51 protein-coding genes (1 of these 51 only partly in view) are annotated in these 57671 nt (G+C 53.4%); 29 read left to right on the forward strand and 22 right to left on the reverse strand.

Features of this window, described 5'->3' with window-relative positions:
• Nucleotides 1-39 precede the first annotated feature (39 nt).
• Complete coding sequence (locus BMY01_RS00550; RefSeq protein ID WP_074743659.1) at nucleotides 40-477, forward strand: DUF3293 domain-containing protein; 438 nt, start codon at nucleotides 40-42, stop codon at nucleotides 475-477.
• Between the two features lie 111 nt (nucleotides 478-588).
• Nucleotides 589-1515, forward strand: coding sequence for a D-hexose-6-phosphate mutarotase (locus tag BMY01_RS00555; RefSeq protein ID WP_074743660.1), 927 nt, complete (start codon nucleotides 589-591; stop codon nucleotides 1513-1515).
• A gap of 196 nt (nucleotides 1516-1711) precedes the next feature.
• Here the strand turns inward: BMY01_RS00555 and hrpA are convergent, their stop codons facing one another.
• A complete protein-coding gene (gene hrpA / locus BMY01_RS00560) occupies nucleotides 1712-5698 on the reverse strand; it encodes an ATP-dependent RNA helicase HrpA (protein WP_074743661.1) in 3987 nt (1328 codons plus the stop codon).
• A 507-nt stretch (nucleotides 5699-6205) separates the two neighbouring features.
• Here hrpA and BMY01_RS00565 point away from each other — a divergent pair.
• Together BMY01_RS00565 and BMY01_RS17670 are read left to right on the forward strand one after the other, a co-directional pair.
• Complete coding sequence (locus BMY01_RS00565) at nucleotides 6206-7624, forward strand: hypothetical protein (protein ID WP_074743662.1); 1419 nt, start codon at nucleotides 6206-6208, stop codon at nucleotides 7622-7624.
• 182 nt (nucleotides 7625-7806) lie between these two features.
• Entirely contained in the window at nucleotides 7807-7971 is a 165-nt protein-coding gene (locus tag BMY01_RS17670; protein WP_166668408.1) for a hypothetical protein, read from the forward strand.
• Nucleotides 7972-8270: 299 nt separating this feature from the next.
• Here the strand turns inward: BMY01_RS17670 and BMY01_RS00570 are convergent, their stop codons facing one another.
• Entirely contained in the window at nucleotides 8271-9413 is a 1143-nt protein-coding gene (locus BMY01_RS00570; protein ID WP_074743663.1) for a TIGR03118 family protein, read from the reverse strand.
• A gap of 420 nt (nucleotides 9414-9833) precedes the next feature.
• Between BMY01_RS00570 and BMY01_RS00575 the strand changes: the two genes are divergently transcribed.
• The gene (locus BMY01_RS00575; protein WP_074743664.1) at nucleotides 9834-10361 is read left to right on the forward strand and encodes a DUF1269 domain-containing protein; all 528 of its coding nucleotides are present in this window, start codon (nucleotides 9834-9836) and stop codon (nucleotides 10359-10361) included.
• 47 nt (nucleotides 10362-10408) lie between these two features.
• Here the strand turns inward: BMY01_RS00575 and BMY01_RS00580 are convergent, their stop codons facing one another.
• Nucleotides 10409-11161, reverse strand: a complete 753-nt coding sequence (locus tag BMY01_RS00580; RefSeq protein ID WP_139176619.1) for a hypothetical protein — start codon at nucleotides 11159-11161, stop codon at nucleotides 10409-10411.
• A gap of 261 nt (nucleotides 11162-11422) precedes the next feature.
• On the opposite strand from BMY01_RS00580, the gene tmk reads away from it, so the two are divergent.
• The 14 genes from tmk to BMY01_RS00645 all read left to right on the forward strand — a co-directional run bounded on the left by tmk (nucleotide 11423) and on the right by BMY01_RS00645 (nucleotide 30629).
• Nucleotides 11423-12040, forward strand: coding sequence for a dTMP kinase (tmk, locus tag BMY01_RS00585; RefSeq protein ID WP_074743666.1), 618 nt, complete (start codon nucleotides 11423-11425; stop codon nucleotides 12038-12040).
• Entirely contained in the window at nucleotides 12037-13137 is a 1101-nt protein-coding gene (gene holB, locus BMY01_RS00590) for a DNA polymerase III subunit delta' (protein ID WP_074743667.1), read from the forward strand. Before tmk ends, holB begins: the two co-directional genes overlap by 4 nt.
• A gap of 345 nt (nucleotides 13138-13482) precedes the next feature.
• Nucleotides 13483-13860 (forward strand): hypothetical protein, encoded by a 378-nt coding sequence (locus BMY01_RS00595; RefSeq protein WP_074743668.1) that lies wholly within the window; start codon nucleotides 13483-13485, stop codon nucleotides 13858-13860.
• A gap of 248 nt (nucleotides 13861-14108) precedes the next feature.
• Nucleotides 14109-14873, forward strand: a complete 765-nt coding sequence (locus tag BMY01_RS00600) for a TatD family hydrolase (RefSeq protein ID WP_074743669.1) — start codon at nucleotides 14109-14111, stop codon at nucleotides 14871-14873.
• Nucleotides 14874-14900: 27 nt separating this feature from the next.
• Nucleotides 14901-15527 (forward strand): ankyrin repeat domain-containing protein, encoded by a 627-nt coding sequence (locus tag BMY01_RS00605; RefSeq protein ID WP_254772542.1) that lies wholly within the window; start codon nucleotides 14901-14903, stop codon nucleotides 15525-15527.
• Nucleotides 15528-15530: 3 nt separating this feature from the next.
• Nucleotides 15531-15935: a VOC family protein gene (locus BMY01_RS00610; RefSeq protein ID WP_074743671.1), complete on the forward strand. Its 405-nt coding sequence runs from the start codon at nucleotides 15531-15533 to the stop codon at nucleotides 15933-15935.
• A 129-nt stretch (nucleotides 15936-16064) separates the two neighbouring features.
• On the forward strand, nucleotides 16065-16808 hold the full coding sequence (locus tag BMY01_RS00615) for an SDR family oxidoreductase (protein WP_074743672.1): 744 nt from the start codon (nucleotides 16065-16067) through the stop codon (nucleotides 16806-16808).
• A gap of 93 nt (nucleotides 16809-16901) precedes the next feature.
• Nucleotides 16902-17252, forward strand: coding sequence for a DUF1269 domain-containing protein (locus BMY01_RS18195; RefSeq protein WP_254772569.1), 351 nt, complete (start codon nucleotides 16902-16904; stop codon nucleotides 17250-17252).
• Complete coding sequence (locus tag BMY01_RS18200; protein ID WP_254772543.1) at nucleotides 17165-17446, forward strand: DUF1269 domain-containing protein; 282 nt, start codon at nucleotides 17165-17167, stop codon at nucleotides 17444-17446. The genes BMY01_RS18195 and BMY01_RS18200 overlap by 88 nt, the downstream gene beginning before the upstream one ends.
• Before the next feature lie 1245 nt (nucleotides 17447-18691).
• Nucleotides 18692-19348 carry an MgtC/SapB family protein gene (locus BMY01_RS00625; RefSeq protein ID WP_081353610.1) on the forward strand — a complete coding sequence of 219 codons (657 nt, stop codon included), beginning with the start codon at nucleotides 18692-18694 and terminating at the stop codon, nucleotides 19346-19348.
• Between the two features lie 72 nt (nucleotides 19349-19420).
• Nucleotides 19421-19822 (forward strand): VOC family protein, encoded by a 402-nt coding sequence (locus tag BMY01_RS00630; RefSeq protein ID WP_074707163.1) that lies wholly within the window; start codon nucleotides 19421-19423, stop codon nucleotides 19820-19822.
• Between the two features lie 290 nt (nucleotides 19823-20112).
• A complete protein-coding gene (locus BMY01_RS00635) occupies nucleotides 20113-24198 on the forward strand; it encodes a Tc toxin subunit A-related protein (RefSeq protein ID WP_074743674.1) in 4086 nt (1361 codons plus the stop codon).
• A 25-nt stretch (nucleotides 24199-24223) separates the two neighbouring features.
• Entirely contained in the window at nucleotides 24224-30154 is a 5931-nt protein-coding gene (locus tag BMY01_RS00640; protein ID WP_074743675.1) for a toxin TcdB middle/N-terminal domain-containing protein, read from the forward strand.
• A gap of 73 nt (nucleotides 30155-30227) precedes the next feature.
• Nucleotides 30228-30629: a GFA family protein gene (locus BMY01_RS00645; RefSeq protein ID WP_074743676.1), complete on the forward strand. Its 402-nt coding sequence runs from the start codon at nucleotides 30228-30230 to the stop codon at nucleotides 30627-30629.
• A gap of 2 nt (nucleotides 30630-30631) precedes the next feature.
• Here the strand turns inward: BMY01_RS00645 and BMY01_RS00650 are convergent, their stop codons facing one another.
• Nucleotides 30632-31627 (reverse strand): NAD(P)H-quinone oxidoreductase, encoded by a 996-nt coding sequence (locus BMY01_RS00650; protein ID WP_074743677.1) that lies wholly within the window; start codon nucleotides 31625-31627, stop codon nucleotides 30632-30634.
• Nucleotides 31628-31731: 104 nt separating this feature from the next.
• Between BMY01_RS00650 and BMY01_RS00655 the strand changes: the two genes are divergently transcribed.
• From BMY01_RS00655 to BMY01_RS00665, 3 genes are all read left to right on the forward strand, one after another.
• The gene (locus BMY01_RS00655) at nucleotides 31732-32421 is read left to right on the forward strand and encodes a type 1 glutamine amidotransferase domain-containing protein (protein ID WP_074743678.1); all 690 of its coding nucleotides are present in this window, start codon (nucleotides 31732-31734) and stop codon (nucleotides 32419-32421) included.
• Nucleotides 32422-32524: 103 nt separating this feature from the next.
• Entirely contained in the window at nucleotides 32525-32752 is a 228-nt protein-coding gene (locus BMY01_RS00660) for a hypothetical protein (protein WP_254772545.1), read from the forward strand.
• A gap of 405 nt (nucleotides 32753-33157) precedes the next feature.
• Complete coding sequence (locus BMY01_RS00665; protein WP_074743679.1) at nucleotides 33158-34348, forward strand: RtcB family protein; 1191 nt, start codon at nucleotides 33158-33160, stop codon at nucleotides 34346-34348.
• 60 nt (nucleotides 34349-34408) lie between these two features.
• Here the strand turns inward: BMY01_RS00665 and BMY01_RS00670 are convergent, their stop codons facing one another.
• The 4 genes from BMY01_RS00670 to BMY01_RS00690 all read right to left on the reverse strand — a co-directional run bounded on the left by BMY01_RS00670 (nucleotide 34409) and on the right by BMY01_RS00690 (nucleotide 38714).
• Nucleotides 34409-35890, reverse strand: coding sequence for a flavin-containing monooxygenase (locus BMY01_RS00670; protein ID WP_074743680.1), 1482 nt, complete (start codon nucleotides 35888-35890; stop codon nucleotides 34409-34411).
• A gap of 539 nt (nucleotides 35891-36429) precedes the next feature.
• Complete coding sequence (locus BMY01_RS00675; RefSeq protein ID WP_074743681.1) at nucleotides 36430-36924, reverse strand: DUF1579 domain-containing protein; 495 nt, start codon at nucleotides 36922-36924, stop codon at nucleotides 36430-36432.
• A gap of 78 nt (nucleotides 36925-37002) precedes the next feature.
• On the reverse strand, nucleotides 37003-37728 hold the full coding sequence (locus BMY01_RS00680) for a glycosyltransferase (RefSeq protein WP_175463179.1): 726 nt from the start codon (nucleotides 37726-37728) through the stop codon (nucleotides 37003-37005).
• A 536-nt stretch (nucleotides 37729-38264) separates the two neighbouring features.
• The gene (locus BMY01_RS00690) at nucleotides 38265-38714 is read right to left on the reverse strand and encodes a DUF3579 domain-containing protein (RefSeq protein WP_217638594.1); all 450 of its coding nucleotides are present in this window, start codon (nucleotides 38712-38714) and stop codon (nucleotides 38265-38267) included.
• Between the two features lie 234 nt (nucleotides 38715-38948).
• Here BMY01_RS00690 and ada point away from each other — a divergent pair, with 234 nt between their 5' ends.
• The 5 genes from ada (at nucleotide 38949) to BMY01_RS00715 (ending at nucleotide 42447) form a co-directional block, all read left to right on the forward strand.
• On the forward strand, nucleotides 38949-40052 hold the full coding sequence (gene ada / locus BMY01_RS00695) for a bifunctional DNA-binding transcriptional regulator/O6-methylguanine-DNA methyltransferase Ada (RefSeq protein WP_074743684.1): 1104 nt from the start codon (nucleotides 38949-38951) through the stop codon (nucleotides 40050-40052).
• Complete coding sequence (locus tag BMY01_RS00700; protein ID WP_074743685.1) at nucleotides 40049-40390, forward strand: hypothetical protein; 342 nt, start codon at nucleotides 40049-40051, stop codon at nucleotides 40388-40390. The genes ada and BMY01_RS00700 overlap by 4 nt, the downstream gene beginning before the upstream one ends.
• A 16-nt stretch (nucleotides 40391-40406) precedes the next feature.
• Nucleotides 40407-40829 carry a lytic transglycosylase domain-containing protein gene (locus BMY01_RS00705; RefSeq protein ID WP_074743686.1) on the forward strand — a complete coding sequence of 141 codons (423 nt, stop codon included), beginning with the start codon at nucleotides 40407-40409 and terminating at the stop codon, nucleotides 40827-40829.
• Between the two features lie 635 nt (nucleotides 40830-41464).
• On the forward strand, nucleotides 41465-41968 hold the full coding sequence (locus tag BMY01_RS00710; protein WP_074743687.1) for a hypothetical protein: 504 nt from the start codon (nucleotides 41465-41467) through the stop codon (nucleotides 41966-41968).
• A 131-nt stretch (nucleotides 41969-42099) separates the two neighbouring features.
• Nucleotides 42100-42447 (forward strand): cupredoxin domain-containing protein, encoded by a 348-nt coding sequence (locus BMY01_RS00715; RefSeq protein WP_074743688.1) that lies wholly within the window; start codon nucleotides 42100-42102, stop codon nucleotides 42445-42447.
• Nucleotides 42448-42489: 42 nt separating this feature from the next.
• On the opposite strand, the gene uvrB is transcribed toward BMY01_RS00715, so the two are convergent.
• Complete coding sequence (gene uvrB / locus BMY01_RS00720) at nucleotides 42490-44577, reverse strand: excinuclease ABC subunit UvrB (RefSeq protein ID WP_074743689.1); 2088 nt, start codon at nucleotides 44575-44577, stop codon at nucleotides 42490-42492.
• Nucleotides 44578-44909: 332 nt separating this feature from the next.
• Here uvrB and BMY01_RS00725 point away from each other — a divergent pair, with 332 nt between their 5' ends.
• Nucleotides 44910-46121 carry a pyridoxal phosphate-dependent aminotransferase gene (locus tag BMY01_RS00725; protein WP_074743690.1) on the forward strand — a complete coding sequence of 404 codons (1212 nt, stop codon included), beginning with the start codon at nucleotides 44910-44912 and terminating at the stop codon, nucleotides 46119-46121.
• A gap of 240 nt (nucleotides 46122-46361) precedes the next feature.
• Here the strand turns inward: BMY01_RS00725 and BMY01_RS00730 are convergent, their stop codons facing one another.
• Nucleotides 46362-47450, reverse strand: coding sequence for a hypothetical protein (locus BMY01_RS00730; protein WP_074743691.1), 1089 nt, complete (start codon nucleotides 47448-47450; stop codon nucleotides 46362-46364).
• 296 nt (nucleotides 47451-47746) lie between these two features.
• Here BMY01_RS00730 and BMY01_RS00735 point away from each other — a divergent pair, with 296 nt between their 5' ends.
• On the forward strand, nucleotides 47747-48370 hold the full coding sequence (locus tag BMY01_RS00735) for a PEP-CTERM sorting domain-containing protein (RefSeq protein ID WP_139176621.1): 624 nt from the start codon (nucleotides 47747-47749) through the stop codon (nucleotides 48368-48370).
• A 2-nt stretch (nucleotides 48371-48372) separates the two neighbouring features.
• Here BMY01_RS00735 and fliR read toward each other — a convergent pair whose 3' ends face one another.
• The 12 genes from fliR to fliG all read right to left on the reverse strand — a co-directional run.
• The gene (gene fliR / locus BMY01_RS00740) at nucleotides 48373-49155 is read right to left on the reverse strand and encodes a flagellar biosynthetic protein FliR (RefSeq protein WP_074743693.1); all 783 of its coding nucleotides are present in this window, start codon (nucleotides 49153-49155) and stop codon (nucleotides 48373-48375) included.
• Between the two features lie 111 nt (nucleotides 49156-49266).
• Nucleotides 49267-49536 carry a flagellar biosynthesis protein FliQ gene (gene fliQ, locus BMY01_RS00745; RefSeq protein ID WP_074707210.1) on the reverse strand — a complete coding sequence of 90 codons (270 nt, stop codon included), beginning with the start codon at nucleotides 49534-49536 and terminating at the stop codon, nucleotides 49267-49269.
• Nucleotides 49537-49581: 45 nt separating this feature from the next.
• Nucleotides 49582-50331: a flagellar type III secretion system pore protein FliP gene (gene fliP, locus BMY01_RS00750; RefSeq protein ID WP_074743947.1), complete on the reverse strand. Its 750-nt coding sequence runs from the start codon at nucleotides 50329-50331 to the stop codon at nucleotides 49582-49584.
• 28 nt (nucleotides 50332-50359) lie between these two features.
• Nucleotides 50360-50839: a flagellar biosynthetic protein FliO gene (gene fliO, locus BMY01_RS00755; protein ID WP_074743694.1), complete on the reverse strand. Its 480-nt coding sequence runs from the start codon at nucleotides 50837-50839 to the stop codon at nucleotides 50360-50362.
• Nucleotides 50840-50841: 2 nt separating this feature from the next.
• On the reverse strand, nucleotides 50842-51297 hold the full coding sequence (gene fliN / locus BMY01_RS00760; protein WP_139176623.1) for a flagellar motor switch protein FliN: 456 nt from the start codon (nucleotides 51295-51297) through the stop codon (nucleotides 50842-50844).
• Nucleotides 51294-52271, reverse strand: a complete 978-nt coding sequence (fliM, locus tag BMY01_RS00765; RefSeq protein ID WP_074743695.1) for a flagellar motor switch protein FliM — start codon at nucleotides 52269-52271, stop codon at nucleotides 51294-51296. The genes fliN and fliM overlap by 4 nt, the downstream gene beginning before the upstream one ends.
• Before the next feature lie 4 nt (nucleotides 52272-52275).
• Entirely contained in the window at nucleotides 52276-52734 is a 459-nt protein-coding gene (gene fliL, locus BMY01_RS00770; RefSeq protein ID WP_254772561.1) for a flagellar basal body-associated protein FliL, read from the reverse strand.
• A gap of 219 nt (nucleotides 52735-52953) precedes the next feature.
• Nucleotides 52954-54339 (reverse strand): flagellar hook-length control protein FliK, encoded by a 1386-nt coding sequence (locus BMY01_RS00775; RefSeq protein ID WP_175463181.1) that lies wholly within the window; start codon nucleotides 54337-54339, stop codon nucleotides 52954-52956.
• Nucleotides 54340-54436: 97 nt separating this feature from the next.
• Nucleotides 54437-54886 (reverse strand): flagellar export protein FliJ, encoded by a 450-nt coding sequence (fliJ, locus tag BMY01_RS00780; RefSeq protein WP_074743698.1) that lies wholly within the window; start codon nucleotides 54884-54886, stop codon nucleotides 54437-54439.
• A gap of 23 nt (nucleotides 54887-54909) precedes the next feature.
• Entirely contained in the window at nucleotides 54910-56322 is a 1413-nt protein-coding gene (gene fliI / locus BMY01_RS00785) for a flagellar protein export ATPase FliI (RefSeq protein WP_074743699.1), read from the reverse strand.
• Nucleotides 56322-57029 carry a flagellar assembly protein FliH gene (locus BMY01_RS00790; RefSeq protein ID WP_074743950.1) on the reverse strand — a complete coding sequence of 236 codons (708 nt, stop codon included), beginning with the start codon at nucleotides 57027-57029 and terminating at the stop codon, nucleotides 56322-56324. The genes fliI and BMY01_RS00790 overlap by 1 nt, the downstream gene beginning before the upstream one ends.
• Before the next feature lie 44 nt (nucleotides 57030-57073).
• Nucleotides 57074-57671 carry the 3' portion of a flagellar motor switch protein FliG gene (gene fliG / locus BMY01_RS00795; RefSeq protein WP_074743700.1) on the reverse strand. Its footprint extends 401 nt past the window's final position, so only the last 598 of its 999 coding nucleotides appear in the window; its start codon lies beyond the right edge, outside the window — the gene reads right to left on this strand; its stop codon occupies nucleotides 57074-57076.

Genomic DNA, 57671 nt, shown 5'->3' on the forward strand with positions numbered 1-57671 from the left:
ATAAAGGCTTGGGGATGGGAAGCTTCGCCGGAGATACCATTGCCGTACACTGAAATCCCTGATGATCTCATTTATGCCTATCGCTCGGCTTACTATCGTGCGGGCTTAGGTCATGAGGCAATAACCTTGCATGTGGACCAGTATTCCGAGCCCCTGGCAAGGCTTTTAGCAGCATCTGGTCATCGATGTGCCGCATTCATCACCGCCTGCAACCCCTTCGGTGCGGCGGAAAGTCACGAAGTGAACATGAAGGCATGTCTGGATCTCCGGAAGAGCCTCGATCGGTATGTTGCCAAGCAGAGCCAGATTATCGAAGGTGAAGGCATCGACCCTGTCGGAGTGTGGCCGGCGGAAAAAAGCTTTCTCGTGCTCGGACTGGATCTGGAGACAACAAAGGCGCTTGGAAAGGAATTCGGACAAAATGCGGTTGTCTGGATGGAGGCGGAAGCAATTCCAAGGCTCATTCTGCTTCGCTGATCGACCTACGTCAGCAGGTCGATCAGCATAAACAGCTGTTGATGACAAAATGTTCAGGTGCCATTATGATCCTCTTCTACGAGGCATCTCCAGAAGCGAATAAGGAATGAAATGAATATAGAAGAGTTGAATAAAAACCATGGGATCGACGGGCAGGTCAAATTCATGGAAGGGGCAGGAGGATTTCCCTTTATCATGATCGATAATGCCAAGGGTGGCGCAGTGATCTCTGTTTATGGAGGGCAGGTATTGTCTTTTCAGCCTGCAAATGAGCAGAACCTGATGTTCCTGAGCGAAGCTGCATATTATGAGGCAGGTAAAGGTATCAAGGGCGGCGCTCCCATCTGCTGGCCCTGGTTCGGCCCGGATCCGGAACAGCAAGGGCGTCCTGTACATGGTTTTGTGCGTAACCGCCTCTGGAACGTCATTAAAACGGAAGCGACTGGAAATGGGGAGAGCAAGGTGACGCTCGGTTTGACCGACACAGCGGAAACAAGGGCTATCTGGCCTCATTCGTTCAATCTAGATCTCGAAGTTACAGTGGGAGAATCCCTGAATCTTGAATTGATCACGCGAAATAAAGATACCGCGTCTTTTTCAATCACGCAGGCTCTGCATACCTACTTCAAGGTCGGGCATATCGATCAGGTCACCATTCTCGGTCTCGAGGGGGTCGCGTATCTCGATAAAGTCGACAATTACGCTCAAAAAACCCAGGCAGGTGCAATAACGATCAATTCCGAAGTCGATCGCATTTATCAGGATGTGCAGAAAGAGTTGGTGATCGACGATATTGCTTATGATCGCCGGATTCGCATTCGATCGAGCGGCAGCAGGACTGCTGTCGTATGGAACCCCTGGGCGAAAATTTCTGCACAGATGGGCGACCTGAAGGATGACGACTATGAACGCTTTGTTTGCGTTGAAACCGCAAATGCTGGGTCAGAAGTGGTGGAAATTGCTCCCGGCGGAGAATGCAGAGTAGCCGCAAATTACCTGATAGAGCGGAATATTCCCGAGCTGAAACCGGCTGCTTAATTAAAGATTGCTCTGTCTACGCGTCGAGGAGATAGAGCTCTAACCCGTCAAATTATTAAAGGCTATAAACCAAGCCGTAACCTGTCGGTAGGTCGGCTGCGCCGACAGGAATATTAGCTGTCGGACGAAGTCCGACCTACCTTTGTCATTCCTGCGAAAGCAGGAATCCACCAGCGGCGCAGGGCTTCATCCAGCCTCACATACTGACTTCCTCCCACAATTTCTGTAACCGCTTGACCGAAACAGGGTAGGGCGTTTTAAGTTCCTGGGCAAACAGCGAAATACGCAGTTCCTCGATCTGCCACCGAAATTCAGCGAGCTTGGGATCATCGATCCCCGCCTTGCGATGTTTTTCGAGGCGCTGTTCATACCGGTTCCATAATCCGGCAATGTCAGCAGCGTGACGCGCGTCACGCTCGGGATTGGCGGCATACTTATCCAGGCGGAGGATCATGCCTTTCAGGTAACGCGGTAAATGCTGCAAGCGTTCCCAGGGGGTGGCGCTCAAAAATCCCGGATAAACGAGGTTGCGGAGTTGCATCATCAAGTCGGCTCCAGGGTTACCAGCACTACCGCTACTCGCTGCGCCGGTTTTTTGCACGCCAACCTTGCCCGCTCCTCCGATTGAAGAAACCCTCGCCATTAATGATTGGTACTCGCTGGCGACGTTTTGCACGATGCGAACCAGAGCCTCAGCCACGGCAGGTAGTCGCGTACGGGCACGCTGGCGCTGGGCGACAAATTCCTTTTCACTGCGGGGTAGCGCATCATCTGCAATAAAAGCGCGGTCTGCGACCGCATTCAATATATCTTCCTTGAGCTGGTCAGGCTTGATGAGTGTGTGCAGTTGAAAGGCCGCCTGTGCCAGATATCTGCCCTTTCCACCCTTTGCCCCCTGTCCTGACAGATCTTTTTCCAGCTGTTTCATTTGCTCCTTCAGCTCGAAGCGCAGCAATTGACGCACACCGCCACGCATGCTGAGCTCTGCTGCTTCGCGCGTATCGAACAGACGAATCGATACTTTTCCATCCCGTTCGGCGAGAGCAGGGAAGCCCATCATGTTCTTGCCCGCACGGTTGAAGGTGATTTCCTGCGGCAGATCACCGAAATCCCAGTGTTTTACATCGTCGCGTTCAAGGGGATTATGCTCTCCCGACTCTGAGCGGGAAAACATCAGTTGTGCCGCTTCCCCGAGTTGCGTTTTCAATTGCCCAAGATCCCGGTTCATTGCCAGCTCTTGCCCCGCATCATCCACGATTCTGTAGTTCATCATCAGATGCGGAGGCGGTTTTTCGTCCCGCCAGGTATCCGGTGGAACGGTAATGCCGGTTTTGGTCCGGATAAAGCGGGCCAATGTTTCGGTCAGAAGTGACGGCGAGGGTTCAGACGGCGAAGTTGCTGCTGCATATTCCGCACTTTCCAGAAACTGCGTTACAAACTCCGGGACCGGTACAACGTAGCGGCGTATCTGCTTGGGGAGTGCTCGCAGATACCACGTTATCTTTTCGCGGACCAGCCCTGGGACGAGGCTGTCGAATTGCGCCACATCCAGCTTGTTCAGCAGCGGCAACGGTACGGTAATGGTGACCCCGTCCAACACGTGTCCGGGATCGAAGCGATAGGTAAGTGACAGGTGGAAGCCGTCTACGCGCACAGTATCGGGAAACCGCTCTTCCGTTACATTCTGCGCGGTATGGCGCATCAAGTATTCTTTGGAAATGTAGAGCAAGCGCGAATTCTCACGCTCGGCCTGTCTGCGCCATTTTTCGAAAGCTGTGCCGTTGCTGATTCCCTCGGGGATGAGTCCATCGTAGAACGCGAAAATTTCCTGTTCGTCCACCAGCACATCCGGCCGGCGGGTTTTATGTTCGAGAGCGGCAACATTGGTGATAAGCTCGCGGTTGTGCTCAAAAAATGGGGCCTGGGTAATGTATTCCCCTGCTACGAGGGCCGAGCGTATGAAAATCTCGCGTGCTTCTCTCGGGTTGATATTGCCGTAGTAGACACGCCGCTTCGGGACTACTGTCAATCCATACAGGGTCACCCGCTCGAATGCTGATACCTGCGCTGATTTCTTCTCCCAGTGCGGATCGAAATAATGCTTCTTGCAAAGCTTTCCACCGATCCTTTCCACCCAGGCAGGATCGATTTTCGCTACACCTCGACCATAAAGCCGGGTGGTTTCCGTCAGCTCTGCAGCCACGATCCATTTGGGTTTGGCCTTTTTCAGCACGGAACCTGGGAAAATCGAAAACTTGACGCCGCGCGCTCCGAGGTATTCGTTATCCTCGTCGATCTTGAAGCCGATATTGCCGAGCAATCCCGCGAGAAGTGCCCGATGCATTTCATCGTAGTTCGCCGGTATCTCGTTGGGTTTCAATCCTGTTTCCACTACCAACGTATGCAATTGACCGTGGACCTCACGCCACTCCCGCATTCTGCGATGCGACAAAAAGTTTTCCTGGCATTGCTCGATCAACTTGCGGTTGGATTTCTTATGCTTGAGCAGGTCATCAAAGAAATCCCACAACTTCAGATAGCTCAGAAAATCGGAGCGCTCGTCCTGGAAGCTTTGGTGGGCCCGGTCTGCGGCTTCCTGCCGTTCGAACGGACGGTCTCGCGGGTCCTGCACGCTCAAGGCAGAGGCGATGATGAGCACCTCGCTCAGGCAGTTTTCCTCCTTCGCTGCCAGAATCATGCGGGCAATCCTGGGGTCGATGGGAAATCTGGCCAGCCGCCAGCCGATGCTGGTAAGGGTGTTACTCTCATCCACCGCGCCGAGCTCGGTCAGTAATTGATAGCCGTCCGCAATCATGCGTGGCAGGGGCGGTTCAAGGAAAGGAAAATTCTCGATTGATCCAATTTTGAGAGATTTCATGCGTAAAATCACCGCGGCCAGCGAAGAGCGCAGGATTTCCGGATCGGTGAATTCCGGGCGGGCAAGGTAATCCTGCTCCGAATAAAGTCGGAAACAGATACCGCTCATCACCCGGCCGCAGCGTCCCGCGCGCTGATTAGCGGATGCGCGTGAAATCTTCTCCACCTGCAACTGTTCCACCTTGTTGCGATAGCTGTAGCGCTTGATGCGTGCCACGCCGGTATCGATCACGTAGCGAATGCCGGGAACGGTCAGTGAAGTTTCCGCCACATTGGTGGCAAGCACGATGCGCCGCAAGCTGCTGCCACCAGGCTTGAAAACCCGTTCCTGGTCAGCATAGGACTGGCGCGCGAACAATGGCAGAATTTCGGCACCCGCGCGGCCCGTGCCGGGACCACCAAAAGCATGCTTGCGCAACGCCTCCGCAGTATCGCGGATTTCCCGCTCGCCAGGCAGGAACACCAGCACATCACCCGGCCCACAGCGATTGATTTCATCCACTGCATCAAGGATAGCCTGCTCCATGTCACCCTCATCCCTGTCCCTATCCTTTTGTTTATCCTTCTGCCTGTCCTTATCTTTATCCCTGGTCCTGTTCCCGGCTTTGTCTTCATTCCGATCTTCCGCGATGGCGGAAGCAGCGCGAGCCGGGGCCTCGATGGGACGATAACGTACCTCCACCGGATACATACGGCCGGATACTTCAATAACCGGCGCATTATCGAAATGCGCGGAGAATCGTTCGGCATTAATGGTCGCGGAAGTAACGATCAGCTTGAAATCCGGCCGGCGCGGCAGCAACTGCTTGAGATACCCGAGCAGAAAATCGATGTTCAGGCTGCGTTCGTGCGCCTCGTCGATGATGATCGTATCGTAGGCAAGCAGATTCGGATCGCCCTGCGTCTCCGCCAGCAGAATGCCGTCTGTCATGAGCTTGACATACGTTTCCGGACTCACCTTGTCCGAAAAGCGCACCTTGTACCCTACCGCATGCCCCAAGGGACTCTTAAGTTCTGAAGCGATTCGTGCCGCCACGGTCCGTGCCGCGATACGACGAGGTTGCGTATGCCCGATCATCGCATGCACGCCCCGTTTGAGTTCCAGGCAGATTTTCGGCAATTGCGTGGTCTTGCCCGAACCGGTTTCACCGCTGATAATCACCACCTGGTTTTCCCGAATCGCCTGCCCGATCTCCTGCCGTAGAGCTACTACCGGGAGCTCTTCCGGATAAACCGGCTTCGGCAGGTTTGCCAAGCGCTGCTCAAAATTCCTGCTCTTGACGCTAACGATAGGAGAATTCTTCATGACATTTAAATCAATTGATCTATTTTTCTGAGGTGTTTTCGTAGAATAGGTGAAGCAAAGCGCAACCCATCAATAACGACGGTTATAGCTGATTGCCCCCACCTCATCCGCAAATACTACGGATACCGATAAGACATGTAGGATATCGACAAGACATGTATAAGCATCCAGTTTTGGATGCACAAGCAACAAAAAGCTTGATTTCTTATGTCCATCAGCTATGTTTAATGGTGGGAAGACTATTCATTTGACGCGAGAGCATAAACAGCCGCTGTGCTTGTTGCAGCAACAGAAGATATTCGGAGCCTGGATACATAAACTGCTGTACACTGTACTGAACCAGTTTTTCCATCGGCTCATGACAACGGTTTGCGAAGAGGTCTTCCATGCCTGGAAATCGTTTCTAGGTGCAAGGAACATCAGAAAGATCCTGCATGTGAGTTCTCCCTCACTTCGCTGCTCAAGTATTAAAAAATAACGATAGCGGACATAGAAACCGACCCAACCATGCGAGCTACCATCCAGTTCAGTCAGCCAGACAAGAAATTCGACATTCTACAAAAGCTATTCAGCTTCGTTAAAGGTTTCAAAAATCTGCGCCAGCACATTCTGGAGCAGGGCATATTGTTGGAAAGGTCGAATTCGGGCGAAATAGAGAATGTGCAACGGGCGCTTGCGGGTATAAATTACCTGGAGGCCAGGGTTATAGACAACTCGGTGCGTATTTTCGTCACCGACGGGGAACTTCGCGCGCTGTTCGACCTGATGATACCTGTTTCCCGCAAACAGAATGATTTTTCCCGAATCTTGTGGGAACGTGGCTTTACGATTGAAGAGCTATCGCAGGATCAGGCGGAAAACCTGAGGAATCAGTTTTCGGCCATCGCCACCGTGACCATCGGTCCGGATGTTCCACGGACCAGGATTTATACTGTTAGTGGGCAGATTTTTCAGGAAGATGGAGTGCCGCTGTGCGCAAGCGGCTTTACCGTTTGCGCATTCGATGCTCTCTCGGTCAATACATTGGTGCGGTGTGGCGCAATAGGCGCGGTTCAGGATGATGGATTCTACCGTATCGACTATGCCTGGCGTTCGAATGGACGAAAAGGTCCTGATCTGCTTGTGCGGGTATTCGATCCGGAGGGCGGCATTGTAGCTGAAGCAAGGAAGAACCCGGCTGCGATTCAGGAGTTTCTCGATATCACAGTTAAAACGCTTTGCATCGTTCGGGGCACAATTCGCCAAGTGGATGGCTTCCCGCTTCCTCATCTCCTCGTCCGTGCATTTGATCGGGACATGCGATCAGAGACATTGCTGGGTCAGGCAATCACGGATGCGGAAGGAAGCTATCAGATTACATATAGCACAAACAAGCTCCGGATGAAGGATAAAGCGGATCTGATCGTGCGCGTTTTCGAACCGTCCGATAGCGAAGACAAAGAAACAGGAGATGAGATCGGATTTTCAGAAATCATATTCAATGCTCCACTACAGCAAGCAGTCGACCTGGAGATCAAATCGGGAAAATTCCGGGGATCATCCGAGTATGAGCGATATATTACTGCGCTGAAGTTGCTTATTGAGGGTGAGCCTGTTCACCAATTAACCGATAAGGACTTAAGTTTTCTTGGGGGTAAAACAGGTATTCCGCTGGAGCACCTGAATTATCTTCGGCTGGATGACCAATGGTGTTTTCATTACAGCGTGGAGCCAGCTGTGGTCTATAGCCTATTACGTCAGGGACTGCCCGCCGACTTGCACCACCTGTCCACTGAAAAACCAACCCGTCTGCATGAGGCGCTCCAGGCGTCCCTGGCGCACAACATTGCCCCTGCAGCACTTGCCGATAAGGTTGATCAGGCCATAAAGCCACTTCTCTCCCTTGCTGATTCGATGGTCTTCGAGCTTGAAAGAAGGGCAAAATAAGCAACTCCCATAGACATGGACGGTAGCCTGTTTAACCGGATTCCATTCAGCCGGAGTTATATACGAGCTCCAGGCGCTCCTTCTCCAGCATTTTCGCGGCCAGGGTCTATAGTTATATTGTCTATATAAAGATAGCCGGATATCTGCTTCAGCGGAATCTGCTTGTAAAAGGCTGTGTGCCCATGACTCTTCGCATTCGCACCAAACGGATTTTGTCTATCTCATTTATGATATTAGGCGGAATACTGATGTTCTTCGCGCCGGAAGATATCTGGATCGGCGCACTTCTCTTCATCCTTGGTCTCGGCATCGAAATCGCGGGACTCGTCCTCGGACACAACAAATAACAAACCAAGTATTGAATTATTGCTATCCAGGATTCTGGAAAAGGAACATGGATCTCGCAATGGAGTATCGATCTCGCGCACTCAGGCGAGTCCATGGCCAGCAGGGGCAGATTGACCGGGACAGATCAAGTTCCGTAGCATAAAAAAACCCGAAGACGTTATCGACTTCGGGTTTAAAGTTTCCACTTACAAAGGAGGGATCACTTGTCCAACGGCTTATATGATAAAACTGTTACAAATAAAGTCAAGAATAAAGTGTATGAAATTGAGGCGCCGTGATTCCTCCATTCATCAAAACTTCATCCCAGTGTGCGGCGCCTGATCAGCAGCGTTAATGCACCAAGTCCCGCCAGCATCATTGCGTAAGCGGAAGGCTCAGGGACGGGTGTGAGGACGCCAAACAAACCGTGGGTTTCCTCATCCGGTCCCGCCGTGAAGTACAGCAGATGACTGCTGCCTGCCATGGTATCGTTGCCCGGTGAAATGGACCACAAACCGTCAATCACTACGGGATGATTGTTGGCATCGAGCACCTGGCCGAGAAAAGTATGCGTATTGGGGTCGTAAATATTGATATGGCCATCACCGAAATTTCCTACCAGTAGATCACCGGCAGCGGAACCAAACGAAGAAGGCGCTACAGCCAACCCCCACGGTGCATTCAAGGTTCCGCCGGATGTAACCCGCGCAACGAAATCGCCGTTCAACGTGTATTGGTCGACAAAACCCAGCCCCGCCCCAGCCACTTCGTCATCCTTGGTTGCATTCTGCAGGGCATAAGTCACATACAGCGATCCGTTGAGATTCTGGACGTTGAAAGGAGCATATCCACTAGGAAGGCCGAGGGGATCGGTAAACGAACCGGTTAATGGTGGCGCCGCTGCATCTCCCTTGTGAACATCCACCGTCCCCGCTTTGAAGTTGGCCGCGTAAAGATAATCGTGCCCCCCGGTGTTGCCGATAGCTGCGCCCTTATAGCTGTTGTTCGGAGATGCCGGCACCAGTGTCTCTGCCGGTATCAAACCCGTCGTACCCAGGGTGGGACGCCAGCCTGAAACTGTGCCATCTTCGCTTACGAACAGAAAGCGATTGTCCCCAAATGATGATGTACTGTTGAATACCTGCCCGGTCACGCTACCCTCGCCCGGGATGGAAACTGTCAAGGGTCGCTGGGCGGTCGCTTGTGTTGCTGGATCCACACCATACAGACGGACTGTTCCGCCATCAGTCGAAGAGACCCAGAAGGGCCCGCCGGGAGCATAGGACATTCCCCACGCATTCTTGAGACCGGTGTCGGTAATCTGGGCGGCATGAGCAAGCTGATCATCCGTCACAAGATTGGTGGGTGTGAATGTAACCGCCCCGGCAGGAAGGGTCAGCAGGGATGCCACGACGCCTGCTATTACTGCAAGTGAAGGCAAATAGGATCGAATCTGTCGCATGATATTTCCCCTAAAATATTAATAGAAAGAATTTCAGTGCCACGCAGTCAGCTTCTGTCCCTCTTTGCCCCTTATCTGTCTCCTGTTCCTCTCTTCGGAATAGAAGTGGCCCGGCGAGTCGGGTACAACAACACATCAACTCACCGCCACAGATCTATCATTTTCTGGGGCTCGATTGGATTTAACACAAGTCGTGTGATGAAACTGTTTCGATTACATAAAGAATTCGTGAAATTTCAGCGTGTTTTTTTGGAATCATCAGCGCCGGCCCATGCCGTCAACCTGGAATTCTGCCGGAACCGGGGAAGAAGAATCTGGAGAAATTCCTTGCGATCACGACTTGCCTTGATACCGGGGAAACTAAAACGGTACATGCAGTATCATAGGTAGTAAGCACAAATGCGATTGAAAGGAGGCACCATGTCGGATCTGGTGGTAATAGGATTTGAAAACCTGCAAAAAGCAGAGGAAGTTCTGTGGCGGCTCAGGTCGCTGAAAAGACAGCATCTGATTGATCTTGAGGATGCTGTGGTCGTCGTTCGTGACGAGCAGGGTGAGATAAACCTCAAGCAAAGTATAAATCTTACCCATTATGATACGTCTGCCGGTCTGCTGTCCGGCGGGCTTCTGGGGACTTTTGTCGGAATGCTTTTCCTCAACCCGGCAGCCGGATTACTCATCGGAAGCATGATTGGAGCAGGTGCGGGAGCCTTGTCCGGTTCTCTTACGGATTATGGTATTCCGGATGATTTCATCAAGTCATTAGGTGAAACCATCCCCCTTAATTCGTCGGCGCTCTTCATCCTTGCGCGAGAAGTGGAGCCGGAAAAAATCCTGGCTGAACTCGGCGAGTTCAGGGGCAAGGTTTTGAGCACGAATCTCTCACGAGACCAGGAACAGCGGTTAAAGGAAGCGCTGGGGGGGTCGCCCAGGACAGCAGCCCCTTGAAGTGTATGGGACAAGCCATGAGCAGGTCGTTGCACACCCGCTCCCGGTCACGGTTGTCCCGGGGCGGGCAGGGAACTCCCGGAAGATCCAGCCTCCGAGCGCCCTTCGCGCCTGGCTCTGACTTCCTTGGTATCCAGATCCAGGATACGCGGATCCCTTGCAGGTGAATCGGTGGCAAACTGCTCCTCGATCGGGGATTCTTTTGCCTTTGTATCACTCCCCGTATCCTTATCTTCCATACTCTTGGCTTTAGCCGACTTACTCACGTCGGGTTTCGCCTTCATCGCACTGCCGGTATCTCGGCCAGTCTCTCCCCGGCTCCTTGCGGGTCCATCATACTTTGCCTTCAAGTCGTTGCTGATCGCAGCATAATTGCGATATTCGTTCTGCATCTGGGATTGCAGTTGCAAATATTGAACGCTATAAGCCACGCGGGCGTTTTCCAGTTGCTGTAACCGGATTTCCAGCTGGCGCCTGTTATGGGAATTGTCCTTGGCTTCGACGGTCTTTGCTGCCAAGGATACTTCCTGGATTTTTTGATTCAATAGCTTGAACAAATGCGCCATGTTATTTGCAGCCGCACTATAACGCCGATGGTGCAATTGCATCTTCTCGAATTCAGTCAATGGCTGCCCCCGCGGACGCGAAGCAGACTCAGTCGTGTTCGGGGTCGGTCTGTCCTGCCGATTTCGTTCCGCCGGTTGGGCAGCAGCGCTGGAAACACCGGGAATCAAGGTGCCGAGCATCAGTGCAAATAAAAGTGCCCAGCGTGCGAATAAGCTTCCTATATCATCAGTCATGAAATGAACTCCTGATCGCCTTTTGTATTTGCGCTTTCTATGTTTTTGTACATCCCGCGAAACAGTATAACGCTTACCCATATCCGGCATGTCCGACTTGCGGTTTCTTTTTTCCAGTCCGGCCAAGCAAGCTTGTAACTACTACCTTCCATAAGTATAAGTTAAACTCGCCTTGAAGCAGGCTTTGTCCGGCATGCTTCTTTCCGGCTTACGAGCCAATGGCATTACCAATATCGTGATTTTCAGGAATGACATCAAAATATGAGGGGCAAATTCATCACTCTGGAAGGCATTGACGGTGCGGGTAAGACGACGCATCTCCGGTGGTTGGAGCATTTCCTGAAGGAAAGAGGAAAAAACGTGATTGTCACGCGCGAACCCGGCGGCACTCCCTTGGGGGAAGCGTTGCGCGGCATCCTGCTCGACAGCCGGCAAACGATGCATGCGGAGACCGAGGCGCTGCTGATGTTCGCCGCACGGCGCGAACATCTGGACAAGGTCATCCTGCCTGCCTTGAGCCGCGGCGACTGGGTAATATCGGATCGTTTTACCGATGCCAGCTTTGCCTATCAAGGCGGGGGAAGGGGATTATCCCTGCAGAAATTGAATGAACTCGAATGCTGGGTACAGGGAGAGTTTCAGCCGGATGTTACCCTTTATCTCGATGTGTCTATCGCATCGGGAAGGCAGCGAACCAGCAACATCAAGCAGGCGGACCGGTTTGAAAAAGAACAGGATGAATTTTTCCGGAGAGTACGAGAGGCGTATCTGGAGCGGGCAAAAAAATTCCCTGAAAGAATACGGGTGATAGACGCCAACCAGTCTCTGGAGAATGTTAGGAGGTCAGTTGAAAAAAATATTGCAACGATTTGCGCATGAGTAATATTTATGGATGGCAGGAAGAAGTCTGGCGGAAACTTACGGGTACGCTGGGCCACGCCCTGCTGTTACGGGGCAGAAAGGGACTGGGCAAGCTTGCGTTTGCCCGCTATCTGGCGAAGTCCAGACTCTGTGAAAATCCCTCTGTCGAAGGAAAGGCGTGCGAGGTCTGTGCAAGCTGCCATTGGTTTGAGCAAGGCAGTCACCCGGATTTCTGCCTTGTTGAGCCCGAAGCGGTCGCGGCAACGTCCGTCTCGGGAGAGGGAGCCAGCGAGGAGGGTGCGGACACCGGAGATGAGGCAGAAACTCAATCTCTTTCCAAGGCAGTGAATCAGGCCACCGGCAAGTCCGCAAAAAAACCCAGCAGACAGATAAGTATCTCGCAAATACGGGAACTAGGCGACTTCGTCAATATCACCAGCCATCAGAACGGCTATAAGATCATCCTGATCCATCCGGCGGAAACCATGAATACGGCTGCCGCCAATGCCCTTCTGAAGAATCTGGAAGAACCGCCGCTCCAAACGTTGTTCATACTGGTAACGCATCAGGCACAGTATTTATTGCCGACGATCCGCAGTCGTTGTCGCCAGATTGACATGCCAGCCCCCGATGCAGCCTCCGCAGCACTGTGGTTAAAACAGCAGGGGGTCAAAGCGCCTGAAAGATGCCTGGCCTCGGCTGGCTACGCTCCTCTGACCGCACTGGAATTCGCGAACGAAGACTACCTTGTGCGGCACAGCGCCTTCATCCAGCAAATCAGCACTCCATCAAGTTTCGATGTGCTGGCACTGGCAGAGGAAATGCAGAAATCGGACCTTGTCATGGTGGTCAGCTGGCTGCAAAAGTGGTGCTACGATCTGATGAGTTTTCGTATGGCGCAGAAGGTCCGCTATCATCTGGACATGCTTGCGCAAATAAAATCCTTGGCATCCGGACTTGATCCGTATTCAATGGCAACTTATTTGCGGGCCCTGGATAAAACGCAGCAGCTTGCCCGGCATCCACTCAATCCAAGATTATTTCTGGAAGAACTGCTGTTTTCCTATGTCACGGTGCTGTCCGGGGAACCCAGGAATCGGGGCAAGGCCGGCTGACAGAAAGTATCTTGACAGAAGTTTGCCCTGACTGCTTCTGGAATAGATCATGAACAATCCTTGATATCCTTCTCATCCTTCCGCGGAATATCGCAATCAACCTACAGCCCTGAACTACTGCACGGTAATCGCGAGATCGAATTACGCGTTATGCCGTGCATCAGGTCTCAAAAGACAAAAGCTGGTCTTTTCTCATAGCCTTCACCGAGCCTCATCTGAAATACTAGTATAGTTATATACTGGTATCACCTACTAGTACCTGTTATATTGTTTATTTGTACTAGTATTGACACTAGCAATATACTAGTGAGATACTGGTGGGGTACTGATTAAGGGGAAACTAGTATGCCGCAGTTTCATGTCGACGATGATGTGGTTGCAGCCATATGGAAGCTGGCAAACCCGAAACCGTTTGAAAACCTATCTTTCAATACAGCACTACGCAGGGTAATTGCTGGCTTTGCACAAGTGGGAGAATATTCAAACAGGTTGATAGAGGGACCTGTTACTTATACGTCGCCTCGACGTGCTTCCACTCCCAGTGCGAGAGAGTGGGCAGCAAGTATTCGAGAATTAAAAGGTGTTGCAGATTTGAATTCCTGGAAATCCATTTGTGATCATCTGGAAATAAAAACAGCGGGGGATTCTGCACGGAGAAGGCTTCAAAAATGGGTTGAAAGCAATCGGCCGCTATGGCCGCAAGTACCGGATACGGGTAATTAGGGCTGATTAATTGCCCCTGGATACTGCTGTTGAGGCAGAGTGAAAGCGATTCACCCGCTGGCGGGGGTTGAGGACGTTAATATACAGTGCCTACTATCGGGATTTTTTTCCGTGTGATATGTTCGATTACGCGACTATTTGGAATAGTAGCGATAATTAACTGACACCCATAAGCCAGCGTTCCTGGATCAGGGGAGCAATTATGTCTTTGTCATTTATTCCTTTCTCCTTTTTGACCGGGTTCCACTATGTTTGTCGATTCCCATTGTCATCTTGATTTTCCCGATCTCGCGAGCAGGCTGGATGAATTGCTGGCACGAATGCGGGAAAATGACGTGAGTCATGCACTCTGCGTGAGTGTCAATCTCCAGGACTTTCCCCGAGTCCGCGCTCTTGCCGAGAACCATCCCAATTTATACGCCTCGGTCGGCGTCCATCCCGATTATGAAAATCTCGCCGAACCGCAGGCGGCACAATTGGCGTCTTTGGCTGATCATCCAAAGGTGGTGGCGATAGGCGAAACCGGACTGGATTATTTCCGCCTCAAGGGCGATCTCGAATGGCAGCGGGAGCGTTTCCGTCAGCATATCCGCGCCGCCCGGCAATGCTCGAAACCGCTCATCATCCACACGCGTGAAGCCGCTGCCGATACACTGAGGATCATGGCGGAGGAAGGTGCGGACAAGGTGGGAGGAGTCATGCACTGCTTTACGGAAAGCTGGGAAGTAGCGCGGCAGGCGATGGAAATGAATTTCTATATATCGTTTTCGGGCATTGTCACGTTCAAGAATGCCGTTGCATTGAAGGATGTGGCCAGAAGAATCAGTCTGGACAGGGTATTGATAGAAACGGATTCACCCTATCTTGCTCCTGTGCCGCATCGTGGCAAGACAAACGAACCCGCGTTCGTGAGAAACGTCGCGGAAGAAATAGCGGCACTGCGCAGCATCCCTATCGAAGAAGTCGGCAGAATCACGACCCATAACTTTTTCAACCTGTTCAAGGCGGCCTGAATTATGAGTTCATCTGGAAAATTACTTATGGCTGGTCTGATGCTTGCCGCCAGTCTCTCTCAGCAGCCTTATGCAATGGGTGGGGTTTATGAAGATTTGCGCTGGGCGGCTGAAGACAATAATACATCCGACATCAGCAAACTGCTCGCAAAGGGCGCTGATCCGAATACGCCCGATGAGCAGGGAAATACGCTTTTAATGTCCGCTGTCCGGCATAAAAATGCCGATCTTGTCGATCTGCTCGTTCAGGGGGGTGCCCGGCTCAACCTTCGCAACCGCTATGGCGAAACAGCTATCATGCTCGCAAGCCTGCACGGCCTGGAAGATATCGTCCGAAAACTGTACATCAAGGGAGCGGAAATCAACCATGAGGGATGGAACCCGCTGATTTATGCCGCAACAGGAGGTCACCCCGGGATCATCCAGCTCTTGCTGGAAGGAGGGGTGCCGATCAATTCAACATCCGATAATGGAACGACTGCGCTTATGATGGCCGCGAGAGGCGGGCATGTTGAAGCCGCAAGAGTTCTTCTGAAAAACGGCGCTGACCCCAATCTAAGGAACCAATGGGACAAAACCGCGTTGCAGTGGGCATTGAGCAGAAACCACAGTAAAGTGGCGGAATTGCTGAAAGCAAGCGGAGCAAAGGAGTGAGCAGTGGGCGTCATCGGCTTCAATCACTATAATCTGCGTGCCCCACGAGAATTGCTTGATAGCCTCAAGGCTTTTTATTGCGATGTAGTGGGACTCGCGCAGGGTTTTCGCCCTCCATTCGACAGCTTTGGGTACTGGCTTTATGCCGGTGATAAATGCGTGCTTCATCTGAGTGAAACGGCCACGAATGAAGTGCGGCATACCCATATATCGACCACTTTCGATCATGCCGCATTCACCTGCACCGGACTCCCCGAAATGGAGGCACGGTTGAGGCAACGGGGCATCCTGTTCAGAAAAGGCCAGGTACCTGCACTGGGCATTACTCAGCTATTCTTTAAAGACCCCGCTGGAAATGGCATCGAGCTGAGCTTTACCGATCAACCCGTAGATCAATCCGCAGAATAGATCCCAGAATTTTTCCCTGGAGCTTCAATTTGCGGAATAAACGATCAGACGAGAATCAAGCTATCGTTGCAAGAGGAAACAGAAGAAGAGGGAAGCGCAGCGTTCATCCGCAACTGATGAAAGAATGAAATGAACAAACCGTTACACAATAAAGTCGCTATCGTCACGGGTGCATCACGGGGCATCGGTGCCGAAATAGCGCGCACATTAGGAGGTGCGGGCGCAAACGTAGTCGTGAACTATACTAAAGACAGGGAAGCGGCCGAAGCAGTCTGTACCGCGATCCAGCGGGCAGGCGCAGAGGCAATTGCCATCAAGGCGGATGTCAGCAATTCAGCTGAAGTTTGCAGGCTCTTCGATGCCGCAATCGACCGTTTTCAGCGCCTGGATATCCTCGTCAATAACGCAGGCGTGCTCCTGTCCAAAAAAATGTCTGATATCAGCGACGACGAGTTCGAGCGCGTTCTGGATGTCAATGTGAAAGGCGTTTTTTATGCTCTGCGGGAAGCTGCCGTCCGGCTCGAGGATGGGGGACGCGTGGTGAATCTATCCAGCACTGTTACACGGCTGATGCTTCCCAATTATGGCGCCTATGCAGCCAGCAAGGGTGCTGTCGAACAACTGACGCGCGTCTTCGCAAGAGAAGTTGGAGAGCGGGGCATCACTGCAAATATCGTTTCGCCAGGGCCGGTCAATACGGAAATGTTCACTACGGGAAAAAGCGAAGAAACGATAAAACGGATGGCAGCGATGTCTTTCCTGGGGCGCGTAGGAGAGCCGGAAGACATAGCGCGAGTTGTCCTCTTTCTGGTGAGCGAAGAATCCCGCTGGGTTACGGGGCAGAACATCAGCGCCAGTGGAGGAGCGGCATAAAAATCTGTTTCGCTGTGGAGATCCGGCACCGCAAATTGACCCTTCCCGGGATCGACTCAGAAAACAGAAAAAACTTTATGACAGGAGAGAAACATGTCTGAGCTGGTGGTAGTGGGTTTTAAAGATGCCGAAGAAGCTGATCGTGTTTTGCTTAGACTTGCCAAATTGAAAAAGGAACACCTGATAGATCTTGAGGATGCCGTTGTCGTCATCCGTGACGAGGGCGGCAGGGTCCACCTCAAGCAGAGCATTAATCCTACCATCAACGGAGCGACGACCGGTTTCATTTTCACTTCCGGCAGCTTATGGGGAGCCTTGATCGGACTGCTGTTCATGCATCCGATTGCAGGCTTTGTATGGGCGGTGCACTCAGTGTCGGGGCAGAGGCGCTGTCCGGCTCTCTCTCCGACTACGGCATCAACGATGATTTCATCAAGTCGTTGAGCGAAACCATCCCCGTCAACTCATCGGCCCTTTTCATTCTCGTGCGCAAGGCGCAACCGGAAAAGGTTCTGGTGGAGCTTACCGACGTTAAAGGCAAGGTCCTGCGAACGTCCCTGTCTCCCGAGCAGGAGAAAAAGCTTCAGGAAGCCCTAGCAGATTCGACATCTTCCCCTCACAACATAGCTAGGGCGTAGAAGCATAGGATGCAATAAGCAAAGCGCATTGCACCCTATGCACCATATGGCAGCTCCCGGTGCTGCCTGATTATCGCTACGTTTCAAGCAGGTCGGATTAGCGCAGCGTAATCCGACGGGATCCCCCAACCGATACAGCCGATATGGGCACGGATTGCGAAAGTTAACATTACGGCACTCGCCGGAAAATGTCGTGCCATTGAGGATGCCGGATAGGCTTCGTTAATCCACGAGAAGAGGCCTGGCGTCCTTTATTTTCCGTTTCCTGAGACAACCTCTCCTGGTCCTTCCCCTCATCCATCCCGCCATCAGCGATTCCCTGTACCCTGTATGCCTCACTTTCTTACAAAAAAACCTCCCACAGGTAGCGAGGTGTGAATGTGTGAATATGTGCTGCGTTTACCCGCAGCCCTCATAGTCGAAATAGCCGATCGATCGTCTATTGGGGATTTTGACAGTACCGGTTTTTTACTAGCAGCAAATGGTTTAAACGGCTTCTGGTTAGTGGGACAAGAAAACGCGGAGGGGCGGGCAGTCCTTCTCGACTGATGCTGCTCCCGATTTCTATAACAGCCCTCGCGCCTTTTTCATATTTTTCCCTCTGTCATCTACTAGTACAAATATCTACTAGTACAAATAAAACGATGCGAGAGAAACTAGTATTTATACTAGTATAAATACTAGTTTCCCCGAACAAGGTTTAATCACCCCTGTCATTTTCCCGCATAGGACCTTGGCAGATCCACCAAGCAGCCATCACGCTCAATCCCCGTCGATTTGACAAGACCTGTCCCCCTCATCGTTGTTGCCCATTTACTGGGCACACAGTTATCTCGGTTTATACCCTCAATCATGCGCAATCTTGGTATACCCTCCATTTTTTGAAGGTAAGGGAAATATACCCCCTATATTTAACCAATCATTTGAAATATACCCCCTGTATATCCTTGATGTGGGGAAATTCAAGGGGTATTTCAGCAGGAAGAGATTCCATATAATAAACAACAATTCATATATTTATGATTATTTATTAATTAAATATATGAATATGGAACGTAATATCATATATCGCATGAATGTGGAACATTATGGTAATCATGTTATGGATTAACGTGAAACATGCCTTCAATGAGAGAGGGGAGGGGTGGTTGAAGCGATTTCGGTTTACTATGAAGGGTTAAAAGGAGAAGGATTCTGGAAGCTATAACGAACGCGGATGATTCCGTCACCATTGCTATTCATCTTTTGGCGGCAGTTCTGTCGGGCGGTGCTATCGGTCTTGAGCGAAGCCTGCACGGGCACCCCGCCGGTTTCAGAACGCATGCACTGGTTTGCCTTGCATCCAGTCTGCTGATGCTGGTCACGCTCTATCAGTGGAAGTGGCTACCGCCAAACATAACAATCGAGGCCGTGCGAATGGATCCTACCCGAATGGCGCAGGGCATCATGACGGGTATCGGTTTTCTTGGAGCCGGAGTTATTTTCAAGGAAGGCCTGAGTGTTCGGGGCCTGACCACTGCCGCTTCCATCTGGATTACAGCCGGTATCGGCATACTGATGGGTATAGGCTTTTTCCTTCCCGGTATTTTGGGAACCCTGTTGACCCTCGGAATACTTTCGCTTTTCCGTTTGATCGAAGACCGGGTTCCGCGGCAGTCATATGCTCAGTATTACGTAAGCTTTGACCGCCATAAGGTGATGCCGGAAGATCAGGTTCGTGCCCTGGCGATCGACCATGGGTTTGAGATTGCAACCATGAGTTACCGTATTACCCGAGCAGGCTTGTTCGAGTACCGCATGGATGTCAGAACGACGAAGGTCGGCAGAGCTGCGGGGCTTGCAAAAGCGCTGCAAAATATCGAATCTGTACGTGAGTTTCGTGTCTCGACCACAGGTACATAGCGTGCCATAAACGTTCCCTTGCGGGAGAGATTGAATTCGCTTTGAATCGTCAACCAACCGGAGGAGTTTCCCATGCAACTGAACCCTTATCTCAATTTCAACGGCCAATGCGAGACCGCTTTCAAGTTCTATGAAAAATGTCTCGGAGGAAAGATCACCGCGATGCTCACCTTCGGAAGTTCACCCATGGCGGAACAAACGCCGCCGGAATGGCATGACAAAATCATGCATGCGCGCCTGACGGTAGGCGAAGCTGTCCTGATGGCCTCGGACGCGTCACCGGAGCATTATGAAAAAACCAAAGGGATGTCGGTGGCGCTGAATACGGACAAACCGGAGGAAGCCGAACGCATATTTGCGGCATTGTCGGAAAATGGAGCCGTGCAGATGCCGATCCAGCCTACCTTCTGGGCTGCCCGGTTTGGGATGTTGATCGATCAGTTTGGCATACCGTGGATGATCAATTGTGAGTAAAGACGATGAATTTGGCCAGTGCCATTCGTCCTGAACCCCTTCGGCGGGCTCGGAACGGGCTTGCCGGGTCGAAGAGATACCGTAGGGGGTAGCGAAAGTTACTCAAAGGCTCGCTAAAAGCTCAGGAAGATATTCCAATCACCCGCTCGCCAAATTGAATTCGGAAGAAACGCGGTTTGACTAACCCGGAGGCAGCATCTATGTTTATTTCAGGACATTCCGAATAGCCGGGTCGCCGACCTCTGACCTCTGCCGGCTACTTGATACAAGCACCGAACAAGGAACCGGATATGGCAGTGAAGTACCTCAGCAATTATTACAGCTATAAATTTGTCCCCCAGGTTCTGAAATTCGGGGTAATCGAAGTTGATCCTAAGGCGGCGCTGGAAAAACAGGTGCAGGAGCATCTCGCAAGCGGACATCGCTATTTTTTCCAGGATGAATTTCAGAACGCGCTCAACGAGTATCAGACTGCCTACGCCCTGCTGCACAAGTTTCTTCACCCGCAGTTTCCGGTAGGCGTTACTGCAATCGCAACTGCTGTTCTGAAGCCCCTGCAATTGACTGAAGCAATGGTCGCTGCGACCGCGCAGGTGGCGAAATACCGCTCCGCCATCACCGCCGGACCCATCGTCGCAGCGGGAAGCCCCCCGCGAGAGATCTCCTCTGTTGTACAGAAGTTCAGCGGTACAGGCAGCGCGGTTGTCGCGCCGCCTGCAGCCGTTCTTTACGAACAGGCTGCCGTATATCTTCAGGCCGGAGCAACTTCCGAAGCACAGCCCATCATCCAGCAGGCACTCGAACTCAATGGGGGACGGGATCTGGAACTGGAATCCAACCTGCTGGTGGCATCCGGCATTGCTGGTGTTCAACGGGGTGAATTTGACAATGCCCGGGATAATTTCGCGAAAGCTTTCGAACTAGCAAGACGCGTGAGCGCAGCGCCTGGTACTGCGCCAGGGGCAGCGGGACCGGGGGTGGCTGGCATACCGGGAATCACGGATGTAGCGGGAGAGGGCGCTGCAGCTGTACCCCCCGCCCGAACTGCGGAATTGGGCGCAATCAGCAATAACATCGGCGTGGTTTCAGCCTTGACGGGCGACGCGCGCAGCTCTGGCGCGGCTTTTCAGGCGGCGGGAGATTCAGTTCCGCTTTCGTTCGGAAGGACGCTTACACAACCGCTCAATCCCGGCACCGCCACTGCAATGCAGAGGCCGATGGGCAGCGAAGGACTGGGCTTCATCCTTAATTCATCCTCCGGTTCAAGTCAGTACATGAATGTGTCTCCCACTGTTTCTGCCGCAAGCGCCGCACAGCAGTTCGGGGTATTTAAGGGAGACCAGATCGTGAGTGTCGATCTTCAGGGCGATGCGGTTGCAAACCTTACCGCAACCCTCTACCAGCCGCGTATCACCGCTACGGCACTTACGGAGCTCGCCACTTTCGAAATTCTCGAAACCAACTTCATCGCCTACATCCCTCATACCTACGGCTTCACGCTTCCATTAAGTCTCGGTGACTGCCATCTCGAACTGGGCGATTATGAGGAAGCCATCAGTTGGTACGAAAAGGCGCGGGACTATCCGTATCTCAACCAGGTCATCGAGGCGCCGATGGTCTGGCTGAAACTTGCCAATGCCTATCTCCGCTGGGGCCATTTCCTGTTTGAGGGGGGTCAGAAGGCCGAAGCGAGAACGCGGTATGAGCAGATTGTGCGCCTGACCGACCCCATCCTCGATCCAGTTTCACCCCTGTATAAATCACCCGTTTTCGACAACCTTGCGGCACAGGTGCAGGCGATTCTGGCCGCGCCGCAGCCGCTTGATCCTGAGGTGCACAACCCTTCGATTGCGTCAGTCGTACTGCTGGCCAAGCTCAACATCCAGAACATCCAGGATGGCATCGACTTCCCATTGCTCAGCCTGGCGCGCGAGCAAGTCCCGGTATTCCGCTTCGATTACCTGCAGAATGCCGCGCGTTATTTCGCGGAACATGCGATTCAGGCGGAACGGACTTATATCAATTTCAAGACCAGCGCCGAGCAGGAGGAATTCCAGCGCGCCATGTTGCAGAATGCGGTCGACCTGGAGGCCGCCAACGAACAGCTCGAGATCAAGAAAGTCGAGATTGCGCAGGAGCAGAAGGAAGCCATCGAGGCGAACCAAGCCTATGCAAACACGCAGCTCGAAAACGCCCGGGATCTGAAAGAGGAATATGCGGATGTAAGCCTGGAGGAGATGGCACTCGATGCGGAGATCACTTACGTAGGTGCGCCTACCACCGAATATGATTTCTCGGGCTATGAGGAATATGGGATCTCGAACGGGACCCATCGCGTCGATGAGGTGCTGCGGACCTTGACACGTCGGCGCCGCGAGATATCGCGCGATTTCGAACTCAATAACATGGACCGGCGCATCAGCGAGCTGGAAGCGGCAAAGAGGGTCGCTGATGAGCAGGTGGACATCGCTACCAAACAGAAAGAAGCTGCCGATATCCAGAAGAACATCGCCACCCTGCGCAAGCAACAGGCCGAGCAGCAGCTGGCGCTGTTCGATTCGCAGGAATTCACGCCCGATCTGTGGAATCGGCTGGCAAACGAAATTCGCCAGATTTCCCAGTCATACCTCAGCCAGGCGATCGTCATAGCCCGGCTGATGGAGCAGGCATACGAGTACGAGGTCGGCAAGGCCGTGAATATCATCAAGCCATCGTATAACCGGAATGATCTGGCAGGTCTTCTGGCCGGCGATTTCCTGCTGCGTGACATTGACTCATTCACTTTCATGCGGATCATTCTCGGCGAGAAAAAGCAGCCCATGAAGGAAATCATTTCACTGTCAGATCGCTACCCGGTCCAGTTCCTGCGCGATTTCCAGCGCACGGGTACCATGGGTTTTCGCACGGAGTTGAGTGATTTCGACCGGAATTATCCTGGCGCTTATCTGCAGCGCATCAAGCGTGTCGAGGTCATCGTCGAAGGATTGATCGGCCGGGGAGGAATCCATGCCAGCCTCACCAATACCGGGCTCTGCCTCTCGCGCATGCGCAATGGCGGCATCAAAATGCGGCTGCTGCAACCGGAAACGCTGTTGCTGTCGCAATACCGCATTGCCGCCGATGCGGTGATCTTCGCGCCCGATGTGGAAATGCTGGGAATTTTCGAACATAGCCCAGTCTCGACCTCATGGGTATTCGAGCTCAATCCCGCGGCCAACGACATCGTCCTGAACTACATCACCGACATCAAACTTGTGATCTATTACGAGTCGTTCTTCGATCCCAACCTCAAACCCAGAGTGCTTGAAGAGCTCGCGGTCGCACAGGTCAATGCTGGGCGTCGTACTGTCGCGCTTCGGTACGAGCTTTTCGACGAGTTCTTTGCGTTTCAGGATACGGGTGAGGTGACGTTCACGCTTCGCTCGACCATGCTGCCTTTCTATCACCTCGAGCCGCCCGTGCGCGAACTCACGTTCCTGATTGAAACGGAGGAGGGCGTTTCTGCCGAAAACCTCACCGTCATCGTGTCCGCTGCGGATGGTACGGCCGCCACCCAGTCCACTACAGCGGATGGCGCACTTTCGACAGGCGGATCGAGTCCGCTCAATGCATTCATTGGCAAGCCCTGGTTACAGGAGTGGAAGATAACCATTCCGGTCGCGCAGAACCAGGCTCGTTTCGATGCGGGTTTCGAATGGTCGCAGGTACAGAATATTGTAATGACGACAGAGTACGAGTTCACCCCTCGCCGCATTCCGGGACAACCATACCTTCTCCTCCTCGACCGCTTTGATGCCGATACGCTTGCAAATTTCGATGTAGTCGATGATCCGCAGGCGACGGTTTCTGCGCCCTCGCAATGGGTTTTCAACGAGGCAGCGCAGCGCATCGACCAGATGTCGAGTATACATGGGGGCGCATTCGAGCCTGGCGCCACGGGTCCCGAGAAGCCGGGCACTTACCTAGTGCGCAAAACGACGACGGAACTCCCGGCGATTCAGGATCATATCGTTGCAGTGGATGTCAGTTCCGAGGATAACGGCGGTATTGGCGTCGTGTTCCGCTGGCAGGATGTGGACAATTTCTATTACTTCCTCATGGATGGGCAGCGCAGCTATCGCCGCATGGGTAAGAAGGTGGGCGGCGTATTCCAGGAACTGGACATGACGGCCCTCGATGATACGCATGGGTATGAAACGGGCACAACCCATTCGCTGAGAATCCGTTTCAGCGGATCGGAGATGAGGACCTATCTCAATGATGAGCAAATCCTTCTCGGGCAGGATGCCTCGCTGCCGAATTCAGGCCGTGCCGGTCTTTTCTGCTGGGGCAGCGCAGGTGCGCATTTCGACAATTTCCGGATTGTCGCTCTCTGAAACCATGGACCTGAGGGAGTAGGCAGTGGCCAATAAATCTCCGGTCGAGCGCCAGGCTACCTCGAATCCCGCCGGTGGAGGCGACATCCGGGGTCTGGGCGAGACTTTCCAACCTGACTTGAATTCGGGGGTCGGCAACTATCGGATTCCACTCGATCTGTTGCCCGGCATCCGTAATTTCCAGCCGAGCCTTGCGCTCGGCTACAGCACCGGTGCAGGCAACAGCCCCTGGGGCCTCGGCTGGTCCCTGCCTTTTGCCACTATAAGCCGCCGCACTTTTCGGGGCACTCCATCCTATACGGAAGACGACACATTCCTGTTCGCGGGGCAGACAGAACTTGTGCCCATCGGTGCCGACACTTTCCGGGCTTCGGTCGAGAATGGGTTCGAGCAGTTCAACCGGACGGAAACCGGATGGCAGGTTACAGAGAAATCCGGCATACGCCATACCTTCGGCACCACCGCTGAAAGCCGTATCGAGTTTGACGATAATGGAACCGTGCGCGTGTTCGCGTGGCTGGTCGAGCGTACTGAAGACACCACGGGCAATGCCATTACCTACCGGTATCGCAGTGAACAGGGGCAGCGGTATATCGAGGAGATCCGCTACGCCATCTATGCCATCCGGTTCGAATACGAGGTCAGGTCCGACGCGTTCTCCGATTTCCGCAGCGGCTTCGAACAGCGCACCACGCTGCGTTGCACACGGATCACGCTCCATGTCGAGCCCCTGGGACCCGCGGCTGTGCGAAGCTGGTCACTCGCATATGACCTGGCACCGTTATCCGGGTTGTCGCTTCTGCGTTCAGTCACCTTCTCCGGCAATGATCCGGAAACGGGAGAATCAGCATCGCTTCCGCCACTTCAGTTTTCCTATACGGAGTTTACCTCCTCGAGCCGCCGCCTGAGGAAGTTCACGGCTGAGATCGGCGCCGCGCCTCCCGGTCTCGACCAGCCCAACCTGGAATTGATCGACCTGGATGGACGAGGCCTGCCCGGCGTCCTGTCGATCGAAAACGGCATCGCGCGATACTGGTCCAATACTGGCCAATTCAGATGGGCACCGCCCCGTTCCTTGCCCCAATTCCCGGCTGTGTTCTGCACGGCGGAAGATCGTGTGCAGTTTGCCGATATGGACGGAAACGGCGCAGCCGACGTGCTTGTTGGCAGCGGGACGCTCAGCGGCTTCTATCGCAACGAGGGAACCGGTGCCTTCGATGGATTCAACCGATATGTCCGCTCACCGCAGCTTGCCTTTGAAACAGGCGGGCTGCAATTGATGGATGTCAACGGCGACGGACTCGTCGATGCAGTACACGACGGACGTACCGGTTTGCAGGTTTACAACAATCGCGGGGCAATAGGCTGGGAACCTCCGCGATTGGTACCAAAGGACGACCTGCCGACACCTGTTCCCAATCTTTCCTCCGGTGATCCTCGCGTGCGGCTGGCTGACATGAATGGCGACAAGATACCGGATGTAGTGCTGTTCAGCAACGGCTATTTCGAGTACTGGCCTTCGCGTGGCGAAGGCCATTTCTCCGAATCGCGCAAAATGACTGCCGCACCGAGATTCCCTTATCCATTCGATCCGGCGCGGGTGTTCATCACTGATATCAACGGAGATGGCTTGGCTGACGTCGTTTTTGTCGGTTACGACGAGGTAACCTACTGGATCAACCAATCCGGAAATGCGTTCAGTCCTCCACAGACCATTCGTTACACCCCCCCCACTTCGCGGGCCGATACGCTCCGGATCGCAGACATGAGCGGAACCGGAACGGCTGGGATTTTGTGGACCAGTCCATATCCAGACTATCGCTACCTCGACTTTACCGGTGATGTGAAGCCGGGCCTGCTTAGCCGCATTGACAATGGCCTGGGCCGAGTTACGGTCATTGAATATGCGACCTCGACCGCTGAGGCAAGGCGCGATCGGGAGCAGGGGCAATCGTGGATGTCGTTTCTTCCGTTTCCCGTACAGGTCGTATCCGCCGTTACCATCGACGATTCGATCAGCGGCCTGCACAACGTGACCCGTTACCGGTATCACGAGGGTCACTACGACGGATACCGCCGCGAATTCGACGGATTCGGCCGCTCGGAACAGATCGAGGAAGGGGATGCCTCGATTCCTTCCTGTCGAACCGTTTTTCACTACCATACCGAAGCTTCCGGGAAACCCTCTGAGCCGGATCCGGAGCTGCGCCGCAGCCTGAAAAGGAAACTGTTCCGGGTGGAGGTTTTCGGCGAAGATGCGAGTTCGCTGGCCTCGGCTCCCTACCGGGTCGAAGAAAGCCGGTGGATAGTGCGAATCGAGCAGGCACTGCCCGATGGCCGTCGCGTGCTGTTTCCTTTCGTCGAAGAGACGGTCACATCGACATTCGAACGCCAGTCCGAAGCCCGCATCGAGCGGAGGATGTTCTCGTTCGACGCTTCCGGAAACGTCACAGGCGAGGAGCGGAGGGGAGAAGGAGGGGAGGGAGTTCCGTTGCTCGCGACGACCCGGGCCGAGTACGCACAGGACCCGACCGGCCGCGTCCGCGATCATGTGTCGCGTATCGTCCAGCGCGACGGTGACGGCAATCTGCTGAACGAGTTGCGGCATTACTATGACGGTCCCGCCTTCGAGGGTCTGCCCCTTGGCCAAGTTACGAAAGGATTGCTCACCCGGACGGAGAAGGTTGCCCTGCATAAAAGCATGGCCACCTCCGTGTATGGCGCTCATGAACCGGATTTTCCGGCACTGGGATATCATGACGGAGAGGACCAGGATGGCGAACCTGCATGGCTGTATGACCATAAACGACTCAGTCTCGACGAGCGCGGCAATGCCCTGGTCAGCCGGGATGCGCGCGGGAACGACACGACCTACACCTTTGATGAATTCGGGTTGTTTGCGACTTCGATCACCGACGCGAAAGGTTTCATTGCAACCGTCGAGCATGATCTTCGCATTGCAAGACCCAGACGCATGGTGAACCCCAACGGCGGAGTAACCGAGTCGCGCTACGACCCTCTGGCACGCATTGCCATAGTCGTCGCGCCCGGAGACACGCTTGCCATCCCCAGCGTAACCTACTCGTACGAAACTTCAGCACTGCCTGCACTGCGCAGCACGCGTTATCGCGTAATTTCCGGAGATTCCCGCACCATCGCGATCAATGAGTATCTCGATGGAGGCGGCGCGTTATATCAGCGCCGCACAGAGCATGATGGCGCCAGGGTTTCGGTGAGCGGGCAGGCTATGACCAGTGTACGGGGGAAAATGGCGGAAAAACTGGAATCCTTCTATGCTGAAGGGTTGGAGTTTGAGCTATATCCCGCTGACCCTTCCGCACTGCGACGGCACTTTTTCTTCGATGCACTCGGTCGGGCAATCCGTACAGTGCACCCCGACGGGGGTGAATCAAGCGCGGAATACTGGCCATTCGATACGCTTTTCTCCGATGGCGGAGATAACGATTCCGAGGCGGAAGTTTCGTTTGGAACGCCCCGGCGTGAGCTCTACGATTCCTGGTACCGCTTGATCGGAGTGGAAGAGCGCGACCAAAGTACGGTCCGCACGACCCGCTATGAGCTCGATGGTGCAGGACGCTTGCGGCAGATCACCGATCCCCGTGGCATTATCCTCAGCCGTATCACCCGCGATCTCACCGGCCAGGAGATCAGGATCGAACATGTGGACGCGGGCAATCGCCTGTTGGCCTACGATGCCACCGGAAATCTCGCGCTTCAGGTGGATGCCGCAGGCGAGTCGATCAACCGGACTTACGATGAGTTGAACCGCATCACTGCCACCGCGTATGGAGGAGGGGAGCCGGAGCAGTATTTCTACGATGCAGGGAGCGGCGCAAATCTGACAGGCCGGTTGGCGCGAACCGTTGATCCCGCCGGTGAAACCACTTACAGCTACGATGAGCGCGGCAATGTCACCCTGCGTTCCCGGCTGGCGCCCGGTGAGACCGACGCTCTTGCGTTGAATTACACATTCGACAGGATTGGCCGTATGACTCGCTTGAGCTATCCTGATGGAGCCGTTGTCGATTTCGAACACTATTCAGGATTTCTGCTGCGGCGCATTCCCGGTGTAGTCGATACTATCGAATATACGGCCGCAGGGGTGCGAACCGCACTCCAGTATGAGAATGGTGTGCGGACGGAATACGACTACGACCCCGCTTCTCTGAGGTTGCGGGAGCTTCGCACTCATCGGCCGGAGACGGGCGCGGTCTATTTTCATACCCGGTATGACATCGACAAGGCGGGGAACGTGGCCGCGATCGAGGATTTGCGGGCTGCTGCAGCCGGATTCGTGCGGACGCAAAGCTTCAGGTATGATGCATTCAACAATCTTCTGGAGGCTTCCAGTCCGGATCCGACCGCCGGTTATTCGCACGTCTATGAATATGACCAGGCAGCGAACTTCCTTCGCAATCCCCTGATCAGTTCCAATCCGCTCTTCTACGAGAATGGCGGCAACAGTAACCGCCTGAGCGGCCACAATGATGGCATCAATGCCGTTACCCTGTTCGGGTACGATGCGAACGGCAACGTCATTTCCATGCCCGGACGCACTCTGACCTTCGATGCCAAGCAGCAACTCTCGCGGGTGCAAGTTGCGGGTGGAACGGACGTGCTTTTCTTCTATGACCACAGGGGCGTGCTGAGCCGGCGCGAAGCAACCGCGGGAGGCTTGACCGAAACGACGCATTACGTGGATAACCTGTTCGAGTCGAAGGATGGCACCACGCAGCGCTGGATACTCGCAGGCGACCTCCCGGTCGCCTGTGTTGCAGATGGAATGACGGTTTTCATACATAACGATCACTTGGGTAGTGCGGTCATTTATACCGATGCGGGTGGCAATCTTCTGACGGAAACGGCTTTTCATCCATTCGGGAGCGTGCTCGTGGCTCCCTCCGGCGCACTTCCACCGGCTTTCGCGACCAAAAAACTCGATGCGGACATAGAACTGTACTACTTCAATGCGCGCTGGTACTCGCCGGTAATGGGACGCTTCATTTCACCCGATCCGCTCTATCTTTATCAGCCGGAACAGGGCTTGCAGGAGCCGAAGCGCTTGAACCCATACGCGTACGCGGGCAATAATCCGGTCCGCTACGTCGATCCGAGCGGACTGGGCTTCTGGGACGTGCTGGGCGCCATTGTCATCGCCATTGCCGTCGTAGTGGCCGTGGTTGCCGTTTCCGTACTGACTTTCGGAGTAGGCACCGCAATCGGCTTTGGCACACTCCTGGCTTACGCCGCGGTAGCAGGGCTCGCAGGCGCGGCCATCGGGGCTGTCGTAGGGGGCATCGCCTATGGAAGCTGGGAAGGCGCATTACGCGGTGCACTGATCGGTTTTACCGCAGGCGCCAACGCAATGATCGGCGGCATGATCTTCGGTCCGATCATCGGTGCGGCACTGGGTATCATCACCTTCCTGGCGGTGATCCCCCCGGTAGCGAAGAGCGATGTCTACCAGGGCATACTTGGCTGGACCAGCTACCTGATGCCCATGAGCTGGCCGGGCCATGCCATCGGCCTCGTCTTGTTCGCCCTGAATGTCGTCGGTTATCTCGTCACCTTCGGGCAGGTGGACAGGCTACGAATCCGTGACATGCAGGTTGACTGGAAAACAGGCAACATTTTCACGGTGGGCGGATGGGTGGGTCAACTGGACGGCAGGGCTTTCAATTTCGGCGGTTTCAGCTTCGTGAATACTGCGCGCTATGTGGGAGGAGAGATTATTCCGGCTACGTTCGAGCATGAATCCGGGCACATGTTGAGCAACGCCGCATTTGGATTCTTCCAGGCGACCCGCGTGTTCGAAGGAAACGGACTGGACAGTTTCTGGGAGCGCATTGCCGAAAGCAATGTGCCCCCTGGCCTGCGTGCCACTGATCCTGTAACGCCGGAACCGGATCGTCCTAAAATTCCGCAGTGGGGTTAGCGAACTCTGGAAGGCCGGTAAATACAGGCGGTCAGGAAGACAGGAAATAAAGCAGCACTATGGAGAATTTCTGATGCTGGAGACGTATCGGGGTAGCTGTCATTGTGGAGCTGTAACATTCGAGGCCGATCTGGACCTTACCCAGAGCTCATTTCGATGCAACTGCTCCATATGCCGGCGTACCCGCTTCTGGCCGGCCATAGCCAAGCCGGAAAACTTTCGTTTACTGACGGGTGAGTCTGAACTGACACAGTATGCTTTCAACACCCGGAAAAACCATCACTATTTCTGCAAGCACTGCGGTGTTCGCTGCTTCGGTGTGGGAAATGAAACACCTATCGGCAAGATGTATGGCGTCAATCTGGGTTGCCTCACGGATGTTACTGATGAGATGCTTTCGAAAATACCTGTCACTTACGTTGATGGGTTGCACGATAAGTGGTCAAGTTCCCCGGCATTCTTCAGTCACCTGTGAGATCAAGCGGAGAGAGTTGCTCCTGTCGTCAAGACGATTTTTCCGATATGGGTGCCTGATTCCATCAATGTATGTGCCTCGGCAGCTTCCTCCAGTCGGAACATTTTGAATATTTGGGGTTTTATTTTTCCCTGATGCAATAACGGCCAGACCTGCTGCTCCAGTTCCTGCGCAATCTGAGCCTTTTCAGCCACCGTGCGAGATCGCAGGGTCGAACCGGTGTGGGTCAGCCTTTTTGCCAGCATGGGCATCAGGTTCAGTTCCATGGCAGGCCCATTCTGGATACCGACCTGGAGAATACGTCCATTGAGCGCAGCCGCTTTGTAGTTTCTCGCCACGTAGTCCCCGGCGACAATATCGAGAATGACATCGACTCCTTTGCCATCCGTAAACTTCCGGACTTCCTCGACGAAATCCTGCATGCGGTAATTGATGGCAAAATCAGCGCCTAGAGCAACGCATGCCCGGCATTTTTCCTCCGAGCCTGCTGTTGCCAGGACAAGAGCCCCGAAAGCCTTGGCCAGCATTGTGGCAGTGGTGCCGATGCCCGAAGTGCCACCATGAATGAGTACAATCTCGCCCGATTTGAGCTTGCCACGCTGGAACAGGTTGGTCCAAACGGTAAAAAAGGTTTCCGGCAATGCCGCTGCCTCGATCATGTCAAAACCTGATGGTATCGGCAGGGCATTGCTTTCGTGCACGACGCAGTATTCAGCATAACCCCCCCCCGCTACAAGCGCGCAAACCTTTTCGCCCGGCCTGAATCGTATTGTGCCTTCGCCTGATTCCACGATTTCCCCCGCGACTTCGAGGCCCGGGATTTCCGAGGCGCCCGGAGGGGGAGGGTAAAGCCCCCGCCGCTGCAGGATATCGGGCCGATTTACCCCGGCTGCTGCCACTTTGATCAGGATTTCACCAGGGCCAGGCTTGGGAACCGGATGGAATGCAGGCCTCAGCACTTCCGGCCCTCCCGGATGTTGTATTTCAATTGCGAGCATCGTTGGTCGACTGTCGAGTTTGAAAGCGATGCCAATACCTGCTATAGGTTAACTGTTCCAATTTTCCGTTGGCGTTTCGATGTTTTTCCACAAAGGAGACGAACATGAAAATTCTCATCGTTCTGACATCCCATGATCAACTTGGCGACACTGGAAAGAAGACCGGCTTCTGGCTGGAAGAATTCGTCGCTCCCTATTATGCATTCAAGGACGCGGGAGCGGAAATCACGCTGGCATCGCCGAAAGGCAATATGCCACCGATCGATCCCAAAAGCGATCTCCCGGAAAATCAGACTCACCTGACGCGCCGCTTTCGGACAGACGGCGCCGCGCAGGCTGAGCTTGCGCATACGAAAGAACTGACCTATATCTCGGCAGCCGATTACGATGCGGTCTTTTATCCCGGAGGGCATGGGCCGATGTGGGATATGCCGGAAAACCGGATATCCATTTCACTGCTCGAGGATTTCATAGAATCCGATAAACCGATTGCCGCAGTGTGTCATGCTCCCGCCGCACTGGTCAACGTGCGTGGAAAAGACGGGGAGTATCTGGTCAAAGGGATGCGCGTGACCGGTTTTTCAAATGCCGAGGAAGAAGCAGTCGGCTTGACCCCGGTTGTTCCGTTCCTGCTGGAAGACCAATTGAGGGAGCGTGGCGCCATTTACAGCAAAGCGGACAACTGGACGCCCTACGTCAAGGTCGACGACAAGCTGATAACCGGCCAGAATCCCGCCTCTTCGCGGCTGGCGGCGGAAGAGCTGCTGCGGCTGCTCCATGTCGTCCCCGCCTAGAAGGCGGAACCTGCCGGACATCCATCGGTAGGAGTCTTTTGAGAGGACAGGCAGGAGAAGCACTCCCCCTGCCAATCGGGAAGCAAGACAAACAGGAAAGGAAATGCCGCGCGTGGACAAAAGTGAATGGTATTTTCAGATCGGCTATGTGGAAATATTGTATGCAGCAATGGTGGTCGGCATTGCGGTTGCGTTGTATTTCTTCCGCAAATCCAGCGAGGTTTCGGGCTTGATCGCAGACAGGATGGAGGAAAGCGGCAAGCTGCTGGGTTTGCTGGGACTGGCAGTAGTGCTTTTCATGCTCAACAGGGTGCTCGGGGATCTGTGGTAGGGCCGCGGGGGTTAATTGCTTTACCTCTATATAACGGCTCGCAATTGAAAACAGGCGGGCTCATGTGACCCCGTTTTGGGCTCAGAATAACTGCAACTGACAGCGCACGCATCAGTCATATAAGATGCAGCAGGACGAGCCAATGCGGCTGAGCGTCATCTCTTTCCTGAGGGAGTCGTGGGGACACTCCTCAAGGGGGTCGACCAAATCCCACGAGCGAAAATATCCCGGTATTCCACCTCTGAAACAAGCAAGGCGTCAACGGGTTCACAGTGCGTAGCCTGCATGTGAACTCAACAATAACATGAACTTATAAACGACAGAATTAGTCAAAAACGGCTGTTTTGACACCTGATTGCTATATATCTGCTATACAACATTTTGTCCTAAATGAGGTAGGAATAAATGAAGAGTGTATTGCAAGAGGAAGGGCGTAAGCCGATTAAGCTATGGACTGACAACATAGAAGATGAAGCATTACAGCAAGCAAAAAATTTAGCCGGATTGCCGTTCATAGCAAGTCATGGCGTTGCGCTAATGCCAGATGTACATTCAGGCAAAGGCAGCACAGTAGGCAGCGTAATAGCGACAGATAAGGCAATTATTCCAGCAGCTGTGGGTGTGGATATTGGCTGTGGTATGAACGCTGTGCGGCTCTCGCTGAAGGCTTCTGATCTTCCTGATTCATTGCTTGCTATTCGCCGTCAGATCGAGCGCGATGTTCCCCTGGGAGCGGGTGGTGCGCACCGCAGCAATAGGCTTCCTGAAGCAACATTTAATGTTGAGGAGGGCGCGCATGTGCTGGCGAAAATGAACGAGACTCCATCGAAACTGATTGAGAAAGCTCATTCCCAAATTGGCACCCTCGGCTCCGGCAACCACTTCATAGAGATATGTCTTGATGAGAATCAAGATGTATGGATCATGCTCCACTCTGGATCGCGCGGCATAGGGAATATGATCGGAAGTTACTACATCGAGAAGGCGAAGCGCGAAATGGAGAAGTTCTTTATCAGCCTGCCTGATAAGGACCTGGCTTATCTTCCTGATGATTCTGAGTATTTCAACGAATATGTAGGGGCAGTTAATTGGGCGCAGAATTATGCGTTAGAGAACCGACGGATAATGATGGATACTGTAATTGCAGCCATGCGCCGCCACATACCAATTGAGTTCATAATCACACATGAAGCGGTCAATTGCCACCATAACTATGTTGAGAAAGAAAAGCACTTCGGACGCAATTACTGGGTAACCCGGAAAGGGGCGATACGCGCCGGAGAAGGAGACTTGGGGATAATACCTGGCTCAATGGGACAACGTAGCTACATTGTGAGAGGCAAGGGCAGCCAAGAGTCTTACTGCTCCTGTTCTCATGGCGCAGGCAGGAGGATGTCACGCACAGCCGCAAAGAAGATTTTTACTGTTAATGATCTGATCAAGCAGACTGAAGGTGTAGAGTGCCGGAAGGATAGCGCAGTGCTGGATGAGATTCCCGCTTCCTATAAAGACATTGATGAGATCATGGCGAACCAGACAGATCTTATTGATGTTGTTCACACACTAAAAGCTGTTCTGTGTGTTAAGGGGGCATGATGATAGAAAAGACTGCACTACTCCCAAATGGTGTGGCTTGGCTGCTGTTAGTCGCCAGGCTCAGCAAATGGCATAATCCTCGAATCGAGGTTCTCGAAGCTGCTTTGCGTACTGAAAAGAGAATCCCGGATAAATTCCGATGATTTTCCCGGATTCTGTCTTGTACCAGCTCCGGCATCCTGCAGCCCATACCGATGTCGATAACGTCTTTTGTAATTCCTCGTTATACCGATTCATGGCTTCCGGTTTCACTGAAAGAAAGCGCTTCCGCTGCCTGGCAACCTCCTGGATGCACTTCAGCGCATAGTTCACCTGGGCTTCTATAAAAAGGATCGCGGAGGTGTGTCCTTGCCCCGTGTTAGGCCCCAGGAGTATGAAAAGGTTGGGGAAGCTAGCCACTGTGACTCCCTGATAAGCCTTGGGCTCATCCGCCCACGCCTCATTCAGGCGATAGCCCTGCAAACCCCGTATCTCTACCGACAGCATGTGTTTTACATTGAAGCCGGTTGCACAAATAATCACATCCACTTCACGTTTCTGCCCATCTCGGGTGACGATACCACTGCGATCGATTCGGTCGATAGGAGTATCGATCAGCTCTACGTTGGAGCGCATGAGGGTAGGGTAGTAGGCGTTGGAAAGCAAAACGCGCTTGCAGCCAAAGGGATAGCTGGGGCGCAACGCTTTCCGCAGGCGCGGATTGGCCACCTGCCGCCTGAGATGCCATTCTGCAAGTCCACGCCCGATCCTTGCCATGAAACCGCCGGGATTAAAGGAAAGACGGTTCATTTCATGAAGCCAATAGAGCAGAAAGCGGTTGGTTTTCGCAACTGGCTTTAACCGAAACAGGGCTTTCTCCCATGACGCATAAACATGGTTCAGCCTGGGGATGATCCAGTTGGGGGAGCGCTGGCAGACGTAAAGGTTTGCAGCAAGGGGAGCAATAAGGGGAACAATTTGTACTGCGCTCGCTGCTGTGCCGATGACCGCCACCCGTTTTCCATTGAGAGGGTAATCATGATCCCACCGCGCAGAATGAAAAAGACCCCCTTCATAGGTATCCATGCCCCGGATATCGGGATAGTGGGGCTCGCTCAGCGGTCCTGCGCTGCAGATGAAGAAGCTTGCCTTCAGTTGCTCCCCGTTTTCAAGCCGTAACAGCCATAACCCCTGTTCAGCATCAAAGCGTGCACTCGTCAGCGTGGCATTGAGCCTGATATGAGGCAGGAGATCGAACTTCGTGGCAAATCGCACCAGATATTCACGGATTTCAGGTTGGGGAGCATAGGCCTGAGACCATTCGGGGTTGAGGTCGAAGGAGTATGAATAAAGGTGAGAACGGACATCACACTCTGCTCCGGGATAGGTATTGTCCCACCACGTGCCTCCAATTCCTTCAGATTTCTCGATAATGAGAAATGAGGTTATACCGGCTTTACGGAAAGCCCTGCCCATGCAGAGGCCCGAAACGCCAGCACCGAGAATTACAGCGCGATAAATTTCCGGGGCAGCTTGTTCAAGAACAGGATGTTCGTTCGACATTCGTCAGTTTCAGCAGCCAGAAAGCAAATTTATATTTAATGTCATTTATTAGATAAATCTTCTAATACTTTATTTATACATGATAGAAATCAATTCCTCTCTTCAGTCATTTTCGAGATATCTATCGTAAGTGACATATTTCCCATCCCCTTATCCTTCGTCTCACGCACATTGATAGGATAACTATCGGCGAACCTACAAAGAGCTGAATCAGCATGCGGTCAAATCGCTCCTACACTACTTTGCGGAACAGGTTGATGCCGATAGTCATCTCCTCATGGTTGTCCGGCGGCCGAGCCTTATAGGTGCCAGGTAACCGATCCCGCCAGGGAAGATTGAATCCGAAGTTCGAGTTTGTTTCGTTGGGATACCAGGAGTGATACCCGCGGTGCATGTAACGGCAGGGAACAGGACATGCTGGAAATAAATAACAAGATCGAGGGCGAGAACAGCAAGCAGGACTTCGGTCCAGTCCGGTAACGAGAGGTTATTCAATAATCCTCAACCACGTGTCTCGCCCAGCCAGGGGTTGACGCACGCTATTCCTGCTGTTTCCGCCGATAGTTTGCCGTCATGAATTGATGCCAGGTACCGTCGTCACCCAGCATATGCGAAGTCAACACCCTGTGATCATCGCTTTTGATCTCGATCACATCCCTGAATTTCCCCAGTTCCCCTTCAGCCGAAAAGCTTGGACCTTCCGTATTCAGCGTCAGGATCTTTTCCTCTTGATCGAGTGATCCTTGGTAGATCCACAGATGAGTCATCATCGATCCGATCCATGTTCCCACATATTGCTTTTTTTGCGGGTCGTAACCGAGAGTCATCAGAGTTGTCGCAGTACCCGTATCGCTCTCGCACATGTCACCGTGGCCTTCGCACTGTATCCAGACATCGCCTATCGAGCGCACGCTTTCCGAGCCGCTGAATTTCTCCGGTGGCTTGTCGGGGCCCATCATTGCCTCCACCTCAAAGGTCCATTCACCCACGAGTTTCTGCAACCACTGATGTTCCTTCCGGGGTTCAATCTTCATAAATCTCTCCTCGTTTGTCCATGACTGTTCAACTTAACACGCCTGGCTCACGCAGTTGGTGTTATTGCCCGTGACAAGTCAGCGCCGTCCATCGTACCAGACTGACAGGTGTTTTTTGTCTTGCAGAGAGCGACGAGGGCTCAGCATGACTCGCGCAATCTGGCCAAAAATCTCTCCCGCGGAGTAGAGCTGCACTTTCCGCGGCGAGGATTCCAGAGGATGTTTCGTCAGGATCGGGAATTGCAGACCGCGCGTCCGCCCCCATTTTTTCAGCTTTTCGCTCAGAGTTATTTCATCAGCGGCATAAAGTTCCTGGTCGAAGCCGCCAACATCCTGGAATGCATCGGCGCGGCTGACGACAAGTGCGCCGGCCGCCCAGCGAAAGAGGACGGATGTTGCAGTCCAAAGTTGCAATACCCCACTGGCCCACCACGGCAGGTCCTGCATTTTAATGGCGCTCCCGCAACCTACAATTCGGCCTTCCTCTATCAACCGCAGAATATCGGCAAGTAAGGCGGGGTTCAAAATACTGTCGGCATCCACAAATAATAGCCAGTCTCCTGTTGCCACGGCAGCTCCGGCATTTCGCGCCCGGCCGATCTGGTTAACCGGCTCGAAAACGACCTGTGCACCGGCCTGCCTCGCAAGCTCAGCCGTGTTATCCGTGGAATTGTTGTCGACTACAATTATTTCTGAGGTAAGGCCATGCTTTGCATTCGCCGCGAGCGATGCATGAACAGATTCAAGACACGCTTCAATCAGAAGCTCTTCGTTAAAAGCGGGAATGATTATCGAAAGATGCATGAACAGACTCGATCTCATTTGTTGTGACTGAAACCACAATTATCGCGGAAAATATGCAAGGGAAACCAGATATCGATGATAGGTAAAACATAAGACCTTATGCTACATAGGGGTGACAGGCAGCGGAAACAAGGTTTTTTGAAAAACCGCCATCAGATATAGTGACAGGTAAAATTGAAAAATAATGAAAGGGTTCTTGTGGTTGAAGCCGCAAGAGTCATATTGAGTATTGGGAGGTAAGATGAGTGAATTTGCAGTTTTGCAATGGTTGATAATATCCACACTCTTTTTCGTCGTTCCATTTTGGAGAATCTTCGGAAGAGCAGGGTTCAAACCGGCATTATCCTGGATTGCCTTGATTCCTGGAGGCATCCTGATTCTTCTATGGATTCTTGCGTTTGCCAAATGGCCAATCCTGGCGGAAACAGAAATAAAGAAGGAATAACCTTCCGTCCAACGTCCATCCCGCCACCGCGTGGCATCTCCTGCGCGGTGCCAGGGTGTCCAAGGTGCCTTGGCCAGGTTTTAGCCAGGTTTTAGCCAGGTTTTAGCCAGGTTTTAGCCAGGTTTACGTTCCATTGCGCCCTAAACCAAGCCGCCCCCGACAAATTGACAATATTCGAGCATGATGAGATTGTTATCGTGCGCGAAGCCCGTGACGAAATCCCAGGCTCGCTTCTCAGCTCGCGTAGACGGAGGTCGACGATTACGCAAATGACTCCGCAAATGATGGCGGGGCGCATGTGGGAAGAACAATGGAAACCCGGGCGCGCGGCGTGATGTGCACGGATTGGCGCTGGGGCCCCTGAGTCCAGTAGCGCCGCGACGCCGCATAATCGTTCAGCCCAGTCGCTTGGACGGAAGGTCGAGCCATCGTATCGGATGCCCTTGATCAACAGTTCTTTGACGGGTTCGATCGATCTGACAAGTATTGCGGAGCAGTTCGTGCGCGCCACGGGAGGATCGTAACCCGCCCAGTACTTCATGTCGGCAAACTGCTCTGACGTTTCATTAGGTCATTGTGCAGAATGGGATGACTCAGATATTCTACCTGCCTCTACCTGCCACCTTAATTAAGACAGGTAACAAGCCTGCTTGTTCAACCTGTACTAAAAAGCAGGATAATTAAATCATCGAATTCGAAAGCAAGACCCGGAGTGCGGCGGGCTTGCGGCGTTGGTAAATTGACGGTCGTTATCAACACATAAGCGAATGCGATCATGAGTTCGAATACATCAGTAAAAAAAATACAGTTTGCCGATGCAACCCTCAATGACCCGCGTTGGGCGATCGTCAAGGCGCGCAGCGCTGAAGCGGACGGCAAGTTTTATTACGGCGTACGGACCACTGGTGTTTATTGCCGTCCTTCCTGCGCAGCTCGTCCAGCACGGCCGGAGAATGTCAGTTTTTACGAGACGCGCGAAGAAGCCGAGCAGGCCGGTTTAAGACCCTGCAAGCGCTGCCAGCCGGACCGGCCCACGTTGGCCGAGCAACATACGACCAGGGTCACCCAGGCCTGCCGCATCATCGAGGGAATGGAGAATATTCCAACCCTCGACGTCCTTGCCAGGCAAGCGGGCATGAGCACTTATCACTTTCATCGCGTGTTCAAACAGGTGACCGGGTTGACGCCGAGACAATATGCCGTTGTGCAACGCGAGAAAAAGGTGCGCGATGAACTGGGACACGGCGGTTCAGTGACAGATGCCATTTTTGATGCGGGATACGGTTCCAATAGCCGTTTCTATGAAAAGTCGAACAAGATCCTGGGTATGACACCGACCCGCTATCGTGCTGGCGGCATCGATACGAAAATTCGCTTTGCCATCGGGGAGTGCTCCCTGGGATCAATCCTTGTTGCGCAAAGCGACCGTGGCATCTGCGCGATTCTCCTGGGAGAGGATGCGGAAAAGCTGGTGCGCGAGCTGCAGGACAATTTTCCTCGTGCCGACCTGATCGGGGGCGATGCGGATTTTGAACAATTGGTGGCGCAGGTTGTCGGCTTTATCGAGGCGCCGGGTATCGGCCTGGATCTGCCACTTGATGTGCGCGGCACTTCGTTTCAGCAGCGGGTGTGGCAGGCCTTGTGCGAAATTCCCGTGGGGCAGACGGTCAGCTACACCGATATTGCAAGACGCATCGGCTCGCCCCGGTCAGTCCGAGCAGTGGCACAGGCCTGCGCGGCCAATCGGCTCGCAGTGGCCATCCCTTGCCATCGGGTAGTGCGCAACGACGGTGGCTTGGCAGGTTACCGCTGGGGAGTGGAGCGCAAGCGTTCTCTTCTGGAAAAGGAAAAGGAAGCAGGCGAGGAGACGTGGGCATGAACACCCGGGCACGGAAAGTATGGAAAACCATACCGGACAAGAATATTGCCTGCCGTGTGCATGAACTCGATTGGGACCGGATAGGGAACGACCTGGATGCGCAGCGGTCTGCAGTCATCGAAACTCTCCTTATGTCGGAGTGCAATGCACTGACCGTTCTTTACTCGAAGGATGAAGTTTTTGACAGCCGTGTCGTGATGGCTTGGCACGGTTTCGGACGGGAAGAGTACAAATATTTCCACTATCCGCTTCCCGAGATCACTTCGGATTTGCGCATTGCGGTCTATCCATGGCTGGTTCCAATCGCCGCTTTGATACTGCTGACGAGGGGCTGCTGACAATTTCTGGGTATGTATGGAAAATTGGGTCGATGATTTAAACGGACGCGGCGGCAAGTATAAGCCACTTCTTGAAGCAGCGGAAAAGCGTTACGGAATACCATCCGGCATGCTGGCGCGTCTGGCGTGGCAGGAGTCGCGTTTTCGGGAGGACATTGTTTCCGGGCGCACAGTATCGAGTGCGGGGGCAATGGGAATAATGCAAATCATGACGCGCTGGCATCCTGGCGTAGACCCGCTTAACCCGGCGGAAGCCATCGATTACGCGGGACAGTTTCTGGCCAGGCTGTATAAGAAATTTGGCACGTGGGAACTCGCGCTTAAAGCCTATAACTGGGGTGAAGGGAACCTGGCCAAGTGGTTGCGCGGAGAGAAACTAGAGCCGTTGGAAACCAGGTTGTATTCCGCGCAGATTTTGAGTGATTTGGGGATGGCTTGATGGATAAGATGGGGAAAATATCATGGTGGGGGATTGTGGCTGCTGGCTTGATGCGGGCATGTTCGTCAATGCATCATTCAGTTTTCCAACCATGCATTGAATTTAACATAATATACATTATATGCAAATTAAGAAAATGGAAATGATCGCGATGTACAAGCCGGTCAGCCTTATTGGGAGTTCAATATTCTGCGGCATCGAAGCATCAAAACCGTACACCGGATAATCGAATCACAGAGCAAGAAAATTCATTTATGTGCGCCTGCGCACAGAAACCATAGTCAGACTAAGGGAAAATAACACTCAGGCATCCGCTTTTTTCTCCCTCTTGTAGTGGATGCCACTGACCCGGTAAAGGCCAACTACTCCTTACCGGGTCTCTTTTTTGTATCCTTCACTTTCCAGTCCTTCCTGATATCCCTCATCTCATACTTCCGCCCAGATGCTCTGCTCGTGGCACGCCTGTAGAAGAAACCTGTAAAAGAAAGAGAAAGAAGCGCGGCAGCGTGATCGGCGTGATAAATGGGAAAGTAAATACTTAAGTTGCGGCGGGTTTTTTTTCTGAAATCATCATTCTATAATCCCTCAGAAATTCCGTTACCCCTCAAAAATTCCATTCACTGAAAGGAGCTGATATGCGACTCATCGTTGTGACTATCTCCATGGTGTGGATTACAAGTGCTCTCGCGGAGGATGTGCAGTTGACATTTCAACAACCCGACCCTCAAAGTAAATTCCGCGATGCGCAACTTCATGTAAGAGAATTGATGAAAGCAGGCCGCCACAAGGAAGCCTCGGAATATATGCCTGAATATCAAAGGCTTTCCTGCGAGGCTTCGGAGCAGAAAGCGGGACGAAGCATAGTAGAAGGCGCTGCTATCTGTGCCCCCAAATACGATCATGGGGGAATGAGCGCCGGCAACATATTGCGGCAGCAGGATCGGAACATGGCAGATTCATTATCCTCAAATACTGTGGCGCCCGGAATTACAGTAATGCAGCGGCCCGTTCCCGGCACTCCCACAGTACTGGATGGCTCGACACCCTCCCTTTTTCTTTTCGATCCCCGAAATGATCCTGCAACGGGCAACCGCCCTCGCGATGATGCGCCGACAGATCCCTGGACGGGGACACGCTGAAGCACGTTCCTGAAAACCCGAAAAACCTGCACCCGCTTTTTGGGGAAAATTTCCCGTTGGAACCGGGGAGATTGGAGTGTATTATTGCGCGGCTATTAGGCCGTTATTTACTGAGACTGAGGAGAGTCGTTTTGAAGACAACTTATCTTGCGACAGCTTTTTTTATTGGCATCCTATCTTTCAGCCCCCTGCCCGCCCTTGCGGAGGCTACCACGGGCGCCTCGGCAGCCGGGGCAGCGACAGGAATGCCAGCCAATGAAGGCAAGGTCCTTTCCACCCTGGATGCCCCGGGCTATACCTATATGGAGTTGGCGAATACCGAGAAACGTTTCTGGATCGCGGCGCCAACGATGCGGGTTAAAGTGGGTGACCGGGTACGTTTTGATCAAAGTCTCGTCATGAAAAATTTCAACAGCAAGACTCACAATCGTACCTTCAAGGAAATTATTTTTGCGAACTCGGCCACGGTGATCAATTAGCGCAGAAAAAGCCTATTGACGCTTCCCGGCTTTAATCTGTCGCTATCTCACCGCTCTTGGCAGCTTCCCCCGGGATTTCGCCGCGCCCGTTCCTTTCTCATCCTCGGGTTCCACAAATCCCACAAAGAGCTTGTTTTTTATTTTTTTTAATTCATCCCGATATTCCGCCGCCTTCTCGAATTCGAGATTTTTTGCTGCCTCGTGCATCTGTTTTTCCAGTGACTTGATTTCTTTTGCCAGCTGCGTCTCGCTCATGGCTTCGTACCGAGCCTGCGTTTGAGCTGCCTTAAGCTGCTGCTGGGCGGTTTCCATGCTGTAAACACCGTCAATCAGATCCTTGACGCGCTTATGCACGCTTCGCGGCGTAATACCATGCTCCTGATTGAACAGGATCTGCTTGTTGCGCCGCCGCTCGGTCTCATCCATTGCAAGCCGCATGGAGTCAGTAATCCTGTCCGCATAAAGAAGTGCAGTGCCATTGATGTGACGCGCTGCACGACCGATAGTTTGTATCAATGAACGCTCTGAACGAAGAAAGCCCTCCTTGTCCGCATCCAGTATGGCTACCAGCGATACCTCCGGCATATCCAGCCCCTCACGCAACAGATTGATGCCGACCAGCACATCGAATTTTCCCAGTCTCAGGTCACGCACAATCTCCACCCTTTCCACCGTATCGATATCGGAATGCAGATACCGCACTCTGATGCCGTGGTCGGCAAAATAGTCCGTCAGATCCTCGGCCATGCGTTTGGTGAGCGTCGTTACCAGCACCCGCTCATCCTTTGCCGTACGCAGTCTTACTTCCGACATCAGATCGTCCACCTGGGTGCTGGCCGGTCTAACTTCGATCTGGGGGTCTACAAGACCTGTGGGCCGCACCACCTGCTCGACAACCTGTCCGCTGTGTATCTTTTCGAACTCCGCCGGCGTCGCGGATACAAACACCGTTTGCGGCATGATTTTCCTGAATTCATCGAACCGGAGAGGACGGTTATCCAGCGCTGAAGGCAGGCGAAACCCATAATCGACAAGATTTTCCTTGCGAGCTCGATCACCCTTGTACATTCCTCCGACTTGCGGAACCGTCACGTGGCTCTCATCGATCACCATCAGCGTTCGGGGCGGCAGGTAATCCATCAAGGTAGGCGGGGGCTCTCCCGGTTTTTTTCCTGACAAATGGCGCGAATAGTTCTCGATGCCTTTGCAGAAACCCAGTTCGTTGAGCATTTCCAGATCGAAACGGGTGCGCTGTTCGATGCGCTGCAGCTCCACCAGCTTGTTGTGCTGGTGGAAAAAATCCATGCGTTCCCTCAACTCGGTCTTGATTGTCTCGATGGCGCGCAAGGTGGTGCTCCTTGGCGTCACGTAATGGCTGGAAGGATAAACGGTATAACGCGATACCTTTCTCGAGGTGCGACCGGTAAGAGGATCGAACAATGTCATGCTTTCCACCTCGTCATCAAACAGGGAAACACGCACGGCGGTTTCCGAGCTTTCCGCGGGAAAGATGTCGAGCACATCTCCCCTCACCCGGAAGGTTCCCCGGCTGAACTCGAATTCGTTGCGCTCGTACTGCATTTCTGTCAAACGCTGTATTGCCTGCCTTTGCGTGATCTTTTCATGCTCCCGCAGATGGAGGATCATTCCGTGATAATCCACAGGATCGCCTATCCCATAGATGCACGACACCGTGGCGACGATGATGGCGTCATCCCGCTCGAGCAGCGCCTTGGTAGCGGACAGGCGCATCTGCTCGATATGCTCGTTGATTGCGGAATCTTTCTCGATAAAAAGGTCCCGCGACGGGACATACGCTTCCGGCTGATAATAGTCGTAATACGATACAAAATACTCGACGGCATTTTCCGGGAAAAACTCCCGCATTTCCGCATACAACTGCGCCGCCAGAGTCTTGTTTGGCGCCATGATAATCGCGGGTCGTCCCAGCCGCGCAATGACATTGGCCATCGTAAAGGTCTTGCCGGAGCCCGTCACTCCCAGCAGTGTCTGGAATGCCAGCCCGTCCTCTATTCCCTCCACCAGTTTTTCGATCGCTGAACACTGATCGCCCGCGGGCTGAAATAACTGGTTGAGCTTATAAGGGCTATTGGGAAAGGTAATAATCACGGGTATAATCCAAATTCATCGTTGTCTACTGTTTTTCAGTTAATTCCATGACTTGCAGCATTGCTTCTGCTTCGCCTGACTCCTCGTCAAACTGGAGAAGTGGAGTGCGTATTTTTCGCAAGTATGCGCGGGGCAGCCGGTCAGACGAAGCTATCCGGGGATTGCAAAAGAGAACCGGTTACCCCGCTCCACTTCATCATGTTTCAAATCTCAGGCCTCATCAAAAGGCAGGCGTTTGTCCATCTCCTCCAACCACCGCATATAGCATCACCCGCGACTTGATGGCTGATTTTATCACGCAGCACAAGTGCCATTAGCATAAGGACATTATTGTGGAACTCTCAAAGCGCGTTCAGGCCATCAAGCCCTCCCCTACTCTGGCTGTCACTGCCCGAGCCGCACGCCTGAAAGCGGAAGGCAAGGATATTATTGGACTGGGCGCCGGCGAGCCCGATTTCGATACCCCCCAGCACATCAAGGATGCCGCGGTTGCCGCGATTCACCGCGGTTTTACGAAATATACGGCTGTCGGTGGAACACCCCGCCTCAAGAATGCGATCATCGCCAAGTTCAAGCGCGAAAATGGCTTCGACTATACTGCGGGACAAATTCTGGTTTCGTGCGGAGGCAAGCAAAGCTTTTTCAATCTCACACTGTCTGTCATCAATCCTGGGGATGAGGTCATCATCCCGGCGCCCTACTGGGTCTCTTATCCTGACATCGTCCTGATAGCCGAAGGCAAGCCGGTCATTGTCGAGGCGGGTATCGAGCAGGGTTTCAAAATTACAGCGGCTCAGCTCGAGCAAGCCATTACGCCGAAAACCCGGATGTTCGTCATCAACAGCCCCAGCAACCCCTCTGGCGGTGTTTACACGCTGGACGAACTCAAGGCATTGGGAGAAGTTCTACTCAGACATCCCCATATCCTGATTGCCACGGATGACATGTACGAGCACATCCTGCTATCGGAGGGCAAGTTCGTCAATATTCTGAATGCATGTCCAGCGCTGTATCCCCGCACGGTGGTACTTAACGGGGTTTCGAAGGCATATGCCATGACAGGCTGGCGGATCGGTTATTGCGCAGGTCCCGCTCACATCATCACCGCAATGGAGAATGTCCAGTCGCAGAGCACTTCAAACCCTGCCTCTATTTCCCAGGTCGCGGCTGAAACAGCGCTGAATGGCGATCAATCCTGTATCACACCAATGGTGGAAGCGTTCCGGCAGCGGAACCGTTTCGTGACTGATGCCCTCAATGGTATCGCCGGCATCCGTTGCCTGCTGTCCGAGGGAGCATTCTACGCATTTGCCGATGCACGGGAAGCAATCGTACGTTTGCACGGTAATGGGATGATCAAGGATCGCAGCGATATCGCCTTTAGCGAATATCTGCTGGAACAGGGGGGTGTCGCGGTGGTGCCAGGCTCCGCTTTTGGGAGCGAAGGTTACATCAGGCTCTCCTTTGCCACCGCAATGTCCAACCTGGAGAGCGCGCTGGGACGCATGGCAAGGCTGCTTGCTGAAAAAACGCCGTGTAGCTGATAAACGGGGCAAAAAACTTTCCATTTAAAGATTTCCCGCTGAATCGGTAAAATGAATCGGCAGATCGGGTCGAGCGAAGTCGAGCCCGACAATTCGATTTTTTTTGCCATTATTCCAACTCAACCCTCATGGGGAGGTAGATCCACTGTGAGTGCAACTTGTCAAGCTCTCGTCCCGTTCTCGTCAGGGTCCGCCTCGCTCAACCCGGCTACTCTCTCACCTGCTTCGCCTGGAGTTTTCTTACCAATAACCGGGTGGAATCATGTAAAGCCCTGTGTCCCATACCCACTGCCGAACAGGGTTCTCGGTCATCGCATCCCTGTCATCCGGCTGCGCCTTCCAGTGGAAATCACATACGCTCCCGTTATGTCCCACGAAGGTATGCAGACCCCCATTCGCCACTCCTACGAAGAATGGTGCATTTTCCAGTTTTTCCAGTAACGCTTCGGTTTTGCTGTCCGGCGTTACCTCCCGATAACCGGAAACGACTTCATCGCAGCGAACGCCGGTGGATCCCGAAACCGGTGACTTCCAGATGCGTGCTCCCGCCTTCGCCATATTCAGTGCACCGAGTTTCTCACGCTCATCCGCAGCAGAAAGATCTTCGGCTGTCCGCGGGCTATAAAATACGCCGGTCCAGCCATCCTTTTGCAATTCTTCACAAAGGACAGTACCGCGTAAGTCCGCCTCCTTTACTCGGGCGTTTATTTCTGCAAAACGCGCTCCATAGCCAGCCCCCTGATAGGCTGCCTGCACATTCTCCATCACCCATCCAATACACGAACTTTCACGTAGACGAGCCGCCTCTCCTGAAGGTTTTTCTATCGTGACGTATCCCGGTTCAATCGATCCCATCCGCCAGTTACCCATGCTCATGGCATCAATTTGCGTCCGCAGCGCTGTGCGATCTCCCCTTAGAATGTCGTCATGGAACTGGGAATGATCGCCGTAGTACAAACCGATACCTGTACGCTCGATCGCAGTTTTATGCGCGTTGCTATTGTTCGTGATACTCCTGTCACCCAGTTCCGCAAGCATCTTCCAGTTTATCGGCTCACCCGTCGCAGGCTCAGCGCCTCCTGTTCCCGCAAACAACCACTCGGCAATCGCCACGGCGGGAGGATCGGAAATGGTATTAACGTTCCCGTCGTGATCATAGTTATCGATAATTTCCCAGAGCCTCTCGAGGTTTGGAAGGGTGCCTTCCATCGTCCCGTCTGCCGGCAATCCTCTCAGGTTCAGATCCGGGTAGGACTGCCTCAACGCGCTGGTGTTGATCGACTTTCCCTTGAGGCGATTAATAAAAGTGGCATGATCGAGCGTGGGCATTTTCCCCTCCCCTAATTGGCACGAGTTCCCACCGATTCTGGCGGAGACGTCATTGATTCGTTTCTGCTTTCCGTTTTTTAACTTTAGCAAACTTTAGCAGCACCCGGGGAAAGTTCAATCCGAGAGGTTGACGCGGAAAGTCACACACTATAGATTGGCGGTCGTCGAACTTTTTTAGACTTTCCTTGAGGTGAGATTTGAATAATTGGTGCGCCAATAATTATTAAAAGGAGCTTAAATTGAAAACACCCCCTATAACGCTGATAAAGCGCTCGATCGTTTCAATCACTGTAGGCGTGGCAGCCCTCGCGCCCATTTCTGGCGCCGAGGCAGCACTTTTCACAGTAAATGCGGCCATACAAGAACAGCTCGGCATTCAAGATGATCTAGGAGGATGTTTCGGCGGAACAATTACAGGCAGTGGGATTTCGTCTTTCGGCGCGATTTCACTCGCAGCCAAGGACTGCATCACTCCCGCAGATGGCTTCTTTGGCTTTGAAGGAAAGATGACATTCACCCTCTTCGGTGGAGACGAAATCTTTGCCGATTATTCTGGATGGTTCATTCCTACAAGCCTCCCATCCATATTCACGTTAAAGGATTCCTCCTTTGAGATAACAGGCGGAACAGGGCGCTTCCAAAATGCAAAGGGAGATGGAAGCCTATACGGGACAGAATTTATCTCTTTCTCCCAAGATCCCCCGAGAGGGTGGGGTTTTATCCAGGCTACAGGAGATATATCCGGTTTGCAGAAAAGCAAGAAGGGAGCGGAGTCGGGCCTCGAACTTCTCGACCTTGCAAACCCTTCCGGTGAAGGCGCAATCGTCGCAATCAACGAGCTTCCGGAATCAGGTTCCCTGGCCCTGCTCGGTATAGGTCTTGCCAGCCTTGCCTTCGTTCGTCGTAAGGTAAGCTGCTGAGCTCAACGGGCGTTTTGCCCCACCTCGAGCATGGTTTGCAATCCTTCAGTGATCAATCGCTCGATCACGGGAGTAAAATGCGGAAGCGACAGTATGAGCGCTGCCATTCCAACCATCAGGGTAATCGGAAAACCCACCGCGAAGACGTTCAGTTGGGGCGACGCGCGAGTCAGAATGCCCAGCGCGAGATTGACAATCAATAATGCAGCGACCACCGGCAACGCAAGTTGCAAGCCGACGCTAAAAATAATACTCCCCCACTCCGCCAGTCTTTTCCATCCCATATTTGAAAAAGGCTCGGTGGAGATCGGGAAGGCGTTGAAGCTGTCGATCAGGGCAGACAGCATCAACAGATGGCCGTTGAACGATAAAAATGCGAGCGTTCCCAGCAGACCCAGGAAACGCCCCAGAACAAGACTGCTGCCATCGCTGTGAGGCGTAAAGAAGGTAGCAAACCCCAGGCCCATCTGCAAGCCTGCAATTTCTCCCGCCAATTCAATCGCACTGAAGATTATGCGCATGGCAAAGCCCATTGCCAGGCCGATCATGATCTGCTGACCAAGGACCAGCAGGCCGGGAGCCGAGGCCAACTCGATCTTTGGCATGGGTTCGAGGGTGGGCGCCACGACCAGCGCGACGAGGATACCCAATCCCACCTTCACCCTGACAGGAACTGCAAGATTTCCCAATACCGGCGCTACCGAAAGGAGCGCCAGAATACGGGCGGCAGGCCAGAAAAAGGAAATGAGCCACGCATTGAGATCGGCCGAGCTGAGCGTGATCATTTAACAATAATGAAATTCTGCTTTATCTCCCCGATCCAGGAAGCGTTGGAGGGCGGGATGTGACAAGCAAGATGCCGCTCTTGTCTGTCTTTTTCCGGATAGTCCTGACAACTATCCGATCACTCCGGGAATTCCTTCCAGCACCTGCCTCATATAGTCGAGCAGCACCGAAAGCATCCATGGTCCTGCAAACACCAGCATGGCAAACAGGACCACGAGTTTGGGAATGAAAGACAGAGTCATCTCATTGATCTGGGTGGCGGCCTGAAAGATGCTGACCAGCAGTCCGGTGACGAGTGCGGCCAGTAACAAGGGAGCGGAAACCATCAAGGTAACTTCCATTGCTTTCTGGCCGAGTGTCATTACGCTTTCAGGTGTCATGGTTCTTTTCCGTCATCTCGTCAGGTGGATAAATATGTTGCATCCTTAATAAAAACTCTCTGCCAGCGAACCGATCAGCATATGCCATCCGTCTACCAGCACGAAGAGCATGATCTTGAAAGGCAATGCAACGAGAGCCGGTGATACCATCATCATCCCCATCGACATGAGCACCGATGCCACGACCATGTCAATGATCAGAAAAGGAATGAATACTGCGAAGCCAATTTGAAATGCAGTTTTCAACTCACTGGTAACAAAGGCCGGAACGAGCACCCGAAGGGATACTTCTTCCGGCCCGTTCAGCTGGGGCCTACCCGAGAGTTTGACGAACAGCGCAAGATCGGTCTCCCGAGTTTGCTTCAGCATGAAAGCTTTGAGCGGCACGGCGCCCTTCTCCAATGCCTGCTCCATCGTCATCCTGTTTTCCACATAAGGTTGGTATGCGTCCTGATAAATCTTGTCGAATACCGGACTCATGACGAAAAAAGTCAGGAACAGCGCCAATCCGACGAGCACCTGGTTGGGTGGCGAGGATTGGGTGCCAAGGGCCTGCCGCAGCAGCGAAAGGACAATGATGACGCGGGTAAAACCCGTCATCATCAGGAGCACCGCTGGCAGAAATGTCAGCGATGTCAGCAGCAGCAGTGTTTGCAGGCTCAATGAATAAGTTTGTCCACCACGGGGTGCAGGCACGCTGCTAAAGGCAGGAAATCCTCCCTTTGCCTGTGCCAGCGCGACCACAGGCGTGGCCAGCAGCAGGGCTGCGAGCACGGCTCCATATGCAATAGGCATGTTGGATCGGAATTTTTTATCTGACACGCTATTCACCATACTTTTCTGTCAATCGCTTCAGCCAGCCTGAAAAATTGGAATTTTTTTCGACATGCCCTGGCGTCCCGGAGACATGAAGCATGCTTGCGCCAATGTCGCCTTTGGGCATGCTATGCAATACCGTTACGTGCCCGGGTGCGACACCAACGACAAGCCAGGTTTCGGCCACTTCGACCACAACGACGCGCTCGCGTTGTCCCACCGCCGATCCCCCGATTATCCGGACCACCCCTGCATGCCCCCTATATACTCCACCCATGCGCTTGAGCAGCCACGCGCAACCTGCGATCACAGCGAGCACCACTCCCAAGCCGAGCATGACCTGCAAGGGACTGCCACTGGAAGTAACTGTGCTGTCGCTCGCTCCAACCGCCATGGCCGGTGAGGCGAAATGCCAGAGCGCTGCCGCTAAAAGAGGATTACGGAGCACCGCTCGAGGCAAAAACGGGTTCTGATATTTTCTTTTCACGATTAGCGGTTTAATTTGCGTATCCGTTCACTCGGCGTGATGATATCGGTGAGGCGTATACCAAACTTCTCATTGACTACCACAACTTCGCCCTGAGCAATCAGATAACCGTTTACCAGAACATCCATTGGTTCCCCTGCCAGCCCATCCAGCTCCACCACGGAACCCTGCGCCAATTGCAACAGGTTCTTGATGGCGATTTTGGTGCGTCCCAACTGCACAGTGAGTTGAACGGGTATATCCATGACCAGATCAATGTCATTCTGGACCTGTACCTTTTGGATATTCTGGAATTGCTCGAATATCTGTCCCGAGCCAGTTTCTCCGGCCGCAATTGTCTCATCCTGGTCCGCCGGCGTTCGAGCTGCGGAATTGGCTGGTGTTACAGACACTTTCATCTCCTCAGTTTTATTCACAAAGGGCCGCCTGGACAGATCGCGGCGTTCAGCTTCACTCATTCACTGCTCCCGGAAGCGAGCATTTTCTCCATACGCAAAGCGTAGCGGCCATTCGAAATTCCATATTTGCATTCCATGACCGGTACTCCATCCACGCTTGCAGTAACGAATTCCGGAATATCCAAGGGAATAACGTCCCCAACCTTCATATTCAGGATCTGATCGAGCCTGACCTGGGCATGCGTCAGATTTGCCAGTAATGTCACTTCAGCCGACTGTACCTGTTTTGAGAGGCGACCGACCCAGCGTTTATCCACCTCCAATGCCTCGCCTTGGACGGTGCTCGACAGCAGATCGCGGATAGGTTCGAGAACGGAATAGGGCATACAGATATGCATTTCCCCAACCACGGAACCAAAATTGACCTCGAAGGTGGTTGCCACCACGACCTCATTCGGTGTCGCCACATTGGCAAACTGGGTATTCGTTTCTGCCCGCAGGTACTCAAATTCGATCGGATAAACCGGATGCCAGGATTTGCCATAGCTGTCGAAGACCAGGTTGAGCAAGCGCTGGATAATGCGCTGCTCCGTCTGGGTAAAGTCGCGACCTTCAGTCTTGGGAAGAAAGCGCCCATCACCGCCGAACAGGTTGTCAACCACAAGAAATACCAGTGTCGGGTCGAATACAAACAGCGAGGTGCCGCGCAAAGGTTTTATATGCACAAGATTCAGGTTGCTTGGCGCAGCGAGGTTTCGCACGAATTCACTGAATTTGATAACCCTTACCGGTCCCGCAGTGACATTTGCGCTGCGACGCATGAAATTGAACAGCCCGAGGCGCATGAGGCGCGCAAAACGCTCATTGATGATTTCGAGGGTGGGCATGCGCCCCCGTACGATGCGCTCCTGTGTCGCCAGGTTGTAGGGGCGAAAACCGGAATTAGCCGTACTCTGTTCGATTGTCGTGGATCCACTGCTCACTCCCCTGAGAAGAGCATCCACCTCCTCACGCGAAAGGAAGTCCTCTCTCATGGAGCTACTGAATCACGAACGAAGTAAAAAGCACGTTCTCAACCGATCCTGTCACACGCTCCTCGCTGAACTGGTGATTTATCTCCGCAGTGAGTTCAGAGGCGAGCTTCTTTTTTCCCTCGGTACTCGAAATCTGCGTGGCTGTCTTGCCCGAAAGCAACAGCAGCACGCGGTTGCGTACTTCCGGCATATGCAATTTGACTAAATCCACCACACTTTCATCTTCGACCTTCAAGATAAGATTGGTTTGGAGATGCTGCTCGCTGTGTTCCGGCTGGAGGTTGACAGTAAAGGTTTCCAGATTGAGAAACACAGGAGGTTTAGGCTTCGGCAGCGCGCCTGTCCCATTGTAGACCTGGCTGAAATACCATCCTGCACCGCCGCCTCCTGCTCCCAGTAATAGGGCGCACGCCGCGATAATCAGAACGAGCCTGCCTTTCCCGGATTTCTGCTCCAATTTCACTTCCTTCGGATCTTTACTTTGCTTATTTGCTCTGATTGCCATGTTTGTGCTCTGTTAGCCGTTTTACGCTTGCAGGAGGCATTATTGAACTGATGCCCCGCCTTCAATGTGAGAAACAAACGGGAAAAAACAGGTTATCTCGAAATTTGGAGATTGCAGTCTCCGACGCGTCACAAATAGAAATTCTCTATACCTGGCTTGGCCACAACCGCATCCAAATTATGCAAAAGTATCCACGAGCTGGTGTCCGCGAATATCAGCAGTGCCGCGGCTCATTCCGAAGCTTGTCCCTGCTGAGACGGCCCGGCTTTCTTCCTGCCGATAATGAGACCTTGCACTATTTTGCCTTTCGAAATCTCCTTGCTGGCGGGCTCCCTGGTCGCTGACTGTTGCACTGCCCAGGTTGATTCCGCTTTCTGCCATCATTTCCTTCAGCCGGGGCAGCGCCGCTTCGAGTGCTTGCCGAACCTCAGGGTTCTGGGATACGAATGCCGCGCTGGCCTGATCGCTGTTTACGGACAGGACGACTTGCAGCGGTCCCAGATCAGCGGGATTCAGATTGAGTTCGGCGATCTGATGTTGGTGAGATACCATCCAGAGTACTCTCTGACCCAGGGCATTATCCCAACTGCCTGTGCCCAAGCGCGGTCCCAGCCTGAGCAAAGAAGGATCGCGCAGATCTGCGGTGCCGGGCACTCTACCTGGCTCGACTATCAGAGGTCCTGGAGATGGGAGCGGAGTCAGGAGTTCGTGGGGCACGACGGGTGCAGTTAATGTGGGGAGCGAAGAAGTATCGCTTCCTGCGGCCGCGCCTGGACGCAAATGTGCAACATCCGGCAGGAAATCGCCGATGCTGTTGGAGATTCCCGCAAGCCTGCTCTCTGAGGAGGCCGAATCAGAATGAGACATCTCGTGCGCTGCGACTCCTGTGAACTTCATATCTTGTGGCAGTTTCCCGCCTGCTGCGGGGGCAGATACGATTCTGGAGGAAACAACTCGAACAGTCGTCTGTCCCTCCTGAGAGCCTCCCGCAATAGCAGAACTCAGGCGCATTCCAGCCTCCATGGCCTGAGCTACGTTGATAACGTTCTCTTCCGGCGCCAGTCCTGAGAGATCGGATGACTTTGCGTCTCCCCCAGCCCGCGCCTCGTGTCCTATCGAGGCCGCAACTGAAGTGATCCGTCCGGCAGCAGACCGATGGGGATCGTTTGCACTCCTTTGACCGAATGCAGCATCGGTCTGCTGCTGGACCAGCATATCCGCAGGGATTCGAGTTTCAATTCCGGTTACGGTATCCAAGGTTCGACCGGTACCAGGAAGGTGTAAAGCATCTGTGATACCTGGTATCGCCGTGACCGTGGCAGAGTGAGAAAGCTGAAACCCGTCGGCAAGCATTTCAACGGTCATAATCCCTTCTTTTCCCCTGCGATCTTCCTCAGCCTCTGCCTCAGCATCCGTATCTTCAGAATCTTTCAGGGACCGATTTCCGGGTATGCCGCTAGCGCCTGTATCCGATGCTTCATCATCACCGCTCACTTCGGCAGCAAGCAGTTTGCGGAAATCGGAGGCATCCGATTTCTGAATAACGCTTTTCGATTCGGCCAAAGTATCCTTGGCGGGATGCAAAGCGGTGTTCGATGATACAGATAGCATAGGCTGCTCTCGGAATTCGATTTTTCAGGAGTTTATTATCTTGTATGGTTCAACTATGTCGAGCCGGGCGGATAGCCGCACTGTTCGCCCACTCGTCTGTTTCCCGCTGCTCGCGCTTTGCCTGATGGACCAGCTGGATCTGCCTGTGACGCTGCGCCAAAGTGTCATAAGAGTTAAGAACACGCCGCTCCGATTGCCACGCGGCCTCACTGGCAGCGACACGCTGCCGCATGAGCTCCAGCGCTTCCTGTTGCTGGGAAATCGCAGCGTCGAGCTTGTCGATGAATTCATGATAATTTCGCCATCCCGCCGCTGTGAGGCCTTGCTGCATGGAAGCTCGAAAGCGGGCTCGGTATTCGTCCGAATACTGTGTCAGCAAAACCAGCTTGGCTTCCATGTCCAGCCCTTGGGCGTTCAAAAATCCCAATCTTCGCGCCGCATCATCCGTACGAGTTTGTGCCAGTTCGATAAGGGTTTCCAACGCAGAAGTTTTCGGCATGATCAGGCAACAGCTAATTGAGATTAATTGGGGTTTGAAGCCAGCAGAGCTTCCAGGCTTCGAATGCTCTCTTCATACCCTGCGCGCTCCACCATGGTTTGTTGAAGAAAATGTTCGAGTTTTGGATACAAGGCAATCGCCCGGTCCAGCAACCTGTCATTTCCCGGGGAATATGCTCCTACGCTGATCAGGTCGCGCGAACGCTGGTAGCGTGAAAAAAGCTGCTTGAAATTACGCACCTGCTCAAAATATTCAGGCGAGATCAGACTGGTCATGGCGCGACTGATGGAGGCTTCGATATCGATGGCAGGATAATGCCCGCTTTCCGCCAGTTGCCGCGAAAGCACGATGTGGCCATCCAGAATCGCCCTTGCCGCATCCGCAATGGGGTCCTGCTGATCGTCCCCTTCGGCTAACACGGTATAGAAAGCGGTGATCGAACCGCTGCCCTTGACCCCATTCCCCGCCCTTTCCACCAATTGCGGCAGTTTGGCGAATACGGAAGGCGGATACCCTTTAGTCGCGGGAGGCTCCCCGATCGCAAGCGCGATCTCACGCTGTGCCATTGCATAGCGGGTGAGTGAGTCCATGATCAATAGAACATTTTTTCCCTGGTCCCGAAAGTATTCAGCGACAGAAGTGGCATAGGACGCACCTTGCAATCTCATCAGGGGCCAGGTATCTGCGGGTGCTGCCACTACCACCGAACGTGCCAATCCTTCAGCACCCAGGATTTGCTCGATGAAATCCTTGACCTCTCTTCCGCGCTCGCCGATCAATCCCACGACAATAATATCGGCGCTGGTATAGCGCGCCATCATGCCGAGCAGGACGCTCTTTCCCACGCCGGAACCTGCAAAAAGACCCATGCGCTGACCGCGCCCCACTGTAAGCAGGGCGTTTATCGCGCGCACCCCTACATCAAGGACCTCGCTGATCGGTTCCCGATTGAGCGGGTTGATGGGCGAACCTGCGGGCGAAGCCGAACGTTCCACTTCTAACGGGCCAAGGCCATCCAAGGGACGTCCCGTGCCATCCACCACCCTTCCCAGTAGCGCTTCTCCCACTGGAAATCGGCTGATCTGATCAGACGCCCGGCGCCATCGGCGGGATGCGCTGCCCGGGTTAGAAAGCACGCCGGTGCGATCCCACGGCACGACCTTGGCACCGGGAGCCAATCCGAACATGCCATGGGCTGGCATCAGGTAAAGCCTGTCACCATGAAAACCCACTACCTCGGCCTCCATGCTGTTACCGTTGGGCATCAGTATGGTGCATCCACTGCCCACCGCCAGCTTGAGGCCCGTTGCTTCCATTATCAACCCGGTAACACGCGTGAGACTTCCGGAAATCTGGAAGGGCGGCGACACCTCGGCCAGCCCACTGCAGTTTTTGAGAAATCCTTGCCATCGGTCAGTATGGGATAAAGCTTCCATCAATGACGCTCCAGCCAGTCATTATGTTGCCCCAGCGCCTGGGTTACGCGCCGCCAGCGGGTCGATACAGTGGCATCGATATCGCTGGGCCCCACCCTGAGCCGGCATCCTCCCCGCTCCAGGCGAGGGTCGAGATTAATGACGCAATGGTCAAGCTCCTGATTCAGGTGGGTGCGTACCAGGGCAGCATCGTCCGGGTGCAAGAATAGCTGTGCCGGCTGACCGAGTACCGGCTCAGACTGAATACATTCGCGAACGACTGCGAAAACAAGCTCCGGTTTCACCCGCAATGCCTCACGCACCATCTCTTTGGCGACATCGAGTGCAAGGGAAAGTAGAGCATTGCAAATCTTCTGGTCAGCACTTGCCAAGGCTTCCTGGAGACCGCCAAATGCAGTCGTCAATTGCCCGGCTTCAAAGCTGGCACGCTCGCGCCCGGCATCGTAACCAGCTTTCATGCCAGCTTCCCGGCCGGTTTCATAGCCTACGTCATAGCCTTCCTGGCGGGCCTCCTGATGAATTTTTTCGATTTCCTCGACTGTGGGCAACGCAACCTGTATCTGCTCAGGCATTGTCTCGTCTTTGGTATCAACTGAAGTGTCAGCCGGTCCTTCGAGCACTGCGCCTTGCTCTAGGACATCCATTTCCCAGCGGCGATAGGTCGACAAATCTTCCTTGGGAATGATCTGGTTTGCCCGAGACGTCATTCTCGGCCTTTCGCCGGAAGTTTTTGGCTGTGCACCAACCTTACTCATACGTAGCTTTCTTCGTTCTTGCTGCCAAACACGATTTGCCCCTCATCTGCGAGTCGCCGGACGACCTGTAATATCTGCTTCTGATGGTTTTCAACTTCGCTTACTCTTACCGGCCCCATCGCTTCGAGGTCTTCACGCAGGATTTCAGAGGCACGTTTCGACATATTCTTGAAAATCCTTTCACGCAGATCCCAGGCTGCGCCTTTCAGCGCGATCACCAGGATGTCAGATCGAATTTCCCGCAGCAGCATCTGAATTCCACGGTCGTCAATATCCATGAGGTTCTCGAATACAATCATCTGATCCATTATTTTTTGCGCCAGATCCGCGTCGAATTCCCGCAGATTATCAAGCACCGACGTTTCCGCCGCGCTACCCATGAAGTTGATGATTTCCGCTGCGGTACGAATGCCGCCCACCGAGCTTTTGTTGATATTTTCACTGCCGGACAACAAATCGGTCAGAACCGTATTGAGTTCGCGCAATGCGGAAGGCTGAATGCCTTCGAGCGTGGCGATACGCAGCAGGACATCATTGCGAAGCTGCTCGCTCAATTGCCCGAGAATTTCACTGGCCTGGTGACGATCGAGGTGG

The organism is Nitrosospira multiformis (genome assembly GCF_900110185.1).
In the GTDB taxonomy this organism is placed as follows: domain Bacteria; phylum Pseudomonadota; class Gammaproteobacteria; order Burkholderiales; family Nitrosomonadaceae; genus Nitrosospira; species Nitrosospira multiformis_A.

What these genes read in the sequence shown, in the direction of transcription:
- BMY01_RS00555 (WP_074743660.1), top strand. Translation starts at nt 589, where the DNA reads ATGAATATAGAAGAGTTGAATAAAAACCATGGGATCGACGGGCAGGTC.
- hrpA (WP_074743661.1), bottom strand. Translation starts at nt 5,698, where the DNA reads ATGAAGAATTCTCCTATCGTTAGCGTCAAGAGCAGGAATTTTGAGCAG.
- BMY01_RS00565 (WP_074743662.1), top strand. Translation starts at nt 6,206, where the DNA reads ATGCGAGCTACCATCCAGTTCAGTCAGCCAGACAAGAAATTCGACATT.
- BMY01_RS17670 (WP_166668408.1), top strand. Translation starts at nt 7,807, where the DNA reads ATGACTCTTCGCATTCGCACCAAACGGATTTTGTCTATCTCATTTATG.
- BMY01_RS00570 (WP_074743663.1), bottom strand. Translation starts at nt 9,413, where the DNA reads ATGCGACAGATTCGATCCTATTTGCCTTCACTTGCAGTAATAGCAGGC.
- BMY01_RS00575 (WP_074743664.1), top strand. Translation starts at nt 9,834, where the DNA reads ATGTCGGATCTGGTGGTAATAGGATTTGAAAACCTGCAAAAAGCAGAG.
- BMY01_RS00580 (WP_139176619.1), bottom strand. Translation starts at nt 11,161, where the DNA reads ATGACTGATGATATAGGAAGCTTATTCGCACGCTGGGCACTTTTATTT.
- tmk (WP_074743666.1), top strand. Translation starts at nt 11,423, where the DNA reads ATGAGGGGCAAATTCATCACTCTGGAAGGCATTGACGGTGCGGGTAAG.
- holB (WP_074743667.1), top strand. Translation starts at nt 12,037, where the DNA reads ATGAGTAATATTTATGGATGGCAGGAAGAAGTCTGGCGGAAACTTACG.
- BMY01_RS00595 (WP_074743668.1), top strand. Translation starts at nt 13,483, where the DNA reads ATGCCGCAGTTTCATGTCGACGATGATGTGGTTGCAGCCATATGGAAG.
- BMY01_RS00600 (WP_074743669.1), top strand. Translation starts at nt 14,109, where the DNA reads ATGTTTGTCGATTCCCATTGTCATCTTGATTTTCCCGATCTCGCGAGC.
- BMY01_RS00605 (WP_254772542.1), top strand. Translation starts at nt 14,901, where the DNA reads ATGGCTGGTCTGATGCTTGCCGCCAGTCTCTCTCAGCAGCCTTATGCA.
- BMY01_RS00615 (WP_074743672.1), top strand. Translation starts at nt 16,065, where the DNA reads ATGAACAAACCGTTACACAATAAAGTCGCTATCGTCACGGGTGCATCA.
- BMY01_RS18195 (WP_254772569.1), top strand. Translation starts at nt 16,902, where the DNA reads ATGTCTGAGCTGGTGGTAGTGGGTTTTAAAGATGCCGAAGAAGCTGAT.
- BMY01_RS18200 (WP_254772543.1), top strand. Translation starts at nt 17,165, where the DNA reads ATGGGCGGTGCACTCAGTGTCGGGGCAGAGGCGCTGTCCGGCTCTCTC.
- BMY01_RS00630 (WP_074707163.1), top strand. Translation starts at nt 19,421, where the DNA reads ATGCAACTGAACCCTTATCTCAATTTCAACGGCCAATGCGAGACCGCT.
- BMY01_RS00635 (WP_074743674.1), top strand. Translation starts at nt 20,113, where the DNA reads ATGGCAGTGAAGTACCTCAGCAATTATTACAGCTATAAATTTGTCCCC.
- BMY01_RS00645 (WP_074743676.1), top strand. Translation starts at nt 30,228, where the DNA reads ATGCTGGAGACGTATCGGGGTAGCTGTCATTGTGGAGCTGTAACATTC.
- BMY01_RS00650 (WP_074743677.1), bottom strand. Translation starts at nt 31,627, where the DNA reads ATGCTCGCAATTGAAATACAACATCCGGGAGGGCCGGAAGTGCTGAGG.
- BMY01_RS00655 (WP_074743678.1), top strand. Translation starts at nt 31,732, where the DNA reads ATGAAAATTCTCATCGTTCTGACATCCCATGATCAACTTGGCGACACT.
- BMY01_RS00660 (WP_254772545.1), top strand. Translation starts at nt 32,525, where the DNA reads ATGCCGCGCGTGGACAAAAGTGAATGGTATTTTCAGATCGGCTATGTG.
- BMY01_RS00665 (WP_074743679.1), top strand. Translation starts at nt 33,158, where the DNA reads ATGAAGAGTGTATTGCAAGAGGAAGGGCGTAAGCCGATTAAGCTATGG.
- BMY01_RS00670 (WP_074743680.1), bottom strand. Translation starts at nt 35,890, where the DNA reads ATGTCGAACGAACATCCTGTTCTTGAACAAGCTGCCCCGGAAATTTAT.
- BMY01_RS00675 (WP_074743681.1), bottom strand. Translation starts at nt 36,924, where the DNA reads ATGAAGATTGAACCCCGGAAGGAACATCAGTGGTTGCAGAAACTCGTG.
- BMY01_RS00680 (WP_175463179.1), bottom strand. Translation starts at nt 37,728, where the DNA reads ATGCATCTTTCGATAATCATTCCCGCTTTTAACGAAGAGCTTCTGATT.
- BMY01_RS00690 (WP_217638594.1), bottom strand. Translation starts at nt 38,714, where the DNA reads ATGAAGTACTGGGCGGGTTACGATCCTCCCGTGGCGCGCACGAACTGC.
- ada (WP_074743684.1), top strand. Translation starts at nt 38,949, where the DNA reads ATGAGTTCGAATACATCAGTAAAAAAAATACAGTTTGCCGATGCAACC.
- BMY01_RS00700 (WP_074743685.1), top strand. Translation starts at nt 40,049, where the DNA reads ATGAACACCCGGGCACGGAAAGTATGGAAAACCATACCGGACAAGAAT.
- BMY01_RS00705 (WP_074743686.1), top strand. Translation starts at nt 40,407, where the DNA reads ATGGAAAATTGGGTCGATGATTTAAACGGACGCGGCGGCAAGTATAAG.
- BMY01_RS00710 (WP_074743687.1), top strand. Translation starts at nt 41,465, where the DNA reads ATGCGACTCATCGTTGTGACTATCTCCATGGTGTGGATTACAAGTGCT.
- BMY01_RS00730 (WP_074743691.1), bottom strand. Translation starts at nt 47,450, where the DNA reads ATGCCCACGCTCGATCATGCCACTTTTATTAATCGCCTCAAGGGAAAG.
- fliR (WP_074743693.1), bottom strand. Translation starts at nt 49,155, where the DNA reads ATGATCACGCTCAGCTCGGCCGATCTCAATGCGTGGCTCATTTCCTTT.
- fliQ (WP_074707210.1), bottom strand. Translation starts at nt 49,536, where the DNA reads ATGACACCTGAAAGCGTAATGACACTCGGCCAGAAAGCAATGGAAGTT.
- fliP (WP_074743947.1), bottom strand. Translation starts at nt 50,331, where the DNA reads ATGCCTATTGCATATGGAGCCGTGCTCGCAGCCCTGCTGCTGGCCACG.
- fliN (WP_139176623.1), bottom strand. Translation starts at nt 51,297, where the DNA reads ATGAGTGAAGCTGAACGCCGCGATCTGTCCAGGCGGCCCTTTGTGAAT.
- fliM (WP_074743695.1), bottom strand. Translation starts at nt 52,271, where the DNA reads ATGAGAGAGGACTTCCTTTCGCGTGAGGAGGTGGATGCTCTTCTCAGG.
- fliJ (WP_074743698.1), bottom strand. Translation starts at nt 54,886, where the DNA reads ATGCCGAAAACTTCTGCGTTGGAAACCCTTATCGAACTGGCACAAACT.
- fliI (WP_074743699.1), bottom strand. Translation starts at nt 56,322, where the DNA reads ATGGAAGCTTTATCCCATACTGACCGATGGCAAGGATTTCTCAAAAAC.
- BMY01_RS00790 (WP_074743950.1), bottom strand. Translation starts at nt 57,029, where the DNA reads ATGACGTCTCGGGCAAACCAGATCATTCCCAAGGAAGATTTGTCGACC.